The organism is Pseudomonas sp. BN515, assembly GCF_029873155.1.
Lineage (GTDB): Bacteria > Pseudomonadota > Gammaproteobacteria > Pseudomonadales > Pseudomonadaceae > Metapseudomonas.
Map to the genome: position 1 here is coordinate 1 of NZ_SSOH01000087.1, position 42,829 is coordinate 42,829.

Annotated in this window: 43 protein-coding genes and 1 pseudogene; 21 read left to right on the forward strand and 23 right to left on the reverse strand. The window is 61.9% G+C overall.

The window, feature by feature from the left end:
• The 3 genes from E8E91_RS24220 to E8E91_RS24230 form a co-directional block, all read left to right on the forward strand.
• Positions 1-1,730, forward strand: a 1,730-nt coding sequence (locus tag E8E91_RS24220) for a YadA family autotransporter adhesin (RefSeq protein WP_280379457.1), incomplete at its 5' end; no start/stop codon positions are given.
• Between the two features lie 50 nt (positions 1,731-1,780).
• A complete protein-coding gene (locus tag E8E91_RS24225) occupies positions 1,781-2,602 on the forward strand; it encodes an OmpA family protein (protein ID WP_280379458.1) in 822 nt (273 codons plus the stop codon).
• Positions 2,603-2,612: 10 nt separating this feature from the next.
• Positions 2,613-3,488: a hypothetical protein gene (locus tag E8E91_RS24230; RefSeq protein ID WP_280379460.1), complete on the forward strand. Its 876-nt coding sequence runs from the start codon at positions 2,613-2,615 to the stop codon at positions 3,486-3,488.
• Positions 3,489-3,686: 198 nt separating this feature from the next.
• Here the strand turns inward: E8E91_RS24230 and E8E91_RS24235 are convergent, their stop codons facing one another.
• The 5 genes from E8E91_RS24235 to E8E91_RS24255 all read right to left on the reverse strand — a co-directional run bounded on the left by E8E91_RS24235 (position 3,687) and on the right by E8E91_RS24255 (position 8,701).
• Positions 3,687-4,301, reverse strand: a complete 615-nt coding sequence (locus E8E91_RS24235; RefSeq protein ID WP_280379461.1) for an SCO family protein — start codon at positions 4,299-4,301, stop codon at positions 3,687-3,689.
• 20 nt (positions 4,302-4,321) lie between these two features.
• Positions 4,322-5,947, reverse strand: coding sequence for a multicopper oxidase domain-containing protein (locus E8E91_RS24240; RefSeq protein WP_280379464.1), 1,626 nt, complete (start codon positions 5,945-5,947; stop codon positions 4,322-4,324).
• Positions 5,948-6,915: 968 nt separating this feature from the next.
• A complete protein-coding gene (locus E8E91_RS24245; protein WP_280379467.1) occupies positions 6,916-7,659 on the reverse strand; it encodes a class I SAM-dependent methyltransferase in 744 nt (247 codons plus the stop codon).
• 158 nt (positions 7,660-7,817) lie between these two features.
• Positions 7,818-8,243: a GNAT family N-acetyltransferase gene (locus tag E8E91_RS24250; RefSeq protein WP_280379469.1), complete on the reverse strand. Its 426-nt coding sequence runs from the start codon at positions 8,241-8,243 to the stop codon at positions 7,818-7,820.
• Positions 8,244-8,314: 71 nt separating this feature from the next.
• Positions 8,315-8,701 (reverse strand): VOC family protein, encoded by a 387-nt coding sequence (locus E8E91_RS24255; RefSeq protein WP_280379472.1) that lies wholly within the window; start codon positions 8,699-8,701, stop codon positions 8,315-8,317.
• A 282-nt stretch (positions 8,702-8,983) separates the two neighbouring features.
• Between E8E91_RS24255 and E8E91_RS24260 the strand changes: the two genes are divergently transcribed.
• On the forward strand, positions 8,984-9,940 hold the full coding sequence (locus tag E8E91_RS24260) for a nitronate monooxygenase family protein (protein WP_280379473.1): 957 nt from the start codon (positions 8,984-8,986) through the stop codon (positions 9,938-9,940).
• A gap of 457 nt (positions 9,941-10,397) precedes the next feature.
• Here the strand turns inward: E8E91_RS24260 and E8E91_RS24265 are convergent, their stop codons facing one another.
• The 4 genes and pseudogenes from E8E91_RS24265 to E8E91_RS24280 form a co-directional block, all read right to left on the reverse strand.
• Entirely contained in the window at positions 10,398-10,901 is a 504-nt protein-coding gene (locus E8E91_RS24265) for an Hsp20/alpha crystallin family protein (RefSeq protein ID WP_280379475.1), read from the reverse strand.
• A 27-nt stretch (positions 10,902-10,928) separates the two neighbouring features.
• Entirely contained in the window at positions 10,929-11,300 is a 372-nt protein-coding gene (locus tag E8E91_RS24270) for an Hsp20/alpha crystallin family protein (RefSeq protein WP_280379477.1), read from the reverse strand.
• Between the two features lie 27 nt (positions 11,301-11,327).
• Complete coding sequence (locus tag E8E91_RS24275) at positions 11,328-11,783, reverse strand: Hsp20/alpha crystallin family protein (RefSeq protein ID WP_280379479.1); 456 nt, start codon at positions 11,781-11,783, stop codon at positions 11,328-11,330.
• A gap of 413 nt (positions 11,784-12,196) precedes the next feature.
• Positions 12,197-12,601: pseudogene (locus E8E91_RS24280) on the reverse strand (LLM class flavin-dependent oxidoreductase); the annotation flags it as partial.
• A gap of 44 nt (positions 12,602-12,645) precedes the next feature.
• Between E8E91_RS24280 and E8E91_RS24285 the strand changes: the two are divergent.
• The 3 genes from E8E91_RS24285 (at position 12,646) to E8E91_RS24295 (ending at position 15,151) form a co-directional block, all read left to right on the forward strand.
• Complete coding sequence (locus E8E91_RS24285; protein WP_280379481.1) at positions 12,646-12,846, forward strand: hypothetical protein; 201 nt, start codon at positions 12,646-12,648, stop codon at positions 12,844-12,846.
• A 90-nt stretch (positions 12,847-12,936) separates the two neighbouring features.
• Positions 12,937-13,605 (forward strand): energy-coupling factor ABC transporter permease, encoded by a 669-nt coding sequence (locus E8E91_RS24290; RefSeq protein ID WP_280379483.1) that lies wholly within the window; start codon positions 12,937-12,939, stop codon positions 13,603-13,605.
• Between the two features lie 250 nt (positions 13,606-13,855).
• Positions 13,856-15,151, forward strand: coding sequence for a PAS domain-containing protein (locus E8E91_RS24295; RefSeq protein WP_280379486.1), 1,296 nt, complete (start codon positions 13,856-13,858; stop codon positions 15,149-15,151).
• Between the two features lie 128 nt (positions 15,152-15,279).
• Here the strand turns inward: E8E91_RS24295 and E8E91_RS24300 are convergent, their stop codons facing one another.
• From E8E91_RS24300 to E8E91_RS24315, 4 genes are all read right to left on the reverse strand, one after another.
• Positions 15,280-15,816, reverse strand: coding sequence for a tyrosine-type recombinase/integrase (locus E8E91_RS24300; RefSeq protein ID WP_280379600.1), 537 nt, complete (start codon positions 15,814-15,816; stop codon positions 15,280-15,282).
• Between the two features lie 213 nt (positions 15,817-16,029).
• Positions 16,030-17,409, reverse strand: coding sequence for a cytosine permease (locus E8E91_RS24305; protein WP_280379488.1), 1,380 nt, complete (start codon positions 17,407-17,409; stop codon positions 16,030-16,032).
• Positions 17,410-18,077: 668 nt separating this feature from the next.
• Complete coding sequence (locus E8E91_RS24310; RefSeq protein ID WP_280379491.1) at positions 18,078-19,643, reverse strand: PAS domain-containing methyl-accepting chemotaxis protein; 1,566 nt, start codon at positions 19,641-19,643, stop codon at positions 18,078-18,080.
• A gap of 311 nt (positions 19,644-19,954) precedes the next feature.
• The gene (locus E8E91_RS24315; protein WP_280379494.1) at positions 19,955-20,704 is read right to left on the reverse strand and encodes a hypothetical protein; all 750 of its coding nucleotides are present in this window, start codon (positions 20,702-20,704) and stop codon (positions 19,955-19,957) included.
• A 311-nt stretch (positions 20,705-21,015) separates the two neighbouring features.
• Here E8E91_RS24315 and osmE point away from each other — a divergent pair, with 311 nt between their 5' ends.
• The 3 genes from osmE to E8E91_RS24330 all read left to right on the forward strand — a co-directional run bounded on the left by osmE (position 21,016) and on the right by E8E91_RS24330 (position 23,321).
• Entirely contained in the window at positions 21,016-21,369 is a 354-nt protein-coding gene (gene osmE, locus E8E91_RS24320) for an osmotically-inducible lipoprotein OsmE (RefSeq protein ID WP_280379496.1), read from the forward strand.
• Between the two features lie 339 nt (positions 21,370-21,708).
• Positions 21,709-22,383, forward strand: coding sequence for a MarC family NAAT transporter (locus E8E91_RS24325; RefSeq protein WP_280379498.1), 675 nt, complete (start codon positions 21,709-21,711; stop codon positions 22,381-22,383).
• A 269-nt stretch (positions 22,384-22,652) separates the two neighbouring features.
• Positions 22,653-23,321 (forward strand): phytanoyl-CoA dioxygenase family protein, encoded by a 669-nt coding sequence (locus E8E91_RS24330; RefSeq protein ID WP_280379500.1) that lies wholly within the window; start codon positions 22,653-22,655, stop codon positions 23,319-23,321.
• A 110-nt stretch (positions 23,322-23,431) separates the two neighbouring features.
• Here the strand turns inward: E8E91_RS24330 and E8E91_RS24335 are convergent, their stop codons facing one another.
• The 6 genes from E8E91_RS24335 to E8E91_RS24360 form a co-directional block, all read right to left on the reverse strand.
• Positions 23,432-23,917: a nuclear transport factor 2 family protein gene (locus tag E8E91_RS24335; RefSeq protein WP_280379502.1), complete on the reverse strand. Its 486-nt coding sequence runs from the start codon at positions 23,915-23,917 to the stop codon at positions 23,432-23,434.
• Between the two features lie 324 nt (positions 23,918-24,241).
• The gene (locus E8E91_RS24340; protein WP_280379504.1) at positions 24,242-24,811 is read right to left on the reverse strand and encodes a TetR/AcrR family transcriptional regulator; all 570 of its coding nucleotides are present in this window, start codon (positions 24,809-24,811) and stop codon (positions 24,242-24,244) included.
• 47 nt (positions 24,812-24,858) lie between these two features.
• Positions 24,859-25,260 carry a PaaI family thioesterase gene (locus tag E8E91_RS24345; RefSeq protein ID WP_280371610.1) on the reverse strand — a complete coding sequence of 134 codons (402 nt, stop codon included), beginning with the start codon at positions 25,258-25,260 and terminating at the stop codon, positions 24,859-24,861.
• A complete protein-coding gene (locus tag E8E91_RS24350; protein ID WP_280379506.1) occupies positions 25,257-25,682 on the reverse strand; it encodes a PaaI family thioesterase in 426 nt (141 codons plus the stop codon). Before E8E91_RS24350 ends, E8E91_RS24345 begins: the two co-directional genes overlap by 4 nt.
• Before the next feature lie 390 nt (positions 25,683-26,072).
• Positions 26,073-27,266 carry an MFS transporter gene (locus tag E8E91_RS24355; RefSeq protein WP_280379601.1) on the reverse strand — a complete coding sequence of 398 codons (1,194 nt, stop codon included), beginning with the start codon at positions 27,264-27,266 and terminating at the stop codon, positions 26,073-26,075.
• Between the two features lie 49 nt (positions 27,267-27,315).
• Positions 27,316-28,344 carry an alpha/beta hydrolase gene (locus E8E91_RS24360; RefSeq protein WP_280379507.1) on the reverse strand — a complete coding sequence of 343 codons (1,029 nt, stop codon included), beginning with the start codon at positions 28,342-28,344 and terminating at the stop codon, positions 27,316-27,318.
• Positions 28,345-28,521: 177 nt separating this feature from the next.
• Here E8E91_RS24360 and E8E91_RS24365 point away from each other — a divergent pair, with 177 nt between their 5' ends.
• Entirely contained in the window at positions 28,522-29,427 is a 906-nt protein-coding gene (locus tag E8E91_RS24365; protein WP_280379509.1) for a LysR family transcriptional regulator, read from the forward strand.
• A 45-nt stretch (positions 29,428-29,472) separates the two neighbouring features.
• Here E8E91_RS24365 and E8E91_RS24370 read toward each other — a convergent pair whose 3' ends face one another.
• The 3 genes from E8E91_RS24370 to E8E91_RS24380 all read right to left on the reverse strand — a co-directional run bounded on the left by E8E91_RS24370 (position 29,473) and on the right by E8E91_RS24380 (position 32,852).
• Complete coding sequence (locus E8E91_RS24370) at positions 29,473-30,204, reverse strand: RNA methyltransferase (protein ID WP_280379511.1); 732 nt, start codon at positions 30,202-30,204, stop codon at positions 29,473-29,475.
• Between the two features lie 11 nt (positions 30,205-30,215).
• Positions 30,216-31,835, reverse strand: a complete 1,620-nt coding sequence (locus E8E91_RS24375) for an NAD(P)/FAD-dependent oxidoreductase (protein WP_280379513.1) — start codon at positions 31,833-31,835, stop codon at positions 30,216-30,218.
• A 156-nt stretch (positions 31,836-31,991) separates the two neighbouring features.
• Entirely contained in the window at positions 31,992-32,852 is an 861-nt protein-coding gene (locus E8E91_RS24380; protein WP_280379516.1) for a LysR substrate-binding domain-containing protein, read from the reverse strand.
• A 133-nt stretch (positions 32,853-32,985) separates the two neighbouring features.
• Here E8E91_RS24380 and E8E91_RS24385 point away from each other — a divergent pair, with 133 nt between their 5' ends.
• The 6 genes from E8E91_RS24385 (at position 32,986) to E8E91_RS24410 (ending at position 38,519) form a co-directional block, all read left to right on the forward strand.
• Positions 32,986-34,035, forward strand: coding sequence for an agmatine deiminase family protein (locus E8E91_RS24385; RefSeq protein ID WP_280371594.1), 1,050 nt, complete (start codon positions 32,986-32,988; stop codon positions 34,033-34,035).
• 3 nt (positions 34,036-34,038) lie between these two features.
• Entirely contained in the window at positions 34,039-34,947 is a 909-nt protein-coding gene (aguB, locus tag E8E91_RS24390) for an N-carbamoylputrescine amidase (RefSeq protein ID WP_280379519.1), read from the forward strand.
• Positions 34,948-34,949: 2 nt separating this feature from the next.
• Positions 34,950-36,053 (forward strand): extracellular solute-binding protein, encoded by a 1,104-nt coding sequence (locus E8E91_RS24395; protein WP_280379521.1) that lies wholly within the window; start codon positions 34,950-34,952, stop codon positions 36,051-36,053.
• A gap of 83 nt (positions 36,054-36,136) precedes the next feature.
• Positions 36,137-37,261, forward strand: coding sequence for an agmatine deiminase family protein (locus E8E91_RS24400; RefSeq protein WP_280379523.1), 1,125 nt, complete (start codon positions 36,137-36,139; stop codon positions 37,259-37,261).
• A gap of 170 nt (positions 37,262-37,431) precedes the next feature.
• A complete protein-coding gene (locus E8E91_RS24405; RefSeq protein WP_280379525.1) occupies positions 37,432-37,935 on the forward strand; it encodes a GNAT family N-acetyltransferase in 504 nt (167 codons plus the stop codon).
• A 155-nt stretch (positions 37,936-38,090) separates the two neighbouring features.
• A complete protein-coding gene (locus E8E91_RS24410; RefSeq protein ID WP_280379526.1) occupies positions 38,091-38,519 on the forward strand; it encodes a nuclear transport factor 2 family protein in 429 nt (142 codons plus the stop codon).
• A gap of 246 nt (positions 38,520-38,765) precedes the next feature.
• On the opposite strand, the gene E8E91_RS24415 is transcribed toward E8E91_RS24410, so the two are convergent.
• Entirely contained in the window at positions 38,766-39,509 is a 744-nt protein-coding gene (locus tag E8E91_RS24415; RefSeq protein ID WP_280379528.1) for an alpha/beta hydrolase, read from the reverse strand.
• A 397-nt stretch (positions 39,510-39,906) separates the two neighbouring features.
• Here E8E91_RS24415 and E8E91_RS24420 point away from each other — a divergent pair, with 397 nt between their 5' ends.
• The 4 genes from E8E91_RS24420 (at position 39,907) to E8E91_RS24435 (ending at position 42,507) form a co-directional block, all read left to right on the forward strand.
• On the forward strand, positions 39,907-40,377 hold the full coding sequence (locus E8E91_RS24420) for a hypothetical protein (protein WP_280371581.1): 471 nt from the start codon (positions 39,907-39,909) through the stop codon (positions 40,375-40,377).
• Between the two features lie 66 nt (positions 40,378-40,443).
• A complete protein-coding gene (locus E8E91_RS24425) occupies positions 40,444-41,292 on the forward strand; it encodes a DUF692 domain-containing protein (protein ID WP_280379529.1) in 849 nt (282 codons plus the stop codon).
• Complete coding sequence (locus tag E8E91_RS24430; RefSeq protein WP_280379531.1) at positions 41,285-42,031, forward strand: putative DNA-binding domain-containing protein; 747 nt, start codon at positions 41,285-41,287, stop codon at positions 42,029-42,031. Before E8E91_RS24425 ends, E8E91_RS24430 begins: the two co-directional genes overlap by 8 nt.
• A gap of 53 nt (positions 42,032-42,084) precedes the next feature.
• Entirely contained in the window at positions 42,085-42,507 is a 423-nt protein-coding gene (locus tag E8E91_RS24435) for an organic hydroperoxide resistance protein (RefSeq protein ID WP_280371576.1), read from the forward strand.
• Positions 42,508-42,829: the final 322 nt, after the last annotated feature.

The window sequence follows — 42,829 nt, forward strand, 5'->3', positions numbered from 1 at the left end:
AAGGCGACGTCACCAACCTCAAGGGCGATGTGACCAACCTGGATGGACGCGTCACCCACATCTACGACACCGGCACCAAGTACTTCCACGCCAACTCCACCGGCACCGACTCGGTCGCCTCGGGCGCGGACTCAGTGGCCATCGGCATGGGCGCGGTCGCCAGCCATGACGGCAGCATCGCCTTGGGCGCCGGCTCCGTCGCGGACGGCAGCACCCTCGGCCACGAGGCCTACCTGGTGGGCGGCACCGCCAGGGGCGAAGTCAACATCGGCGACCGTCGCATGACCGGGCTGTCGGCGGGTGCGGACGACACCGATGCGGTCAACGTCGCCCAGCTGAAGTCCATCACCAGCAGTGCGGTAGCGGACTCGGTGATGTACGACAACAGCACTCACAACCGCATCACCCTGGGTGGTCCGACCTATAACCGCGCGACCAGAACCGGCGGCACCAAGATCACCAACGTCGCTCGCGGCGAGGATGACAGCGATGCGGTGAACATGTCCCAGCTAAACGAGACCAACGCCAAGGTCACCAACATCGATGGCCGCGTCACCACCATCGAGGGCAGCGTCACCAGCATCAACAATGGCGGCGGCATCAAGTACTTCCACGCCAACTCGGCCAAGGCCGACTCGGTCGCCAGCGGTGCCGACTCCGTCGCCGTGGGCCCGAAAGCCCAGGCCAGCGGCAAGGGCGCCATCGCCATGGGCGAGGGTGCCAGTGCCACGGCCGATGGCAGCCTGGCCCTGGGGCAGGGTGCCAGCGACAACGGTCGGGGCGCGGAAAGCTACACCGGCAAGTACTCCAACGCGGCGAACGCCAGCGTCGGTACCGTCTCGGTGGGCAATGCCGCCACCGGTGAAACCCGCACCATCAGCAACGTCGCCGATGGCAAGGAAGCCACCGATGCCGTCAACCTGCGCCAGCTCGACGGCGCCGTGGCGGAGTCCAAGCAGTACACCGACGACTCCATCCACAACGTCAACACCGCCGTCGCCAACGTCACCACCCATGTCAGCAACCTCGACAACCGGGTGACCAGGACCGAGGGCGATGTGAGCAAGCTGCAGAATGGCACCGACGGCATGTTCCAGGTGAACAACACCAGTAACCTGCCCAAGCCGCGCGCGACCGGGACCGACTCGGTGGCCGGCGGTGCCGGTGCGGCAGCTTCCGGAGGCAACAGCGCAGCCATCGGCACTCGCTCTCGGGCGAGCGGCCAGAGCGCCACAGCGGTGGGTAACGACGCCCATGCCAAGGCGGACAACTCGGTTGCACTGGGCGCCAACTCGGTGGCCGACCGCGCCAACAGCGTTTCCGTCGGCAGCGCCGGCAACGAACGGCAAGTCACCAACGTGGCCGCCGGCTCCGCGCCGACCGATGCGGTGAACGTCAGTCAGCTGCAGCAGAGCATGGGAGACATCTCCAACCAGTTCTACGACTACACCGACTCCCGCTACAGCGCGCTTCGCCAGGACCTGAAGAAGCAGGACGACATCCTCAGCGCCGGTATCGCCGGGGCCATGGCGATGGCGACGCTGCCGCAACCCTACGCACCGGGCGCCAGCATGGCGACCGTCGGCCTGGGCAACTACCGCGGACAGGGTGCGCTGGCCATCGGCGTTTCGAAGATCTCCGACAACGGCAAGTGGGTCACCAAGCTGCAAGGCAGCACGAGCAGTCAGGGTGATACCGGCGTTGCTGTCGGCATCGGTTACCAGTGGTGAGTTTTCCTATCCAGGCCCGGCTGCGGCCGGGCCGTCCCCAGGAGGTCAAAATGAACGCTTTCAATTCTCCCGCCGTACGCGCCCTGGCAGTCGCCTGCGCCGGCCTGCTTCTGGCGGCCTGCGGCACCCTCAGCCCGGTCGACGAGCAGGGCCACAGCAGCGCACCGAAGTTCCCCACTATCAACGATTCCTACCGCCCGCAGGGCAGCTACGTGAACCTGGAGAATCTGTCCAAGGTTCAGCCGGGCATGGGCAAGGCACAGCTCTACGAATTGCTCGGTGCCCCGCACTTCAAGGAAGGTCTGTTCGGCGTACGCGAGTGGGACTACATCCTGCGCTTTCGTCGCGCGGGCCAGGCCGACCTGGTCTGCCAGTACAAGGTGCTGTTCGACAAGGACATGCAGGCGCAAAGCTTCCTGTTCCTGCCCGCTGACTGCCTCGATCAGCTCAAGCCCGCGCCTGTCGCCCAGCTCGTCAGCGAGCCGGCTCAGCGCGTCACCCTCGCCGGTGACGCCACTTTCGCCTTCGACAGCGCCAGCCTGAGCGAGACCGGACGCGCCAGCCTGGAGCGCCTGGCCGTGCAGCTCAAGGCGCAGCACCCGCAGCGGATCAGCATCACCGGTCACACCGACCGCCTCGGGTCCCCGGCCTACAACCTCGACCTGTCCCGGCGGCGTGCCGAAGCGGTGCGCGACTACCTGGCCGCCGCTGGCGTGCCAGCGGCGCTGATGCAGGTACGTGGCGTCGGCGCGGCCGAGCCGGTTGCTGACTGCCCGGATGCACCCCGCGCGCAGCTGATCCATCGCCTGGCGGCAAACCGTCGGGTCGTCGTCGAGTCCAGCGCCACTGTGGCGCAAACCCATCAAGAGTGAGGAACGTGCCATGACTACCCACAGCAAATGGCTGACCGCAATGCTCCTGCCGCTCTGCCTGCTGGCCGGTTGCAAGGGCAGCGACCAGACCGCCGCTGCCACGCCTGCCAATTCCCTGGGCACGCTGGAGTACCCGGCGCTGCCGGTGATCCGCAATGCCGTGTTCAGCATGACGCCCCTGGTGGACGGCAAGCGCAACCCGGCGGTGATGCAGCAGATCTGCGGCCTGGCCCGCGGCGAGGTGGACCGCGCTGAAGTCGATCGCTTCGTCGCCGCCAGCGGTGAAACCAGCGAGAGCCTGAAGAAGAAGGGCGGCGTGACCGCGATGCTGGTCAACGATAACCAGAAGGGGCGCGAGATTGCCTGCGCCGCCTACCTGGCTACCGCGCCGCTGATCCAGGTCGACGGCAACGAGTTCATCGCTGCGCGGAAGGGGGCCGATGGCAAGTTGCAGATCGACAAGGCGCGCTTGGGCGAGGTCATGGCGGTGCGCATCGCGCTGGCCCGTACCGACGCCGAGTATTTCAGCCTGATCGCCGACAAGCTGCAGCAGACCCCGGGTCTGACTGACGCCCAGTACCAGGCGCGCACCCGCGAGCTGTTTTCTGAACTCGCACCTGCGTTCCTCAAGCGGGTCAAGCAGCAGATGCCACTGCCGGGCACTCGCTTCAACCTCAAGCGCCTGGACAACCAGCGCTTCGCCTTCGGCACCTCCAACGGCGGCGAGTACGAGTACAGCAACGATGGCATGACGTTGCGCCAGGACAACATCACCTGGTACGGGGAGGGACAACTGATGGGCCAGCGCCGCACGCTGAAGATCGCCTACTACCCCGAGGCCGTCACCCAGCGCATGGACCCGAAACCTGCCGCCAACACGCCTTGAGGCTTGCGGGAGACTACCGCCCGCGATGGCCCAGGACTCACGGCGAGGAGATGCTTTCCTCGCCGTGAGTCATTTCGTTTCCGAGCATTCCCTGGTTGCCGGGTACCGTTGGCTGCCAGCTGCTTTTTGGCCAGAAGCAGTTGAGCAGCCCAGGGAAAGATCGCTGTGCCCGTTTCTGTCTCCGCTCTGTCTTTAGCCTTACGCCGAGCGCAAACGAGTTCGATCCACGTGATTGATCGTGCGCCAGATCTGTTTGGGCGTTGCCAGGGCGGCCGCCGTGGTCCAGCGATGATCCACGTCGCTTCCGATGCGCACCAGACCCGTGTGACTGGCCTTGTTGGCGTCGACCAGCGGGTCGGGGTCGTAGAAGCCGAGGGTGTAGCGCAACTGCTCGACGTCGTCAGGCCGGCCTGTCAGGAACTGCCAGCCAGGTCCGATGCCATGCTGTTCGACGTATGCCTTGAGGACCTGCGGGCTATCCAGCAAGGGTTGCAGGCTGATCGAGTACATGAAGACGTCGCGCCCCGCACGGTCTCCCAGGAGCTTCTGTACCTGCTTGAGGTTCGCCGTGGCGGTCGGGCAGATCCCGGTACAGCTTGCATACATCATGTTGATGGCCACGACCTTGCCACGCACCAGGTCGTCATAGAACCTGACCGCTTTGCCCTCGTGCGTGTACAGCGGCGTATTGGGAATGCGTTTCTCGTCGGCCGTGCCGGCCTCTGTGGGGCGCAGGTTCAGGACACTGTGCAAGGCGTATAGCCCTAATGCGACGGTACCCATGCCGAGCATCAAATCTCTGCGTGTGTTCATCTGATATCCACCGCTGCTGATCAAGTCGTTTCATCGACGACATTCAAGCGCACCATCATCTCGTGGTCCTCGTGGATCACGTTGTGGCAGTGCATCACGTACTTGCCGGTGAAGTCCCGAAAGCGCACCAGCAATCGGATGGTCATGCTTCCGGTGAGCACGAAAACGTCTTTGCGCCCTTGCTCGTGAGGCGGCACGGGCACAGGGACACCCTCCACGCTCTTGCTGAGGATGCGGCCTTCTTCCAGATGGATGTGAACGGGATGGTCCCAGCCACCCTTGCCCGACAGTTCCCAGACTTCGGCGGCACCGAGTGGAATCCTGTTGCCATTGTCGTCCTCGGCGTCGAACAGTTTGCCGTTGATCGCCCACATGCCGTTCTGGCGATCGAACTCCCAGCGCCGTTCTCGTAGCCGGTGGAGCTCCTCCGGGGTCGGCAGCTCCCGTAATGGGCGCAGCTGGTCGGGTACCTGGCTGAGGTCCTGTTGCGCCGGAGTGCGATCGACAATGATCTTCAGCACCCGAGTGCCGGGGCTGCGCACCACGCTGGGCTTGCGGGTGCTGTCTTGCTGCAGGCGATTCACCAGGTAGAGCTCGGTGCCGATCGGGTACTGGGAGAAGTCCACCACTATGTCGGCGCGCTCGGCGACCGCGAGGCGCACCTTGGTCTCTCCGCGTAACGGCTCTGGTAGCAAGTTGCCGTCGCTGGACAGGTAGTCGAAGCGCTGTTCCTTGCCAGAGGCATCTACCAGGTAGAACTCGTAGAAGCGGCTGGGCCCGGTGTTGAGCAGGCGCAGACGATACTTGCGGGCATCCACCGGCAACACCGGTTCGATCTTGCCGTTGACCGTGACCTTGTCGCCTAGCACGCCTTCCGGGCCGAGCTCATTCCAGAACAGCAGGCCGTTGGCGTCGAAGCGCTTGTCGCCAAAGGCCAACGGATAGTCATAGTCGCCGCTGGGCAGACGCAGGGCATTGGGGTTTGAATCGCGCTCGTCGCCCGAGTCGAACTCATCGAATATCAGGTAAAAACCCGCCAGCCCCAGGTAGGTGTTCGGTGCGGTGAAGTCTTTGGTGTGGTCGTGGAACCACAGCGTGCCCAGCCCCTCGCGATAGTCACCAATCGGCTGGCCATTGGGGGAATAACCGGTGAATGGCCCGGGGTTTTCCAGGTTTTCCAGGTACCCCGCGTAGAGGTTGTGATAGAGGTGATCCTTGAATTCCCCTGGGGTGATCTGCGAGGCGTCGCGCAGATCTGCGGCGCTATAGAAGTCGGACGGGAAGCCGTCGCACCCGGAGGACGCGTGCAGATTGTGCAGATGGGTGGACATTTCCGGGCTGCCAACCCTCGGACGGACGAAGCCCCGCGCAACCAGTCGATCCGTGGACTCGGTCAGTTGGCAGTGAAAGCGGCAAATGATCGGTCGGCCGTAGCGCGCGAGGATCGTGAGGGGGAATGTCGGCTTCGGCGCGGCTGATTGATTGGTGCCCTGGTACGTCCAGATCAACTGCTTGGCTTGGGGGTAGTCGGGATGAAATTGCCAGGGAATCGCCTGGGCGTTTATTTCATAGAGGTCCGCGCCGCCCAGGCGCTCCAGGACCTCGAAGTGCTGGTGGGCCGGGCGCCCGGCTTCTCCATCTCCCACCTTGGCTTCCAACTCGGAGAGTGGAAACAGGGCGTCAACGGTGTTCAGCGGGACAATCTTCCGTGGCAGTACTTCCAGCCACGGTCTGGTGGGTGGACTGCTGGCTATGTCTTGACCGCCTGGACCTGAGGACGACGTTTGCGAGCCGCTGCCAGATCCTTTTGCGGCTGAGCTGTCACGGCCACTCAGCAACAGCGGCGCGACCATTGCACCGGTGGACCATTTGAGGAAGGTGCGGCGTGCTCCGTCCTCAGGTGAACCTTGAGAGGGTGTAGGCTTCCAGCCCCTCGCTGGAATGAGCCTTTTCCCGCCAGCGGCGGGCAGTCTGCTTTTCCATGTAAGCATGGCGGCTGCTCTCCTTGTTGCGTGGTTGGTACGAGCCCCTAGCGAGAGCTTGTATGAACGCTAACCAGGTGAGTGCCACCGCCTGAGCGCACCTCAGCGGACGTTGCCGCTTCTGTGGTCAAGGATGGTCGATTACGACTGCGATGACCGCGCCAGGAGGGTGGCGCTGCTGGTCAAACGAGAGGTGGGCCATGGAGGAGGGGAGAGGCAAGCGCATGCGAAAGGAATACGAGCTCCGCACAGCGGATTGATGCGTTGTTCACAATAAGACTCCCAACGATTGAAGAGCCCCCTGAACCGCATTGCTCGCCTGCCTTTGAAACACGACAACAGGAACTCATCCTTTTTTATTGTCTGGCAGAAGCTTAGCTGCACTTGCAATCAATACGATATTTTATCGCTATTATCAGTGTGCCATCAGTGCCATAGGTACTATTCAGGGCTGCGCGCTTAACGTCGTAATTGCCGGAATGAAAACGAGAAATCAGCGCGACACCAAACCTCCAGCGAAAGGGTATCTCTAACAGAAATCAGACGCAGAAGTGTCTGCGTTAATGGGGGAGGTATTATTCCACTCCTTAGATCTACTTCTGAAACAGCACCCGACCCTGATCAGCAGGTTCTTAGCGCTTTACGCAGACAAACAAAGCATTCCCGGACGTGCCGCCCCAGGGAGTTATCCGTTCGTAGTCATGCTCGAAGACGTGCACTTCGAAATGCGGCTGCAACAGGTGCTGCAACTCGGTGAAACTCAGGGCGACCATGGCGTGTTCGTCCTGCCAGGTCTGGGTGACCCCCTCCGTGGTCTTTTCGATGCTCAGGCGCAGTGCCTGTCGCTCGCCCTCACCGCTGTAGTACCAGCCGGAACCGAAGGTGAAGTGGCTGCCCTCGTGCTCCACGGTGTGGCGCACGAATGAGCGGTTGTCGATCTGCCGCTTGTCCACCGTGTTGAAGCAGAACACGCCGTCCTCCCCAAGTGCGCCGTGCACACTGTCCAGGCACGCCCGCAGCTGTTCGAGCCCGGCGTTGTAGTGGATCGAGTAGAGGAAGCAGGTGATCAGGTCCAGCGGCTCGCCCACCCGGAAGCTCGCCATGTCCTGCCGGCTGAACTGTGCCTCGGGGCAGCGCAACTGGGCGAGATCCAGCATCGGTTGATTGATGTCCAGACCGGCACTGCGATAGCCGAAGTCGAGGAAATGGCGCACGTGTGGTCCGGTGCCGCAGGCGAGGTCCAGGTGCCTGCGCCCCTGATTGCCGAACAGCTGGTGAAGCCGGCGCACGCAATGGCTCTGGGCCTGGTAGTCGATGTCGGCGCACATCAGGTCGTAGTAGGTGGACAGGTCGGTGTACAGCGCATTGGAGGACATAAGCAGCCAGGGGGCGGAAGTTTCGGCGCAGCATAGTACCTCAGCCCCGAGCACTTCCCGCCGAAAACAGACTTCCCGCCCCAGCCACTGCGAGCTGCTGTCCTGCGGTTTGGCGCTGTGTCGTCATAGGCCTATCGGTCAGGGCCTGGTTCAGCACGTCAGGCCAGGCGCTTCTGGAAGAAGAAGCGCTTGTGCTCTGGGGGGAAATCATCCAGGTGGCCGAACTCGGTGTAACCAAGCTTCTGGTAGAACGCTGGCGCCTGGAAATCGAAGGTATCGAGCCAGATTCCGACGCAGCCTTTTTCTCGTGCAACGCCTTCAGCCATGTTCATCAGGCGTGAGCCTGTGCCTTGTCCCCGCGTTTGCTCGGGTATGGCGAGCAACTCGATGAACAGCCAGCGATAAAATATCTCGCCGTAAAGGCCGCCAATGATTTCGTTGGTGTGTTCATCACGGACCAGCAGGGCGATAGTTTCTGGCTTTGGGTCACCCGCTTTGGAACGGTTATGCGCCCGCAAGGGCCGGAGGATGGCCGAGAGCTCATCCTCTCCTGGGTTCTCCGTCATTTCGATCCGAGTACTCATTCGCTATTCCCTTAGATTTCTACGCTGATATGAACTTGTGGGGCCTTCGGTCCGCCCTGGCGGCAAGCAGTTCAATGCACCTGCACGATCTGAATCAGATTCCCGCACGTATCGTCGAACACCGCGAGAGTGACCGAGCCCATGGCGGTCGGAGGCTGGGTGAAGCGGACGCCGGCGGCTGATAGCCGGGCGTATTCGGCGTGCACGTCGTCGACGCCGAAGAAGGTGTAGGGGATGCCGTCCTGCTTGATCGCTGATTTGAAAGGTTTCGCGGCTGGGTGGACGTCGGGCTCCAGCACCAGTTCGACGCCGTTGGGATCGCCCGGCGAAGTCAGGGTGAGCCACCGATGGGGGCCCATGGGAATGTCGTGCTTCAGCTCGAAACCGAGCACGTCCCGGTAGAAGGCGAGGGCCTTGTCCTGGTCGTCGACGAGCAGACTGGTGACAACGATCTTCATCAATCTTTCCTCCCTGTGGATGCGGAGCATCCTGCTGATCCGAGCGCTGTGATGGCGCTTTATTGGTGAAGACTCGTGATAGTAGCTGCTCACCCTGGCCGATCCAGAGCCGTGATCAGTAATTGACCGCGGTGGACCAGATCTGTGCCGGGATGGCCAGCGCCTGGCTCTTGTGGGGCTGGCCGGCCTGCGCGGCATTCATGTAGCTTGCGCAAGGCTGGCTCCCGGTGGGGCCCCGTAGCTTGAGCAAGCGTCACCATGCGCACAAAACAGGAGTTCATCATGTCTAGACTGCCCGCACCGCTGGATCGCTTGCCATTCCCGGTGATTGGTTCCCCGCTGTTCATCATCAGCAACCCCAGGATGCTGATCGAACAGTGCAAGGCTGGAATCGTCGGCTCCATGCCGGCGCTCAACGCTCGACCCGCCTCATTACTGAATGACTGGCTGGCCGAGATCACCGAGACCCTGGATGCTTACAACCGGGAAAATCCCGACAGCCCTGCGGCACCGTTCGCCATCAACCAGATAGTGCACAAGAGCAATGATCGTCTGGAGCACGACATGGAGCTCTGCGTGAAATACCGGGTGCCCATCATCATCACCTCGCTTGGCGCCCGGGAAGACATCTACGCGGCCGCGCATTCCTACGGCGGTGTGGTGCTGCATGACGTGATCAACAACACCTTTGCTCGCAAGGCCATCGAGAAAGGAGCGGATGGTTTGATCGCGGTCGCCGCGGGCGCAGGCGGCCACGCAGGTGAGAAGAGCCCATTCGCGCTGATCCAGGAGATTCGCCAGTGGTTCGATGGTCCGCTGGCGTTGTCCGGCTCCATTTCCACCGGAGGTGCGGTTCTTGCCGCACAGGCCATGGGCGCTGACTTTGCCTACATCGGCTCTGCCTTCATTGCCACCGAAGAAGCCAATGCTGCCGAGTCTTACAAAGAGGCCATCGTCGAGTGCTCATCCGACGATATCGTTTACAGCAACCTCTTCACTGGTGTGCATGGCAACTACCTGAAGCCGTCGATCATCGCGGCGGGCCTGGACCCCAACGATCTTGCGCAGAGCGATCCCAGCCAGATGAACTTCGGCGGCGACGCCAAGAAAGCCTGGAAGGACATATGGGGCTGTGGCCAGGGTATCGCCCCGGTCACCAAGGTTCAGGGAGTGGCCCAGTACGTCTCGCAGTTGAAGCGCGAATACGCGGAGGCAAAGGCCAGGCTGTTGGGTGCGTAACCAGGAACGCCTTGTGCTTGGCGCTGCTAGAGGAGGCCGTGTTTGGTCCCTCTGGCAGGCCATCACTACCCGGGCAGAAAGGGCGCTGAACGCGGCTTCTTTCGAATGACTGCTTGTGGTCGGCGTTGCCCCTAAAAAGGAACCGTTTCCAGCGCCCCAAACACTGGTGAGCGCCGGAAAATCAGTCACCCCAGCACACCATCAATAAACGGCGCCTTCCCAGCCAGATACTCGTCACTCCCTTGCGTACACGCTGGCTTCTTGACCACTCACTGGTGGTTTAGCGTTATCTGACGACGATATCACGCTGCGGTAATTCGGAGTGGTGAGTTCTGGCGCCTTCTACTTCCTCGGTTGAAAACTGCCCGCCCGCAAGTTTGTCGCGGGCGGGCTACCGCGGTGACGAGGCAATTTCCCTTGCCTGTAACCGGCAGGACGATCGCCAGGCATCGTGGTGTCAGCCCTGGCGAACCTCAATGCGCCGGCCACGCGCAGACGCTTCCTTGGGCAGTTCAATACGCAGCACGCCGTTGCTGCACTTGGCCCTGGCCTTCTCGGCAATGACTGGCGCGGGAAGCTGGAAGCGGCGCCGGAAACTGCCGAACGTGCACTGGCGGACGCGGTAGCGCCCATTCCCCCGTTCCTGGTCGACACGCTTTTCGCCGCGAATGAACAGAACATCTCCCCGCACTTCCAGCTCAAGATCCTCCTTAACCATTCCCGGGACCTCCAGCCGGACGACGATTTGTTCGCCATCCTCATAGAGATCGCCTGCCAGCAAGCCCCAGTTCGAGGCAAGTGCTGGTGGTGAGGAGGCATCTTCCAAGGCGCTCCTGCTCCGATTGACGGGCGTGAAACGCGTCAGCGCCTCGCTGGCACGATCGCGGAGCTGGCGCCAACCCTCACCCAGCGAATGCCAGGTTTCCTCCAGGCCATGCTTGAACTCAGCTAATTTATCCATGGGATCGACCTCCTCGAGCTCAGGCGCCTACTCGCTTCTCACGGCGATCTTCCGCGGTTGGGCATGCGCGTGTTTGGGAATACGCAAATCCAGCACGCCGTCCCGCAGTTGAGCGTCGATCTGCGTCGTATCCAGCTCGGAGCTCAAGGTGAAGGCTCGCCGGAAGCGCGAGAGCTGGACTTCGGCATAGACGGCCTCCAGCTGTTCGGACATCGCCGGCATGATCTCCCCTTCCAGCACAAGCGTGTCACCTTCCACGTTGACCACGAGACGCTCTTTGGGCACCCCCGGAAGGTCCGCGAACACCTGGATTCCGTTGTCATCCTCGAAGACATCGATACGCGGCAGCAGTGTTTGGGTTTCAGTCTCGCCGCGCACGACCGCTTGCTTGTCGTTCATGGTGACTCCTCCGTCAAACCGATGCTGTTACTGAATGGCTATGCGCCTGGGCTGCGCAGCCTCGCGCCGAGGCAGCGAGATGCGGAGAACGCCGTCGCAATACTGAGCCTCGACCTTGTCGGTATCGACCTCATCGTTGAGGCTCACGGTGCGCTTGAAGCGTCCGGAATAGCGCTCGTTGGCATACACGGAGCAGTTGTCTTCCTCCGTGTTTCGCGCCGGCCGGCGCTCGCCGGATATCGATAACAACCCTCGGTGAATCTGCACATCGAGGTCGTTCGGATCGACGCCGGGAACGAAGGCGTAGACTTCCATGCTGGACGGCGTGCTACCCACGTTGATCGCAGGAAAAGCACCACTGGCCAAGGCACGAATGCTGCCCGGACGCCCGAGGCCAGGCCCCAGGACCTGTTGCAGTTCGCGCTGCAGCCTTTCGAACTCGGCAATGGGATCGCTCGACAGATTAAGAAGGGACTCGTACATGACAAACCTCCTTCCGGCTGACTGACATGATCTCGGACAGGAGGCTCGAAGCACCCAGCTCCGGCCCCTGACGACGGGAAATATGTAAGCGATCTCGAGCTTTTCAAGTCCTGGCTTAAACGAACATGGAATTAGTTATTCCCACGCATTTGCACATTGATTCTTTGCCCTGGCTCCACTGGACGTAGCCCGGGGAACGGCTCAAATCCGGGCTTCTCGAACTCGGTCAGGCTCGACGATGCAGCCAAACGCACCTCGCCTTCGCTCGTCCGGCCCGGCCCTGAAAACCGGGCAGGTGTGGGCAAGAGCTTCAGACTGGGCGGTGGGTATGGCTGGACTGGATGTTTGTGAAACAACGCGTTTCCCTATGACCGAAACGCTTCGGCTGGCCTATGTCGCCCCCGCGGACAATCTCAGCGATCAAAGCGGAAGGTCGCGCCGTAAGCGCTGTCCGGCAGGCGGTCGGCACTGTCCTCTCGCAGTCGCGAACGGAACGACCCTTGCGGCGCCTCGGTGCGATACAGACCACGCTTGATCAGCTCCGGCACCACCAGTTCGGCAAAATCCTCCAGGGTACCGGGACTCACCAGCGGGTTGAGCATGTAGCCGTCGGTACCGGAAATTCGCGCGTGCTCTTCGATGCGGTCGGCGATCTGCGCCGGCGTGCCTACCAGGATCAGGTCGCTGCCACGGGTTACCCGGGCGAAGCGCTGGCGCACCTCGCCAGCGGTCAGCGGCTTGCCGCTGCCGTCCGGGCGCATCACGTAGGAGGTCAGGCCCTCGGTCTGGGTGGTCAGCGGTTCATTGTCGGCGTAGCGGTCAAAGCGTCAACGACGCCTACTTCCGGCAGTGGATCGTAGCCATGGAACGGATGGTCACCTACCTCGGCCTGGCCGGTGCGGACGACATCGCCCAGCGGGCTGCGGAGTGGCGGCGGGCCTACCTGAACACTCCCCATGGTCAGCCCGTGATGCTGGCAAATGCTTACTGTCCGCCGACTCATGACCATGCCCACCTGTCGCCCAAGCGCTCGCCGGTGGCCGTCAGTCCAGCCCAGGTCTGAGCGACATAGCGTCTTCCGGGACCAAACGTACGCCGTCTGGAAATACCTTCATCACTTTTCGCCGTCGATAGGACGGCCAAGGAGAGAGTCATGCATATCGAACCTGGTCTGGTTGAGGCCGGAAAGATCGGCCTGAGCTACCTGACCACCGCAGGAGTTGGCGCATATGGCCTGAAGCTTATCGGCCAAGACCTTCACGAGCGGGGCGCTGTCTCGTTGCTGGCGCGCATCGCGGCGACGACGGCGCTGGTCTTCAGCTTCTTCGAGGTGCTGCCGCACCATCCAGTTGGTGTCTCCGAGGTACATTTGATCCTCGGTTCGATGTTGTTCCTGCTGTTCGGCGCTGCACCAGCGGCCGCTGGCCTGGCACTGGGCCTGCTGCTCCAAGGCATGTTCTTCGCCCCCATGGACTTACCCCAGTACGGCATGAACGTCACCACCCTGCTGGCACCGTTGTTCGTTGTCACCGTACTGGCTAAACGCATCATCGCTTCAAAAACTCCCTACGTGGAGTTGAGCTACCGCCAAGTACTGATGCTGTCCACCACCTACCAGGCCGGTATCGTCACCTGGGTCGCTTTCTGGGCGTTCTACGGTCAGGGGCTCACGCTCGAGAGTGTGGCGAAGGTGATGACCTTTGGTGGCGCTTATATGACGGTCATCGTCGTCGAGCCGCTAGTGGACCTGGGTGTACTCGCCCTTGCCAAGCTGGCCAATGGTGGCCTGCTGTTCGAGCGGCGCCTGCACCAGGCCGGCTGAGCGCAGGGTGGCGCCGAGCACTCAGCACCAGACAGTTGCGCCCCCAAAAAGGTGACGTTCTGGCACCGTCATCCACCTTTCGTCCCTGCCGGCGATGCCCCATAGGCGAGGCCCGACAACTCCCCGGGGCCTCGCGCAGGCCAAGTTCGAGAAAGCCCATGATCGCAGAGCTTACCTTGAGTGCTTTTGTTCGGAGAGAAATGGCGGCAGCACCTTGGAATTTCCTCAAAAAAGAACGGCAGGTGTCTCTATGATCTCCATCTTTCGAAGTGTTGACCGCAAGGCATTGGCCCTGCTTGCCGACAGGATGGAACATCCCGACGATGATCACATGCCGATGGTAGTTGCTTCTCCATTGATGCATCGGCTCCTGGAGGGCAGCGAGCGTTTGCTCGTCGAGCGCAAGGAAGCGGCGGCGCAACTGGCCGAACTCAATCGCAAACTGGAAGTCGTGGCAGGCCGTTGCGCTGAGCTCGAAGCTGAGCTGCGTCAGTCGAAATCCCAAATGGAAGATTGGGAGTTGGCAGCTCTGGGTGCCGGCGAACGGCTCTGGGCCATGCCCCTCGACGACGCTGGCCCACAGCCCAGTACACCGATCCGCTGGACCGGCCCGCAAGCGGCACGGATGCCAGCAAGATTCGGCATGTGGAGTGAGCGCATACACCCTGACGACCACGCTCGCGTCCTGGATGCTATGGCCGGGCACCTGGCCGATCGATCCGGACAGATGCCTTACGCAGAGGAGGCGCGGATGTCAGTGGGCAACGGTGATTACCGCTGGTTCTACATTGCCGGTTTCTGCCAACGCGGCGCGCATGGCACGCCAAAGGTCATCGCCGGCGTACTGCGCGACATCCACGACCAGCGTCTTCGAGACGACGAACTGGCGTTGGTCGCCACTCGTTTCGACATCTCCCGCGAGTGCATCCACGATGCGCTGTGGGACGTTGACATCGTCGCCGGCGATCCGGCAAACCCGGCTAACGCCATTTGGTTCTCGTCACAAATGCGCCGACTGCTTGGCTACGAAACCGTCGAGGACTTTCCCGACCTGTTCGACAGTTGGCTATCTCGCCTGCACCCTGAGGATAGCCAGCGCGCTGTGAAGGCTTTTATCGATCATGTTGGCGACCGTTCGGGAAATACTCCCTTCGACGTCGTCTATCGGCTAAGGCACAGGAACGGTGAGTACCGTTGGTTTCGTGGGCGTGGACAAACTCAGCGCGCGGCCAATGGAACGGCGTTGCGGACAGTGGGCGCAATTTCTGACATCCATTTCAGTCATGAAGAACGTCTTTTGCGTGAAGCCCAAGAACTGCAGCATCAGACGATTCAGGACAATCTCGCCAAGTTGACCAACATCGTCGCGACAATTCAGGGCATAGCCAGCCAGACGAACCTGCTGGCGCTGAACGCCGCCATCGAGGCGGCACGGGCCGGCGATGCGGGGCGCGGCTTCGCAGTGGTCGCCGACGAAGTGCGCAAGTTGGCAACTCGTACGAGCGAAGCAACGCAGCAAGCAGCCAACATGATCTCTGCGGGTTAGCGCCAGAGCGATGTTAGCGGTTTGGACGATAGGGCCTGGACTGGAATGGTTAATCGGACTGCGTCAATCGAATTAAGGAGTGGCTTGCCGGTTAGCGACGGTCTGACTCCGACCGCCGCTATGCATGGTTAGACCTCGGTCTGCTCCGCCATCTCCAAGGCGTCATCGACCTCAATCCCGCGGTATCGAACGGTGCTCTCAAACTTCGTATGGCCGAGCAGGAGTTGGACTGCCCGCAGGTTCTTTGTTCTGCGATAGATCAGCGTTGCCTTAGTTCGTCTCATCGTATGGGTTCCATACATGGCCGGATCAAGGCCAATGGCTTTCACCCAAGCTTTGACGATTCGAGCGTATTGCCGGGTGGAGAGATGGTTTGAGGCATGCAGCCGGCTCGGAAAAAGACAGTCCTGGCGACTGAGCTGGGCTTGACGTATCCAGGCCTCCAGAGCCGACCGTGTCTGCTCTGTAATCTCAAACTGCACAGGTCGCTGAGTTTTCGGCTGCATCACGATGGCTCGTGATGACACATGCTCACCATGGGCAACGTCGCGCACAGGGAGCTTGGTTAAGTCGCAGGCTCGCAGCTTGCTGTCGATGGCCAGATCGAAGAGAGCCAGATCCCGGGCTCTCTCCGCGATTTGAAGCCTTACTCGGATGGCCCAGATATCTCTAAGTCAGAGCGGGGCTTTCTGCCCAACCAATTTTCCTTTGTTCCACGGTTGATGGCCGCAGGTAGCAATAGTGTTCATGGCTTTTCCTCCATGTGAGGGAAGACAAGGATGGCCAGCCAGTGCAAGGGGCGCTAACCGGCCAACAGCAGACCATGGACAAGCTGCGAACGACTTCATAATCCCCGTATAGCCCACGTCGCTAAGGAATCAGTCAGGAACAGGAGATTGGCATTGACGTTGCCTGATTGAGGGCTGGCTGTTCACCATGCAGTACAGTGCCCCTGCCAGTACCAGGCCCACAGCCCAACTAATGTCCGCCCCTAGCCAGTTCGCTACAAAGCCGGTGTAGAACGAAAGCTTCATGAACGGGATCGTGCCAATGATCGAGACGGCATACACCACTAGCGTTCGTCGATTGAAGCGCCCGTACCGACCTTTGGGGTCGTACAACTCGCCCACCTCATAGTGACCGCGACACACCCAGTAGTAGTCAGCCAGGTTGATCGCACTCCAGGGGATCAGCAGATAGAGCTGTCCAATCAAAATGTCTGCAAAGAAGGTGTCAAAACGATACTGGGTAGCGATGGCGATCAGGGTGGCGGCTACGGTCAGCACTGCCATCACCAACGCTTTTGCAGAAGCTGTGACGTGTCGCAGCCCACCAAAGGCTCCGAAGATCGTCACCGAAGACATGTAGGCGCTGTACAGGCAGAGCACGTTGTACTGGATCACCCCGAGCGCAATCACGCCCAACGCCAATGGCGCCCAGGGGCCGAACAGCGTGGCAATTGCGGTTGCTGGGTCATGCCCAATCACTGCGGGGATCGCAACGGCCAGTAGAGCGCCCAAGGCCATCATGGCGAAAGAGCCTAACGCGCAGCCGCAGTAAGTTGTCCAGAACGTGGCGCGTGTGCTGACCTGGGCCGGAAGGTAACGCGAGTAATCGGCCACGTAGGGGCCGTAACCTAATGTCCAGGACGCCGCCTGCGCGACGACCAGGTTAAAGGCCGTCAGTGAAAAGCCCTTGGTTATTGCAGTTGTCGATATCGCGTCACTGGGGTGCAGCAGGATCAAGGCCAGCGCGCTGGCAAATACCAGCGTTGACATCAGGCTCATCCACGCCCCTAGACGGTGGATCAGCTCATAGCCTACGAAACCAATAATGAAGGTCAGAATGCCCACCGCCACGATGGCCTGGTCATCGCTGATGGGCACCAGCGCCTTCAAGGCATCGCGCATCAGGACGCCACTGGCGGCCAGAAATAGCACCGCCGCCGTGACCATCACCAGTAAGGGAATCGCAGCGCCATAGACACCGAATTGTGCGCGGCTCTGAATCATCTGTGGGACGCCCAAATGAGGGCCCTGGGCGGAGTGTGCAGCCATGAAGATGGTGCCGACGAGATTGCCGATCAGCAGGCCGAGCAATGTCCAGGCGAAGCTCAATCCTGAGGCGATACCCAACGTGCCGACCATCAGAGCAGTCACTTGGAAATTGGAGCTGAACCAGATAGTGAACAACCGTCTGGGTGTGCCATAGCGCTCAGCGTGAGGGACAAACTCGATACTTCGCTTTTCAAGCTTCACGACCGCCTCCTGAATTATCCCCCCGATTATCAGTTGGTGATTGAGGGCTCTTCGGCCTGATCACGAACACCTCGTAGCTACTAACGACCCACGCGACCAGTGGTTCGTCCACCCCTGAATAACCCCGGAATCGCTAGAGACCTTCCTGCCTCCCAATGAGGCCTACACCATTGGAGGGTTCCATTCCAATTTGACCAATTGTTGCCTGCCGCCACCGGCAGCTTCGGGTCGTTTTCAGCCGGCTCCAACAGTCCGCTACTGGCAGATTCTGTTGAAAAACTCCCTTCGAGATTTCTGCCCGCAAAAGTGCATTGCGTACGCTGAAATCTGAGCCATTTCCGGGGCAGAACTACCTTGGATTTCACGTAGCTACGCGCAAATCAGCTGCTTTTGGGGCTATGGACAGGTGAATCTGGCCAACACCGACTTTTTCAACAGCATCGGCCGGAAACGGACGTCCAGAGTGGAAACACTCGACCGTATCCGGCCGACTTCCCGGTGGATTGGCGCCGAGGTACAAGGTCGGAGCCCGATCGAGACACAGCATCATTGGGTTTCGTGCCTCTACCCAAAACACGACGCTGTAACGCGACTCTCCCGCCGCAAGCGCTACAAGCGCCCGTGGGAGCAGCCCTATACGGCCTGGCACCCACGCATGATCCAACGCTTCAGGTGTTGAAGCGCGCGACCAGCGCATGCAGGGAATGCGCGGTGGTTGCCAGCTCGCTGCCCAGCTGGGAGGAGCGCGAGGTGATCGCGGCATTGTGCTCGGCAGCCTCGGAGATGGTGCCGATCTGCCGCGAGATATCTTCGGCCACCCGGCTTTGCTCCCCGGCTGCGCTGGCCATCTGTTCGGCCATCAGGTGGATGCGTTCGACGGCGACGGTGATGCCGCCGAGGGCGGCTTCGGTCTCGACCACCCGTTCCACCCCACTGCGCGCCTCACTGCTGCCTTGCTGTGCAATGGTCACGGCCTGACCGGCCACGCCCTGCAGGTTGGCAATGATGCGCTGGATCGCCTCGGTGGACTCCTGGGTCTTGGACGCCAGGGCGCGCACCTCATCGGCAACCACGGCGAAGCCACGTCCCTGTTCGCCCGCGCGTGCGGCTTCGATGGCGGCATTCAAGGCCAACAGGTTGGTCTGTTCGGCGATGGCGCGAATCATGTCTGCCGCCTGCTGGATCGACTCGGCTTCGGTGGCCAGGCCGGTCACCGACGTGCTGATCTGGTCCACGGTTTGTGCCAGTTTTTCCACCACCAGCCGGCTCTGCTGCGCCTGTCGCGAACCCTCCAGTGAAAGTTGGCTGACTTGTCGGGCTTCCTGGGCAGTCTGCTGCACGTGGCTGGACACCTGGGCGATCGATGTCGCCATCTCGTGCATGGCAGTGGCCGCCATTTCCGCCTCGACCTGTTGCGCTTGCAGGGCCTGCTCGGCTTGTTGCACCAACTGGCCATTCTGCGAGGCTTGGCTGGCGGTCAGGTCGGCGAAATCGCCAAGCCGGCAAAGCGCGGTACGGATGCGTGCCCCCTCGCTGATCAGCGCCAGCTGGAGGCTGGCCACCGCTCCGGTGTCGTCGGTATAGGTGCGCGCCACCAATTCACTGGCGAATGCCTTGGGCGCGGCTTGTGCCACCCGAGACAGAGCACGCTTCACGAAACCCAGGGTGGCCAGGGTTTGCCCGAAAGTGAGCAAGAGAGCACTGGCGATGCCAAACCCCGCATGCCCTTCGGCGTACAAGGTCACGCCCAGCAGGGCGCCGAGCAGTGGCAGCAACAGGAAGCGCGCAGCCACGCCCAGACGCTCCCCCATGGAATTTGCCGCCCGGCCACTGTTGAGTCGCGCGTAGAGCCGTTCGGCGCGATGTACTTGCCTGGCGTCGGGACGGGTCCTCACCGACTCGTAGCCCACCACCCGTCCCGCCTCGAGAATCGGCGTGATATAGGCGTTGACCCAGTAGAAGTCGCCATTGCTGCAGCGGTTCTTGACGATGCCCATCCAGCTTTTGCCGGCCTTGAGGTAGTCCCACATTTGCTCGAACACCTGCTCTGGCATGTCCGGGTGGCGCACCAGGTTATGCGGGCTGCCGAGCAACTGCTCCCGGCTGAAGCCGCTGACAGCGACAAACTCGTCATTGCAGTAGGTGATGACGCCGTTGCAGTCGGTGACCGAGGTCAGATGCTGTTGGGCCGGGATGTTGCGCTCCCGTTGGGTGGTCGGCATGTTCTTGCGCATCTGTATTCCTGCTGATAGCAACGCTGCGGATGGGTATGGGAGCCGGGGAGTTCCAGCCTGGACGGGCCAGGGAATACCGGTGTGCTGGGGAACGTTGTGGCGTGACGCAGCCCCGGCCCGGTGCTCAAGATCCTAGGAATGACGGTTCTTCCCGGCTTCGCTTTGGCTGTCAGGTACTTTTCATTTCGCGACAGACGCCCAACGGGCTGATTCGTCAGAGGCGGACTGATTGCCCGTCGCCTATTGCGCTGCAGGTAGTTGGGAGGCAGCCGCATCAGCGGCTGCAAGGGGAGGGGGAAGCGACACGCGATTCAGGGGGCGGGGGGCAGTACTGCAACCGCCAGCTCGTCCAGATCGATGGAGGCGCGATTGAGATAAAACTCGGGACCACCGCTGCCAGCGCTGCCGCCCTTCGTCATCTGCTGGAGTTGCGGACGTACGAACAGATAGCTGGCCCTGGCCTTGGACAGCACTTCGGCATGCTCGGTATGGCGTGCCAGCAGCGTCTCGAAACGCTGCTCGATCATCTGGTCGAGCTCCTTTGCCTGATCTGGTGTGAGCGTCAGGCCGCCTTTGTGCGACAGCGGGTAGAGACGAACCTGGTAGTCCAGCAACAGTGTGGCCAGGGCCTGGCTTTGCGCCCAGATGTCGGCGGCGGCCATGTCGGGCCCGGCGTTGGTGTAAGCAGTGGAGGTCGCCCGCTGCAGCTGTTGCTGATGGCCGAGCAGTTGCTGGACCAGCTCCGGGTAACGCTCGCGCTCGGTCCGAGGCAGTCGCTCGAGGGCGTCGAAATCTTCTTTCATTGCGCGCAGCGGCTGCAACAACGACTCGGGCTGTCCCAGCTGTACCACGTAGGTTTCCATCGCATTGAGGTGCTCGTAGGTAGCGTTCAAGGCTCGTGGGTCGGGCATGCGTTCGGCCGGATTGAAGTAGACCATCGCGCTGGCACACATCAGTTGGCTGCGACTGAGGATTTCACTCAACTGCGCGGCGCTTCGTCCATCTCCCCAGGCCAATGGGCCAATCAGGCACAACAGCAACAGCAGCGACTTCATTCGCATGATCCACATCCTCAATTCTTGTTGTTATGTCGGGCCACAGTGCAAAACCATGCAGTCGATCAGGGGCTGCGATATCAGGGCACCAGGACTCCTGCTCAAGCGGCAAGCTGGTCGGCCAACTGGCGGATAGTAGTCGGGGCAAAAAAGCGGGACATAGTCCAAAAGGGGGACGGATTTTATGAAGGGTTGCTATTGGCAAGCGGCCCCTAGCGTCTGCCGCAGGCCGCTCGGTCATGGAGAAAGAGACTTTAATTTTAAGAGCACCCTCACATTCGAAGTTCTCCTCGCGCATTCGTATCAGGAGAGCGGCCATGAAAAAACTGCATTTCGTAATGATCGTGGCGCTAGCGGCGGTCGGCGGCTGTTTCGGCAACCCCGTGACCTATCGAGACCAACCGCTGGTGGCGAAAGTCCAGACGGGTATGACCAAGCAGCAGGTCATTGAAATCGGTGGTGAGCCTGCCATGACCCTGACGCGCAAGGCGCAACCAGGCTCCTGCTATGAATACCTGTTCACCCATGCGGGCGAACGGCAGCCGTATATGGTCAGCTTTGATGCCAATGACAACGTTGACCATAAGGACTTCCGGACCTGCGCCTTTTGGGACGAGTACCAGGAAAATGCCAAGGTGCCGTTCTATATGGACCCGGGTTATGGCAAGTGAAGGAAGCCTTGTCGTGCTCCGAGGCTTTCGGCGGTAAGCAGATCCCAGGTCGGCAGTGCGATATCGGCACTGGCCTCGGCGTCCGACCGTGCTGCCGGGTGTTGCTCTTGCTGCCCTTTGACACCCTGAGCCGCGACGGACTCCCGCGCGAACTGGATCGTATTGGTTCACGCTGAGCAGCAATTGGGCCGAAATTGATCTGTGCCGATAGGTCGTTGAGTGCTACCTGGGGATGCAGTGAGTTCTACGTCTATATTGAGACGACGATGCCGGTGCAGATTGATCTCCGCAGGCAGGTACTTGTGGAGAATCACTAGAAAACTTTCAGGATGGCTGGGCATGGGTGACTTATTAGACGCCGTTTTGCTGGGGCTGCTGGCATTGCTGCCATTGATAAATCCACCAACGACAGTGGCGCTTTTCCTGGCTTTCTCCCAAGGACTTAGTCGCGAAGAAAAGAACAAACAGGCGTTCCTGACGGCACTTAACGTATTTCTCATCATGATACTCACCTACTATTTAGGTGAATTGATCATGGATGCTTTCAATATATCCATACCGGGTTTACGAATTGCTGGTGGCGGAATTCTGATAATAATTGGCGCAAAAATGCTATTCCCTCAACCTTCCCAGCCTTCTACCTCTCACAGCAGCAAGGAGGAGCGAGCCAGTTTTGCATTCATCCCGCTGGCCATGCCCAGTACGGCCGGGCCGGGTACTATTGCGCTGATCATCAGTGCCTCCGCCACCATCAAGCACAACACGACTTTTCCATCGTGGGTGATACTGATAGCGCCACCATTAATCTTCCTTTCAACCGCACTGATACTCTGGGGCTGTTTGCGAGCTTCAGATCTGATAATGAAGGTAACTGGCCCATCAGGAGTTGATGCGGTTTCACGCATGATGGGCTTTTTGCTCGTGTGCATGGGGGTTCAATTTGCCATCAATGGATCGATAGAAATCGTACAAACCCTCATCAATAACAACATCCAGTTACTTCGCCATCCATAAATCCATCCAGACCCATGAAGCTGGCCAATAACCTCCTTCATGGTTTTGCCAGTGCCTGACGTCTCCGCCTTGGCGGCTCAGCCAAGGCTCCATTGATCATTCCCGCATGTATCCACTGCACTGCTTGATTCGGTTCGGGTTACTTGTGACCGGCCGCTTTTGCCAAAGGCAGCGTTTTTTGCATCATTCGCCTGACTAACACCCGATGCTCTAGTCTGGCTCCGGGCGGTTCTGCAAGACGCATTGGTGAAAAGGGAATTGAGGAAGCCATGACTGACCGTGAGCAACTTCATCGAGATGGCTACGTGCTGCTTCGTCGCGCGATCCCGGCGGAGTGGCTGGATGAGCTTCGCGCTGTGTTCGATGCAGGCGTGAAGCCGTCGAGCCAATGGCCGGTGCCGCGTGGCATGGACTGGCGCCATTCGCTGTTGGAAGTTGATTCGAGGGTTCAGGCTGTGTGTCGTCTGCCTGAGGTGTTGGCAGTGGTTGGTGAGTTGATCGGGGAAAGGTTCTTCCTTTCGCAGGTGGAGGGTCGCGAGCCTCGGGCACAGGGTGGTCATCAGCGACTGCACCGCGACTTGTCGGCCCAACGGCCAGGCGACATGGTGAACGCCCTGGCTTATTTCGACGACTATGGCCCCGAGAACGGAGCGACACGTATCGTCCCCGGCAGCCATCGCCCTGAGCAGGGGGAGCCGCCATTCGACTTCAATGACGAGTCCCGCTCCGTGCAGCTATCGGGATCCGCTGGTGACATCCTGGTGTTCGATGTCGATCTGGTGCATGCGGGCAGTCTGAACTCAACCGGCGCAAGGCGTCGCTCGATCCTGATCAGCTATTTCTCCGAACTTCTATACGCATCTCACTTGGAGACGGCCGGCCTGCGAGGAATTCGGATGGACACCACCGAGCGCTTCGATCCCGCGGATTTTGCCTAGGGGGCAGCCATGGGCGGCGCTGCCGGTTACGACCGGACGGAGCCGACCCAAAGCTGCCAAATCGGCCAGAAGCAGTCGTCCTGGTCGAGGTGCATTGCGCCCTTGGCGCCTCAATTTTTCTCGGGCATTGCGGACGAGTGATGGCTGGTGATCAGCCACTGCTGTCCGTCCCATTTGTAGGTGTATGTATAGCGAGCTTTCACCTGGGTGCCGGAAGCGCCGAACGTGAAGGTGTAAAGCCCGGCATCGACTGCTGAATTGCAGTCGATCTCTATCATTCTCCAGTCGATCTTGCCCACCGGCTTGTTTTCCAGGAAGTGCTGGAAGTAATCCTCCTTTTCGGACGGGGTCGTTCGCGGTTTGTTCGATACGGTCGCAAGTAGTACGGAGCGCTCGGCATAGTTGGCGACAACCTTGAGTGGGTCGCCGGTTTGCAGTGACCGATTCCATCGATCGAACAACGCCGAGATTTCTTGTTCGCTGGTTGCCTTGCATTCTTCCGTGCGTCCAGTGCCGGAGCCGGAAGTCGATGAGTAAGAAGTACAGCCTGCAAGAACGACGACCAGCGCCGCTGGCACGATGATTGAGTTTTTCATTGTTGGTCTTCTGAGGGGCAGAAACAGTGGGGAGTAACTGCTGGTTTTGCGTCAGGGTTCGACGAGAGGGACGACACGGATGGCAAACCCGGGCGGTCAGAGCAGTATAGGCACCCAATCCAATCAGCCTGCCGACCTGAGAGCAGCGTCCATAACGCTTTACTATTGGCGGTGGAATGAATCGATTGAATACAGAGTCGTTAGATGCCGCGCCGGGAAAACGTTCAGTCCTTTCTAGAACGTTCGAACGGGGCAGGGGGCTAAGGTCTGCCGGAGCTCAGGCGTCCCTCCTGCGCGATACACACGCTCTGCGCCGGGCTACGGCTACGCCGGCAGCAGCTCCCGGAGTTCACGCTCTGTCGCATGCAGTGCCCGGAGTGACTGTTCGGCACGAGCGATCGCGACCGCCCCTTCGAGCGCGGCAAGGACGAGCCACGCGCGCGAGGCGGCGGCCTCCTTTTTCAGGCCATCGGCGCACAGCGCGCGTTCGATGCTGGCATGCCAAGCCTGTAGCACCTGCCGGCACTCGGCATGCACCGGCGCCAGCTCGGTGTCGATGCTGAGGGTGGTGGAGAACACCGGGCAGGCCTCGGCGAATTGCGAATCCTCAAGCCAGCCTCGCAGGGTTGCGGTGAAACAGCGCAGCACATTCCGCGCATGGGGTGCCCGTCCACCGGCCTGGTCGAGAAAGTCGCAGACCTCACGCCCGACGAAGCCGATTGCCGCGCTGGCTATCTGCGGCTTGCCGTCGGGAAAGTAGTGGTACAGCGAGCCTTTCGGGGCCTCGGCGCGGGCGATGATGTCGTTCAGGCCCGTACCGGCATAACCCCGGCTGGCCAGCAGCGCAGCAGTGGCACGGACGATGCGCTCGGCGGCGTTGGACTTCTTCGGCAAACGTGACTCTCCAGGTAGCGGCGACGGCGGGTTAGCTTGCCCGAGCCTCAGGGAAGATGGAACACACCGCTGGCACTGGCTACCAGTCGCTCGCCGGTGCGGATCCGCGCCGAGGCGAAGGCCATGCGCTGTCCGAGCTTGTCGATTTCGGTGTGCACTTCAAGCCAGTCGCCGACCCGTGCGACGGCGCAGAAGTCGAGACGCAGTCCCACCGTCACCATCGGTTGTGGCGGTTCGCGGGAGAACGCCATGGCATAGCCGAGACCAACGTCGGCAAGCGTGCCCAGCAGCCCGCCGTGCGCTGTTCCGCCGTGGTTGCAATGCTTGTCTTCGACCCGCAGCGCGACTACCAGGCGATGCTGCGCGTCGCGCCGAAAGTAGAAGGGCCCGAGCAGATCGAGCAATGGACTGCTGCGAAGCAGCGGCTGGAATCCCTCGGGCACGTTCATGCGGCACCAACCCTGGCAATGCTGGCAAGGGCCACGGCCACCTGTTTCTCGTTCCCCTGTTCCAGGGCGAACACATCGGCCTGCACCACCAGCGTCCTGCCGCCGGCTTTCAGCACCCGACCCAGTGCCCGCAGACGCTCGCCCCTGGCCGGTGCCAGCAGGTTGAGCTTGTATTCCGCGGTGACGACATCGCCGGCCAGGGAAGCCGCCGCCCAGGCACAGGCGCTGTCGGCCATGAAGCCGACGATGGCGCCGTGCACGAAACCGTGATGCTGATGCATCAATTCGGGTTTGACCTCGATTTCGAACTCGGCGACGCCATTGCCGAACTCCCGAATCGTGGCGCCCATCAGCTGCGCGAACGGGGTAACCGCGATGACCTGTTCCAATTGCTGGCGTGTGATGTGGGAAGTCGTGGGCATGGGAAGCGATCTCCGTGGCTATATAGACTGGTCTAGATAAGCTAGGCCCAAGCGGCGATTCGGTCAGCTTTCTTGCGGTCCTATTGGAACAGTGAATGGTGGTTCATAGGCGAGCGGTGGTGGTTGTCGATCGACTGCACGCAATGAGATGCCGAGTTAGCGGGGGCACGGAACGAGGATCGATTCATCTTCCGCGGTAGTTGCAGTGAGTGAACCGGGTGCCGGTAGCTGGCCGGCCTCGCACTCACCCAGCATGAGCAGCCCCAGGAGCAGGCGTGCGCCACACCGGCGTGGGGCTCGGCGCTGTTCGGTACCGCTGGCGAACCGGTGATGGTCGCCGCCAGCGACATTGAAATCGCCCATGTTCATGACCTTTTCCCTGTTCTGCGCTCAGGCGCGCCGCGCTGCTTGCCCGCGTGAGGTGACGAACGTCAGGAGGGCAGCAAACAGCAGTAGGGTTGCGCTCGCGACGAAGGTGCTGCGGTAACCACTGCTGTCGAACAGCAAACCACCCACCGTCGAGCCCAGGGCGATGGCCAACTGGATCACGGCCACCATCAGTCCACCACCGGCTTCGGCATCCCTGGGCAGGGCTTGGGCAACCCAGCTCCACCAGCCTACCGGGGCGGCGGTGGCCATCAGTCCCCAGAGACCGAGCAGCGCCGCAACGGCAGCGGTCCAGGTGCCGAAGGGAATCAGCGCCACCGCGATCAGCGCCATCAGGATAGGGATGGCGCTCAACGTCCCGTACAGGCTGCGCCTGAGGAACGTGCTGATGATCAGGGTGCCAGCGAAACCGGCTACACCGATCACGAGGAGGACGAATGACAGCGCGGACACGTCGACCCGCGTCACGTTTTCGAGAAACGGCCGTACATAGGTGAACAGAGCGAACTGCCCCATGAAGAAGGCCCCGCAGCTGGCCATGCCCAGCGCCACGGATCGATCCTTGAGCAACTTGAAGACACTGCCGGAAGCCCGCGCGCATTCCCGAGGCTTCATGGCTGGCAGACTGACCCATTGCCAGACCAGTGCCACCGCCGCCACCGGTACCAGGCAGAGGAAGGCGCCGCGCCAACCAATGATCGACCCCAGATAGCTGCCCAACGGCGCAGCCACGATGGTGGCCAAGGCGTTACCGCCATTGAAGATGGCCAGGGCCCGGGGTACGCGGTCGGTCGGGACCAGTCGCATGGCGGTTGCCGCCGACATGGACCAGAAGCCGCCGATGACCACTCCGATGAGCGCACGGCCCACCATGTACGTCAGGTAGTTCGGCGCCAGCGCGACTACCGTGCCAGAGACCGCCATCAGAGCGGTCAGGGCCAGTAGCAATGTCTTGCGGTCCATGCTGCCGGCGAGCCGCGCAATCGACAGGCTGGTCAGTACCGCCAATGCGCCGGAGATCGCGATGCCTTGGCCGGCAACGCCTTCGTCGACCTGGAGATCGGCCGCCAATGGCGTCAGCAGGCTGACGGGCATGAACTCCGAGGCGATCAGCGCGAAGACGCACAGCGTCATCGCAAGCACGCCGCTCCAGTGGGCGGGCTGCGTCTTGGCCTGGGAGATGGAAACGGTGTCCATCGGGGCGTGACTTGCCTGGGTTTTCATGAAGCGCTTCGCCGTGTTCGGGTCACTGCAGGTTGTCCTGGAAGAACCGGGTCAACTTGTCGAAAGGAATCAGATTTACCCGGTCGTACAAGTCAACGTGTCCGGCGTTGGGCACGATATGAAGTTCCTTGGGCTCGCCGGCCAGCCGAAAGGCCTCTTCGCTGAACTCCCTCGAGTGCGCGTTCTCACCAGCGATGAACAGCATCGGCCTTGGAGAAATGCTCTCGATGTCTTCGAACGGGTAGAAGTTCATGAACTTGATGTCGCTGGTCAGCGTCGGGTGTGTAGTCAGCTCCGGTGACGACCCGGCCGGGGTGAACTCACCCCGCGCAGTGCGGTAGAAGTCGTAGAACTCCCGCTGGATAGGGTGGGTATCGGCACTCAGTTCGTGGACGGTACCGCTGGTGTACTGGGTCTTGCCGCCGGTGAACTCCGCATAGCGCTGTTCCGCTGCCGCTGCGATGAGCTGCTTGCGTTGCTCCAGTGTCTGCGCATGCCTGAGCCCATTGCGGTTGGCGGCGCCCATGTCGTACATGCTGACGGTCGCGATCGCCTTCATGCGTGGGTCGATCTTGGCCGCGCTGATGGCGAAGCTGCCGCTGCCGCAGATGCCCAATACACCGATGCGCTGTCGATCAATGAAAGGCTGGGTGCCGAGATAGTCCACGGCGGCACTGAAGTCTTCGGCGTACAAATCGGGCAGCACCGCATTGCGTGGTTGGCCTTCGCTCTCGCCCCAGAACGACAGGTCCAGTGTCAGGGTCACGAAACCCTGCTCCGCCAGCTTCTGGGCGTACAGGTTCGAGCTTTGCTCCTTCACTGCGCCCATGGGGTGCCCGACGATGATCGCCGGACTTCTTGCCGTCTTGTCCAGGCCGTTGGGAACGAAGAGATTCCCCACCACCTTCATCTGGTATTGGTTCTTGAAGGCGACCTTGCGCAGGGCCACCTTGTCGCTCTTGTAGAAGTTGTCTGCACCGTTGGACATATCGGCTCCCATGGCAGTGAACGAACTGAGCAGAAGTCCAAGCAGTACGAGGAATCTTTTCATTGGATCGTCCTTTTCGGGTGAGTGGCCTGTCTCGGAGGCGTCAGCCGGCGGCGCCGCAGCAGGACGAGTCAGGTCAGGGAGGCGTTATTGTTGCTAAGCGACTGGCTTTTGATTAGCTAATGAATACTTAACGAGGTTATAAGTTAGGCTAATCAATTCCCCGTTAGGTTCGTCGCCATGCCGAGACACAACTTCAACGAACTGATGGCCTTTGTGACGGTGGCGCGAGAAGGCAGCTTTACCCGCGCGGCGTCTCAGTTGGGCGTCACTCAGTCGGCCATCAGCCAGGTGGTATCGACGCTGGAGGCGCGCCTGGAGATTCGTTTGCTCACCCGCACCACGCGCAGCGTTGCACTGACGGCTGCGGGCGAACGGCTGCTGCATGCGATTGGTCATCGCTTCGACGAAATCGAGGCCGAGCTGGATGCGCTGACCGAGCTGCGCGACAAACCGGCCGGTACGGTGCGTATCACCTGCGGCGACCACATCATCAAGTCGACCCTCCTGCCGAAGCTGATGCCAGTACTCAAGACATACCCCGACATCCGACTGGAGTTCGACGTCAACTATGGATTCCGCGATATCGTGGCCGATCGATTCGATGCAGGTGTGCGCTTCGGTGAAACCCTGGACCAGGACATGATCGCCATTCCCATCGGTCCGTTAGTGCGCATGGCGGTCGTCGCGTCGCCGGACTATTTCACCGAGCATCCCATCCCAAGGAATCCGCGCGATCTGGTGACGCATCGCTGCATCGACATTCGCTTCCCGACCCACGGCGGCATCGATGCCTGGGAGTTCGAGCGCCGAGGCAAGAAGCTCAAGGTGCGAGTCGACGGCAGGGTAGTGTTCAACACCACCCCCCACATCGTGGATGCCGCCGTCGGCGGAATGGGTATCGCCTATCTCCCGGAAGAAGAGTTTTCCCCGCATATCGCTGAAGGGCGCCTGGTGCGAGTGCTGGAAGACTGGTGTCCGCATTTCTCCGGGTATCACCTGTACTACCCAAGTCGAAGGCAACCTTCGCCCGCTTTCTCCCTGGTGGTCGATGCTCTGCGGTTGAATCGCCAAAGCAGGCAATAGGCGACTATTCAGGCTTTCCAAACGAGATAGCGGCTCCCCGAGCCGCTATCTGTTCAGTTCGTAAGCGCACATGTTGACCGTCGTAGCCAGGTTCAGCGATTCGATGGCGCCACAGCCGGGGATCGTGAACGGCTGGGCGTTGAGTGCGACCAACTGCTCGCGGGGCACGCCGCGGGCCTCGTTGCCGAACAGGTAGCAATCGAACGTCTTGAAGCTGGCGGACTGCAAGCGCTCGCCATTCATATCCAGACAGGCAATGCGCTCGAAGCGCGTGCGCAAGGAATCCAGCTCCACATCCAGTTCCATCGGCGCATGAAAAATGGCGCCCATGCTGGACCGCACGACCTTGGGGTTATACGGATCGACGCTGCCGGGACTGAGCAGGCAGCGAAAATTACCGAACCAAGCCAAGGTACGCAGGATGGTGCCGAGGTTGCCCGGGTCCTGGATTTCATGCAGGTAAATGGCGCGCTCGTTTTGGGCGGGTGCAGAAACCGGCGCGTCCATCGCCGACATGGGCACCAGGGCGATGATTCCCTGCGGTGTCTTGGTGTCCGCGATATGCGCCATTTGGCGGTCGCTGATCACATGGGTTTCAAACGGGCTTTGCCACTGTTCGTAGGCGCCGCTTACATACAGCTGACTGCGCTGCAGCAGCGGATTCTGCTGGGCTGCCTTCTGCAGCTCCAGCAACAGGTGCTCGCCCTCCACCAGGAAATGACCGAACTCGGCCCGGTATTTCTTCTGGTGGAGTTTCTTGATGTCGTCGAATTTCATCGATGCGGCGCTCAGTGGCTCTGCTCGGAGAGCATCGATTTGACCACCGCTTCAGCGACCTTGATGCCGTCCACGCCCGCCGAGAGAATGCCGCCGGCATAACCGGCGCCTTCACCGGCCGGATACAGGCCTCGCAGGTTCAGGCTTTGCAGTGTCTCGTGATCACGGGTGATTCGGACCGGAGAGGAGGTGCGGGTTTCGATGCCGGTGAGTACCGCGTCATCGCGATCAAAGCCGCGAATCTGCTTGCCGAATGCCGGCAGTGCCTCACGGATGGCCTCGATCGCATACTCCGGCAGCGAGGGTGCCAGATCGCCCAGGCGCACGCCGGGTTTGTAGGAGGGTTCCACCTCGCCGAATTCGTTCGACGGCACGCCGCGAATGAAGTCGCCCACCAACTGCGCAGGCGCACAGTAGTCGCTGCCGCCCAGTTCATAGGCGCGGGATTCCAGTCGTTCCTGCAGCTCCACACCGGCCAGCGGGCCGCCTGGGAAATCCTGCTCCGGGCTGATGCCGACGACGATGCCGGCATTCGCATTGCGTTCGTTGCGCGAATACTGGCTCATGCCGTTGGTAACGACGCGCTCCGGCTCGGACGTGGCCGCCACTACAGTGCCGCCGGGGCACATGCAGAAGCTGTAAACGGCGCGGCCGTTCTTGGCGTGGTGCACCAGTTTGTAGTCGGCGGCGCCAAGTTCCGGATGGCCAGCGTATTTGCCCAGGCGGGCCTGGTCGATCATGCCTTGGGGGTGTTCGATGCGGAAACCCACGGCAAAGGGCTTGGCTTCGATGAACACACCCTGGCGATGCAGCATGCGGAAGGTATCGCGGGAACTGTGGCCCAGCGCCAGGACGACATGGCGGCTGCGGATCGTTTCGCCGCTGGCCAGCACCACACCCTCGAGCTGGCCGTCGTTGATCACCAGATCGGTGACTTTGCTTTCAAATCGCACTTCGCCACCGAGGGCGATGATCTCCTCGCGCATGGTGGATACCACGCCGGTGAGGCGGAAGGTGCCGATGTGCGGCTTGCTCACGTACATGATCTCTTCCGGCGCACCAGCCCGGACGAACTCGTGCATGACCTTGCGGGCGTAGAACTTCGGGTCCTTGATCTGGCTGTAGAGCTTGCCGTCCGAGAACAGGCCGGCACCGCCCTCACCGAATTGCACGTTGGATTCCGGGGTCAGGACCTTCTTGCGCCACAACGCCCAGGTGTCCTTGGTGCGGCTGCGCACATCCTTGCCGCGCTCCAGCACGATGGGTTTGAACCCCATCTGTGCGAGCAACAGCGCCGCGAACAGGCCGCAGGGACCAAATCCCACCACCAGCGGCCGCTCGCTCAGATCGGCCGGTGCCTGTCCTACCGGGTAGTAGTGGGTATCCGGGGCTGGACGGATATTGTTGTCACCGGCAAAGCTCGCCAGAATCGCCGCCTCGTCGCGGGCCTCCAGATCGATGATGTAGATGAACAGAATGACGCTGCTCTTCTTGCGGGCGTCGTAGCTGCGCTTGAAGACGGTGAAGTTCAGCAGATCGGCGTCGCTGATACCCAGGCGTTTGACGATGGCCTTGCGCAGTTCATCGGCGGAATGATCGAGAGGAAGAGACAGTTCGTTGATGCGAATCATGGCGGTAATCCTGGCCGGTGAATCCGGCAAAGGAAGCAACAGAGGGATGAGGTAAGGCGCGAATTGTACCCGCCGCCGCCTGCCCCTGTCAGGTACGGCCTTATGGCGCTGTGGAACGCGCCCTGTGGACCTGCACGGCTTCGCTCGTCAAAGCCCTCACTCCCTCTCCAGAGCCTCGATCAACCAGTCGCAGAAGCTGCGGGTGAGTGGGTCGCCCTCGTTTTCGCGACGTACCAGCCAGCTCCAGTTCGGGCCGCGCACGGTCTGTTCCGACATGGGCACGAGCAGGCCCTGATCCCGCGCGCGGCCGGCGAGGAGGTGGCTGACCAGGGCGATGCCGAGCCCCTGGCTGGCCGCATCCAGCAGCAGGCCCGGATCGGAGAAGTTCAGCCCCTGGCTTTGCTGGCCGACGTAGGCGCCGCCCTGTACCTGCCAGTGGCTCCAGTCCATTTCACGTTCGCCGTGCAGGGTGGTGCGGGCATCTGCTGCCAGCTCCAGCAGGCTGGGGTGGCAGGCCGGGTACAGGCGGTCCTCCAGCAGCACGCGAAAGCTGCATTCGGCCTGGGCGCTGAGGTCGTCGCGCACGGCGATGTTGATGGTCTGGGTGGCCATGTCCGGGGTTTCGTCGGTGGTCAGCAACCAGAGGTCGACCTGCGGGTGGCGCTGGTGGAAGTCCGCAAGGCGCGGCACCAGCCAGTGATGGGCGAAGGCCGGCGTGGTGTTGACCACCAACTGGTTGGGCTTGCGGTACTGGTCCAGGCGGCGGATGCCCACGGCCAGGTGTTGCAGCAGCGACTGGGTGGTGCTGAGCAGGTCGAAGCCGGCATCAGTCAGCGCCACGCTGCGGCCGTTGCGGAAGAACAGCGGCTGTTCGAGGAAGCTTTCCAGGCTGCGGATCTGCTGGCTGATGGCCGACTGGGTGAGGTGCAGTTCTTCGGCGGCCTTGTGGAAGCTGCCCAGGCGGGCGGCGGCTTCGAAGCCGCGCAGGGCGTTCAGCGGTGGCCAGTGTTTCAGCATGAGCGATAAGACCTACTAATCAGTAATCCGCAAAATCTATCGTTTGTTGCGGCGTTTTTACAGGCCTAGCATGCAACCCATTACCACGGCCGTGGTTTCTTCGTGATAACAAAAACTTAACCAAGGCATTTGTATGCAAATCAACGATTCGCAGAACGGCTGGGTAATGCCCGCTGAATGGGTTCCGCACGCGGCCACCTGGATGGCCTTCCCCCACAACCAGGCACTCTGGGAAAACGGCTGGGGGGTCACCCTCGCCGACGTACAGGTCGATTTCGCCCGCGTGGCCAATGCCATTGCCCGCTTCGAGCCGGTGAAGATGGTGGTTGACCCATCCGCCGCGGACCGTGCCCGCGAGCTCTGCGGCGCCAATATCGAACTGGTGGAATTGCCGATCAACGACAGCTGGTGCCGCGACTCCGGTCCGAGCTTCGTCTGCCATCCGCGCCTGGGCACTGCCGGTGTCAACTGGCGCTTCAACGCCTGGGGTGGCAAATCGTCCTTCGATCTCGATGAAAGCCTCGCCCAGCGCATCCTCGGCCATCTGGGCCTGGAGTGCCTTGATACCTTCCTGACCAACGAGGGCGGTGCCATCCATGTGGACGGGCAGGGCACGCTGATCACCACCGAATCCGTGCTGCTCAACCCCAACCGCAACCCCGGTATGAGCAAGGTGGAGATGGAAGAAATCTTCGCTCGCCTGCTGGGGGTGAAGAAAACCATCTGGCTGCCGGGCGATCCCGACTACGTCACCGGCGACATGACCGATGGCCATGTCGATGGCGTGTGCGCCTTCGCTCGTCCCGGCGCACTGCTGGTGGACGCGACCCGCGATCCGAACTCGACCTACGCCCAGGTGGCGCGCGAGAACCGTCGTGCGCTGGAGCTTTCCACCGACGCCCAGGGGCGCCGCTTCGAGATGCTCGAACTCTTCGAAGCCAGCGAAGCGGTGGATCAGGACGCCGAAGTGTTCTGCGCTTCCTACACCAACTTCTACATCGCCAACGGCGCGATCATCATGCCGGCCTACGGTATTGCCGCCGACGACGAAGCCGCGGCAACCCTGCGCATGGCGTTCCCGGGCCGTGAAGTGGTGCCGGTGCAGATCAATACCCTGGCCCACGGCGGCGGCGGTGTGCACTGCATCACCCAGCAACAGCCGGCCTGGCCGCTGAAGGGGTGACCGATGAGCATGCTGACCGTCGCCACCACCCAGTTCGCGTGCAGTTGGGACCTTGAAAGCAACCTCGACCAGGCCGAGCGTCTGGTACGGGAGGCCGCCGCCAAGGGAGCGCAACTGATCCTCCTGCAGGAGCTGTTCGCCACCCCGTACTTCTGCATCGAGCAGGACCACAAGCACCTCGCCCTGGCCCAGGAATATGGCAGCAGCCCCATACTCCAGCGCTTTGCCGACCTCGCCCGGGAGCTGGGCGTGGTGCTGCCGCTGAGCTGGTTCGAGCGCGCCGGCAACGCCTTCTTCAACTCCCTGGCGGTGGCCGATGCCGATGGCCGCCTGCTTGGCGTGTATCGCAAGACGCACATCCCCAATGCCATCGGCTACCAGGAGAAGGAGTATTTCAGCCCCGGCGATACCGGTTTCCGCGTCTGGGATACCGCCTACGGCCGGATCGGAGTCGGCATCTGCTGGGACCAGTGGTTCCCCGAAACGGCCCGCTGCCTGTCGCTGATGGGCGCTGAAGTGCTGCTGTATCCAACCGCCATTGGCTCCGAGCCGGGCGCGGCGGCGCTGGATTCCCGCGATCACTGGCAGCTGGCCCAGCGCGGCCATGCCGCCGCCAACATCCTCCCGGTGATCGCTGCCAATCGCGTGGGCGAAGAAGTGGCGACCACAGACGCGCAACTGCGGATGCGTTTCTACGGCTCGTCCTTCATCACCGATCACAAGGGCAAGCTGCTGGCCGAAGCCGACCGCGACAGCACCGGCGTGCTGGTCCAGCGGCTCGACCTCGCCGCCATGCGTGAGGAGCGCCTCAACTGGGGCGTCTACCGAGACCGTCGCCCGGAAATGTACGGCCCACTGCTGGGGCTGGATGGACGTCAAACCCATGAACGCTGGCAGCGCCAGGGAGCCTGAAGATGAATGCCATCAAAAAGCTGTTGATCGTCTCGTTGGGCCTCGGCCTGGGCTGCGCGCAATTCGCCGCCCAGGCCGAGGAGAAGATCCTGCGTCTGTACAACTGGGCGGATTACTTCGCGCCGGACACCTTGAGCGCCTTCACCAAGGAAACCGGCATCCAGGTCATCTACGACGTGATGGACAGTAGCGAGACCCTGGAAGCGAAGATGATGTCCGGCCACAGCGGCTATGACCTGATCTTCCCCGGTGACACCGTGGCCGAACGGCTGATGCGTGCCGGCGCCCTGCAGAAGCTGGATCCGGGCAAGCTCGAACACCTGGATGACATCGAGCCCGGCCTGCGCACGCTGCAAACCCGCTACCCGTACTCACGCCACGCAACGGTGCCCTATACCTGGGGCACCATCGGCCTGACGTACAACCAGCAAATGATCGACAAGCGCCTGGCCGGCGCGCCGGTCAACAGCCTGGACCTGATCTTCAAGCCCGAGCTGGCGGCGAAGTTCGCCGACTGCGGTATCTCGATGATCGACTCGCCCGACGAAGTGCTGGCCGTGGTGCTGAATTACCTTGGTCATAACCCGCGCAGCAGCAAGCCGGCCGAACTGGCCGAGGCGGTGGCGTTGCTCGGCTCCATCAAGCCGTACATCCGCAAGTTCCAGTCGCAGCCGGTTACCCAGTTGGTCAATGGCGATATCTGCCTGTCCCTTGGCTACAGCGGCGACATGACCCAGGCCCAGCGCGCCTCGGACGAGGCGGGCAAGGCGACGAACTTCCAGTACCGCATACCGGTCGAAGGCACCACGGTCTGGATGGACACCATGGCCATCCCCGCCGATGCCAAACACCCTGAGTACGCTTACGCCTTGATCAACTTCATCATGCGCCCCGAGAACATGGCGGCGATCAGCAATGCCACCGGCTATCCCACCTCCAGTGCCAAGGCGCGGCCCATGGTGGCCGACGACATGCGCAACAACCCGGATATCTACGTGGACGAGGCGACCTACGCGCGGCTGATACCCGGCAAGGACATCCCGCAGCGTGACATGCGTGCGCGAATGCGCGCCTGGACCACCTTCAAGACCTCCATCCACCACTGAAACCGCCAACTGTCGAGCGCGCGGGGCGCCACCCGGGCAGGGTAATGCTGCGCCCCGCAATCCCACTCAACCGAGGACTTTGCATGTCTACTCGCCGTGACTTCATCAAGCAGATGATGGCTGCCAGCGGAATTGGCGCCGTCGCCTCCCTGGGCCTTGGCCTGGATGCGGCCCGCATTTCCGCGGCGCTGGCCAGCAGTTGGTTCATGCCCGACGAACACGCCCGGCAGGAACGGGTGATCCTGGCGTTCGCGGCATCTTCCCGCGTCTGGCAGGGCTGGGAGACGGCGGTGAACAACACCATCGCCCAACTGGCCAAGACCATTGCCCAGTACCAGCCGGTCACCGTGCTGTGCCGCGCCAGCCAACTGGCCCAGGCCAAGAGCAAATGCGGCACCACCAATATCGAATTCATCACCATGGCGCTGGATGATGTCTGGGTCCGGGACTACGGCGGCTGCTTCGTGGTGGACGGGGCGGGTGGTCTGGGCCTGGTGGACTTCAACTTCAACGGCTGGGGCAGCAAGCAGACGGCGGCCAACGATACCCGCGTGGCCGACACCCTCAGCTACGAAATGGAGGCCAACTACATTCGCAGCGCGCTGGTGGGCGAGGGCGGTGGCATCGAGGTGGACGGCCACGGCACCGCGATCATGACCGAGAGCTGCTGGGTGAACAGCAACCGCAATCCGGGCATGAGCAAGGCGCAGATCGAGGCCGAGCTGAAGGCCAATCTCGGCCTGCGCAAAATCATCTGGCTGCCCGGCATCAAGGACAAGGACATCACCGACGCCCACGTCGACTTCTACGCGCGCTTCGTCAAGCCGGGCGTGGTGATCGCCAACCTGGACAACGACCCCAAGTCCTACGACTACGCGGTCACCCGCAAGCACCTGGAAATCCTCAACGCCGCCACCGATGCCGATGGCCGCAAGCTGGTGGTGCACACCCTGCCGCCGCCCCTGAAGGTGCGCAGCAACCAGTACACCAGCAACAACCCGGATTTCGCGCCGGGCTACATCAACTACCTGCCGATCAATGGTGCCGTCATCGCCCCGCAGTTCGGCGATGCGGCAGCGGACAAGTACTGCAAGGACCTGCTGACGACGCTCTATCCGGGGCGGGTGGTGGAACAGCTCAACATCGACCCGATCGCCGCCGGCGGTGGCGGGATCCACTGCGTGACCAAGCACCTGCCGCTGGTTTGAGGGGGCTGCGGGGCAGGGGGCCAATGAGCCTCCTGCCACCGGGCCTGGTGATCACAGGCATCCTTCCGGTCCGTTAGAATGACCGCCCCGCCCAGATGCCTGTCCAACGAGATGCCCATGCCTTCGATCCGCCACTGCGTTCTCCGCCACCGCTTCGGTGAGGCCCGGCCATGAGCGGCGCCACCGTGGAGCTGGTGGAAACCGGCCCGGAGCACGCCGAGCTGATCCGCAACCTGTACCAGTTCTATGCCTACGAGTCTTCGGACTGGGAGCAGGAAGACGTGGAAGTGGACGGCCGCTTCTACATCCACGATGAGCACCTGGCGCGTTACTGGCAGGCGCCGCAGTGGAGCGCCAACCTGATCCTGGTGGACGGTTTCATTGCCGGGTTCCTGCTGATCGAACGCAGCGAGTTGCCGGGGATCGATGCCCTGGAACTGGCCGACCTGTTCGTCCTGAAGAAGTACCGCCGCATGGGCATCGGCCGCGCCCTGGCCAGCCAGGTGCTGACGAGCGGGGAGGGGAATTGGCTGGTGCGTTTTTATGGCCAGGATGAGACGGCGGCCGCCTTCTGGCGGACGGTGCTGGACCAGCTGCCGCGTCCGGTGCATGCCATCGAAGTGGATGATGACCCGCAACTGCAGAACTTCCTGGTGACCCGCGCGCGCCACTGAAGGGGCTGCACAAGTTGTGCAGCAGGATCATTCGACTGTCATTTTCGATCATTGAGCCGGGGTATGCCGGCTCGTATCGTCCTTCCTCACCAGGCTGTCCGCCGCCCCCGTGGCGGGTAGGCCGTCACAAGAAGAACGATTGGGAGGAACACAGCATGTCCGAACTGAACCTGCATCCCCAGGCCGCCGCCTCGCTGGCGCGCTGGCACGAAATGGTCGCGCAGAAAGACCTCAGCGAACTGCCTGAACTGCTCGCGGCGAACGTGGTGTTCCGCTCGCCCATGGCCCACACGCCTTATCCGGGGGTGAAGGTGGTTTCCACCATCCTCAACACCGTGCTCAAGGTCTTCGTCGACTTCACCTATCACCGCCACTTGGCCACGGCCGACGGCAGCAGCGTGGTGCTGGAGTTCAGTGCCAACGTCGATGGGCGTGAGCTGAAGGGCATCGACATGATCCGCTTCGATGAGCAGGGCAAGATCGTCGACTTCGAAGTGATGGTTCGTCCCATGAGCGGCCTGCAGGCCCTGGGCGAAGAAATGGGTCGGCGCGTGGGGGCCTTCCTGGCTACCGCCAAGGCCTGAGTCGGCACAGAGGCGGGGCGACGCTGATGGCTATGTCTGCATCAAGTGTTGCAAGTAGCTGCATTGCCCGTAGGAGCTGGCTTGCCAGCGAATGGCCCCGTTTCGCTAGCAAGCTAGCTCCTACAAGGCTCCTGGACCGATGGTCGATCTCTGGCAACAGCTAACGCAGACATAGCCAAGCGAATCGCTCCCGTCCCTGCACGGCACCGAATGGTGACCCCGCCGCAAGGGCGGGATCGCACATCGTCAGTAGGTGTAGACGAAGTCCCGCACACCCCGGCCATCGAACTCCACCGCCAGCCATTCCCTCAGCAGGATGGTGGTCAGTTCGGGCTCTTCCAGCGGCGGCAGGTGGCCGCAATGTTCGAGGATCTCCAATCGCGAGCCGGTGATGCGTTCATGCATCAGCCAGGCTTCGGACACCGGCGTGAGCTGGTCGTCGGCACCGACCACGATCAGGGTGGGCACTTGGATGTCGCCCAGCATGGGCAGGGAATCGTCTCGCTTGATGATCGCCTGCTGCTGGCGCACGAAACCGTCCTTGCCCACGGCCGAAGCCATTTGCTGCACGGTGGCGGATACCTGGGAGTCCAGCCAGCGAGGGTGGATCAGACGCGGCATCAGTTGCGGGCTGACACCGACGAAGCGACCGCGCTCGGCAAGTTCCAGCAATCCCTTGCGGGTTGCGGCGCGCTCGGGCGAGTCAAGGCTGGCCATGGTGTCGAACAGCGCAAGGCGCAGAACCCTTTCCGGGGCCTGGCGCATGATTTCGAAGGCAACGTAACCACCCATCGATAGCGCCGCCAGGGCGAACTGCTCCGGGGCTTCGTCCAGCACGCGCCGGGCCATGGCGGAAATGCTGTCATCACGGGTGAGGTCGGGAATATGGATGTCTACCTCGTCGGCGAGGGCGGCGGCCTGGTGCGCCCAGAGGCGCTCGTCGTTCAGCAGGCCCGGCAACAGGACCAGGGTCGTTGGGGTTTCTTCCATAAGGCAAGGCACTCGTACAGATTGCGAGTCGCAGCTCGGGCGGCGCAGAGGCCGTTCGGTCTGGCGACAGGGATCAGGGGTTACGCGGATGGAGTCCATCAGCGAACCCTAGATGCGAAGCGTTTCACATAAATGAACGGCGAAGTTTAGCCGCATTCCACCGCCGGGTTGGCACAAAGGATTCCTCGGAGGCTTCAATCCGGCACCGTGCAAGGGCTTGGGCGCCCTGTATCCCTTTGTATCCGGCCTCTTTCTCCGTTGACTCGCTTACAAATGCTTCCGGCCGCAGATACGTCGCGGATACATGGCTGAGGCGAAATGGCCACACCCGAACGAGGTCAGTCCAAACGCCTCGCTCCAGGGTTACCAACCCGCTACCCATACCCGGAGAAACACCATGTCCCGTACCCAGATCTCGAACAAAACCCGCATTGGCCTGATCGCTGTCGCCCTGGCTGGCGGCCTGAACCTCGCCACTTCCACCGCCTTCGCCGTGGAGGCGCTGCCCCAGGGCTACCAGCTGGCCGCCGCCGACAAGGCAGCCGAAGGCAAGTGTGGTGAAGGCAAATGCGGCGCCGCCGAAGCCAGCAACACCCAAGCCAAGGCAGCCGAAGGCAAATGTGGTGAAGGCAAGTGCGGCGACGCCTCCTTCGCCCGTACCGACACCGACGACGACGGTCTGGTTTCCCGCAAGGAACTGCTGACCGTGGCGCCTCAGGGCGAAGCGGAGTTCATCGCCATGGACACCAACAAGGACGGCTTCCTCTCCGAAGGCGAGGTCTACAAGTTCCGCACCAACCAGTACATCTCCAACGGCAAGAAGGTCCCCACCGAGCTGTTCGTGCAGATGAGCAAGGCCAAGAGCTGATCCGCTTCATCCCACCCTCCCTGTGCCGCTGGCCGGGGAGGGGTTCCACAGCCAGGAGAATGACCCATGAGTACTGCCTCCTTCCCCTCTGGCGCAGGTCTCGGCTTGCGTCGCGCGCTGTTGCCCGAACTGCTGGCGATGGATGCCAGCGCGGTGGATTTCCTGGAGTGCACGCCGGACAACTGGATCAAGGTCGGCGGTCGCCAGGGTGATGGCCTGGCCAGTCTCGCCGAACGCTTCCCGCTGGCCTGTCACGGCCTGTCGTTGTCCCTTGGCGGACCGGCACCCCTGGATCGCGAGTTGCTGCAGCGCATCCGCGAATTCCTCGACACCCACAACGTGGCCTTCTTCAGCGAGCACCTGAGCTACTGCTCGGACGACGGCCAGCTCTACGACCTGTTGCCGTTGCCCTTCACCGACGAGTCGGTGCGCCATGTCGCCTCGCGCATCCGCCAGGCCCAGGACGCCCTGGAGCGGCGCATCGCCGTGGAGAACATCTCCTACTACGCCGCGCCCTATCAGGCGCTGCAGGAGATCGACTTCCTCCGCGCGGTACTGGAGGAGGCCGACTGCGACCTGCTGCTGGACGTCAACAACCTCTACGTCAATTCGATCAACCACGGTTACGACGCCGCCGCCTACCTGGCTGCGCTGCCGGTGGAGCGAGTGGTGTACATGCATGTGGCCGGCCACTACGACGAAGCGCCGGACCTGAAGATCGATACCCATGGCGCCACCGTGAAGGGCGATGTCTGGACCCTGCTGGAACAGGCCTACCAGCGCTTCGGTGCGCTGCCGACCCTGCTGGAACGCGACTTCAATTTCCCGCCCCTGGCCGAGCTGCTGGGCGAGGTGGAACAGATCCGCACGCGCCAGCAGGCCGCCATCGCCTGGCCGGAGGTGCGCCGTGCATGAGGTGCTGCATGACCAACTGATGAGCCTGGCACGCTACGTTCGCGACCCGCAGAACAACGCACCGCCGCCGGGCATCGAGGCGCGCCGCCTGGCGGTGTACCGGCAGTTGTTCTTCGGCAATGTGGAGTCGCTGCTGGCGGGCGGTTTCCCGGTACTCCGTGCCAGCCTGGGCCCCGAGAAGTGGCGGGCGCTGATCGACATTTTCTATGCGCAATACCGCTGCCAGACTCCCTTGTTCACCGAAATTTCCGGAGAGTTCGTCGACTTTCTCGCGGAAGGGGGAGGGGATGCCCTCGACCTGCCGCCCTGGGTGGTGGAACTGGCCCATTACGAGTGGGTGGAGGCTGCGCTGCTGCTGAGCGACAGCCCAGAGCCAGCCCACGATCCCAAGGGCGACCTGCTCGAAGGGGAGCCCGTGCTGTCAAACCTGGCCTGGCCCCTGGCGTACCAATGGCCGGTGACCGAGATCGGCCCCGATTTCCTGCCGCGGCAAGCGCCCGAGCAGCCGACCCTGGTCCTGGCACGCCGTGGCGCCGACCAGAAGGTGCATTTCTCCCGCCTGGCGCCCCTGGCCCATGCGCTGCTGGCGTTGCTGCAGGAGCGGAGCGGCTCGGGCCGGGAACATCTGGAAGCCCTGGCCGAAGCCATTAACGCTGAGCCTGAAACCATCCTGCCGCAGGGCCTGGCCCTGCTGGAAAACCTGCGAGCCCAAGGCGTGGTGCTTGGCACCCGCGACTGAGGCGCAAGCTGTTGCCGGTGTTTGCCGGCGTATCTACCGAGTGGAGTTGAATGATGACCGCGATTCTTGAAAAGACCCTCTATACCGGCCAGACCCGGACCACCGGCGGCCGTGATGGCCAGGGCAAATCCTCCGACGGCGAACTTGCTGTGCGCCTGAGCCCACCCGGTTCTGGCCGGCCCGGCACCAACCCGGAGCAGTTGCTGGGCGTGGGCTGGTCGGCCTGCTTCATTGGCGCCCTGCGTCGCGCCGGCCAGGCCCAATCGATCCGCCTGCCGGATGACGTGGCGGTAGCCGCCGACATCGCCCTGGGTAATACGGCTGACGGTGGCTTCGCCCTGGCGGCGAAACTGACGGTCGAACTGCCTGGCCTCGCCACCGACGTCAAAGCCCGCCTGGTGGAAGCAGCCCACCAACTCTGCCCGTACTCCAAGGCCACTCGCGGCAATATCGAAGTGACCTTCGAGATTCCCTGAGTCGCTATGGCTGAATAGAAGCCCGCGCACCTTTCGAGGTGCGCGGGCTTTTTGTTTTGCTGTGCGGGCGCGCACGGCACCTTTCTGCGTTTGATTGCGGGCCACAGCGAATGAATTCGCCCCTACAGGATTGTGCTGGAGGTGAGCCAAGAGTCACCCCTCGCCCTCTGGGAGAGGGGCTGGGGGAGAGGGTGGTCACCCGTTGGCACGGTGCCTTGCCATTTTCGCGAATAAATTCGCCCCCACAGGGCAGGACTGCGTCCTGCTTGGCGATTGAAATCGCCCCTACAGGACTGTGCTGGAGGTGGACCGGGAGTCACCC

Coding starts and splice junctions, on each gene's coding strand:
- E8E91_RS24405 (WP_280379525.1), top strand. CDS start 37,432: ATGAGCGGCGCCACCGTGGAGCTGGTGGAAACCGGCCCGGAGCACGCC.
- E8E91_RS24310 (WP_280379491.1), bottom strand. CDS start 19,643: ATGCGCAAGAACATGCCGACCACCCAACGGGAGCGCAACATCCCGGCC.
- E8E91_RS24355 (WP_280379601.1), bottom strand. CDS start 27,266: ATGGACACCGTTTCCATCTCCCAGGCCAAGACGCAGCCCGCCCACTGG.
- E8E91_RS24235 (WP_280379461.1), bottom strand. CDS start 4,301: ATGAACACACGCAGAGATTTGATGCTCGGCATGGGTACCGTCGCATTA.
- E8E91_RS24360 (WP_280379507.1), bottom strand. CDS start 28,344: ATGAAAAGATTCCTCGTACTGCTTGGACTTCTGCTCAGTTCGTTCACT.
- E8E91_RS24435 (WP_280371576.1), top strand. CDS start 42,085: ATGACCGCGATTCTTGAAAAGACCCTCTATACCGGCCAGACCCGGACC.
- E8E91_RS24290 (WP_280379483.1), top strand. CDS start 12,937: ATGCATATCGAACCTGGTCTGGTTGAGGCCGGAAAGATCGGCCTGAGC.
- E8E91_RS24270 (WP_280379477.1), bottom strand. CDS start 11,300: ATGAACGACAAGCAAGCGGTCGTGCGCGGCGAGACTGAAACCCAAACA.
- E8E91_RS24275 (WP_280379479.1), bottom strand. CDS start 11,783: ATGTACGAGTCCCTTCTTAATCTGTCGAGCGATCCCATTGCCGAGTTC.
- E8E91_RS24230 (WP_280379460.1), top strand. CDS start 2,613: ATGACTACCCACAGCAAATGGCTGACCGCAATGCTCCTGCCGCTCTGC.
- E8E91_RS24425 (WP_280379529.1), top strand. CDS start 40,444: ATGAGTACTGCCTCCTTCCCCTCTGGCGCAGGTCTCGGCTTGCGTCGC.
- E8E91_RS24365 (WP_280379509.1), top strand. CDS start 28,522: ATGCCGAGACACAACTTCAACGAACTGATGGCCTTTGTGACGGTGGCG.
- E8E91_RS24330 (WP_280379500.1), top strand. CDS start 22,653: ATGACTGACCGTGAGCAACTTCATCGAGATGGCTACGTGCTGCTTCGT.
- E8E91_RS24250 (WP_280379469.1), bottom strand. CDS start 8,243: ATGAGTACTCGGATCGAAATGACGGAGAACCCAGGAGAGGATGAGCTC.
- E8E91_RS24375 (WP_280379513.1), bottom strand. CDS start 31,835: ATGATTCGCATCAACGAACTGTCTCTTCCTCTCGATCATTCCGCCGAT.
- E8E91_RS24260 (WP_280379473.1), top strand. CDS start 8,984: ATGTCTAGACTGCCCGCACCGCTGGATCGCTTGCCATTCCCGGTGATT.
- E8E91_RS24395 (WP_280379521.1), top strand. CDS start 34,950: ATGAATGCCATCAAAAAGCTGTTGATCGTCTCGTTGGGCCTCGGCCTG.
- E8E91_RS24345 (WP_280371610.1), bottom strand. CDS start 25,260: ATGAACGTGCCCGAGGGATTCCAGCCGCTGCTTCGCAGCAGTCCATTG.
- E8E91_RS24385 (WP_280371594.1), top strand. CDS start 32,986: ATGCAAATCAACGATTCGCAGAACGGCTGGGTAATGCCCGCTGAATGG.
- E8E91_RS24245 (WP_280379467.1), bottom strand. CDS start 7,659: ATGTCCTCCAATGCGCTGTACACCGACCTGTCCACCTACTACGACCTG.
- E8E91_RS24410 (WP_280379526.1), top strand. CDS start 38,091: ATGTCCGAACTGAACCTGCATCCCCAGGCCGCCGCCTCGCTGGCGCGC.
- E8E91_RS24225 (WP_280379458.1), top strand. CDS start 1,781: ATGAACGCTTTCAATTCTCCCGCCGTACGCGCCCTGGCAGTCGCCTGC.
- E8E91_RS24350 (WP_280379506.1), bottom strand. CDS start 25,682: ATGCCCACGACTTCCCACATCACACGCCAGCAATTGGAACAGGTCATC.
- E8E91_RS24420 (WP_280371581.1), top strand. CDS start 39,907: ATGTCCCGTACCCAGATCTCGAACAAAACCCGCATTGGCCTGATCGCT.
- E8E91_RS24370 (WP_280379511.1), bottom strand. CDS start 30,204: ATGAAATTCGACGACATCAAGAAACTCCACCAGAAGAAATACCGGGCC.
- E8E91_RS24295 (WP_280379486.1), top strand. CDS start 13,856: ATGATCTCCATCTTTCGAAGTGTTGACCGCAAGGCATTGGCCCTGCTT.
- E8E91_RS24325 (WP_280379498.1), top strand. CDS start 21,709: ATGGGTGACTTATTAGACGCCGTTTTGCTGGGGCTGCTGGCATTGCTG.
- E8E91_RS24400 (WP_280379523.1), top strand. CDS start 36,137: ATGTCTACTCGCCGTGACTTCATCAAGCAGATGATGGCTGCCAGCGGA.
- E8E91_RS24285 (WP_280379481.1), top strand. CDS start 12,646: ATGGAACGGATGGTCACCTACCTCGGCCTGGCCGGTGCGGACGACATC.
- E8E91_RS24255 (WP_280379472.1), bottom strand. CDS start 8,701: ATGAAGATCGTTGTCACCAGTCTGCTCGTCGACGACCAGGACAAGGCC.
- osmE (WP_280379496.1), top strand. CDS start 21,016: ATGAAAAAACTGCATTTCGTAATGATCGTGGCGCTAGCGGCGGTCGGC.
- aguB (WP_280379519.1), top strand. CDS start 34,039: ATGAGCATGCTGACCGTCGCCACCACCCAGTTCGCGTGCAGTTGGGAC.
- E8E91_RS24315 (WP_280379494.1), bottom strand. CDS start 20,704: ATGCGAATGAAGTCGCTGCTGTTGCTGTTGTGCCTGATTGGCCCATTG.
- E8E91_RS24335 (WP_280379502.1), bottom strand. CDS start 23,917: ATGAAAAACTCAATCATCGTGCCAGCGGCGCTGGTCGTCGTTCTTGCA.
- E8E91_RS24380 (WP_280379516.1), bottom strand. CDS start 32,852: ATGCTGAAACACTGGCCACCGCTGAACGCCCTGCGCGGCTTCGAAGCC.
- E8E91_RS24265 (WP_280379475.1), bottom strand. CDS start 10,901: ATGGATAAATTAGCTGAGTTCAAGCATGGCCTGGAGGAAACCTGGCAT.
- E8E91_RS24415 (WP_280379528.1), bottom strand. CDS start 39,509: ATGGAAGAAACCCCAACGACCCTGGTCCTGTTGCCGGGCCTGCTGAAC.